The sequence below is a fragment of the Bacillus sp. FSL R10-2201 genome (assembly GCF_038008665.1).
Classification (GTDB): Bacteria; Bacillota; Bacilli; order Bacillales; family Bacillaceae_G; genus Bacillus_A; species Bacillus_A mycoides.
Map to the genome: position 1 here is coordinate 4,429,439 of NZ_JBBOZP010000001.1, position 57,671 is coordinate 4,487,109.

At 36.8% G+C, this 57,671-nt stretch carries 61 protein-coding genes, 3 pseudogenes and 1 other annotated feature (1 of these 65 cut by a window edge); of the genes and pseudogenes, 20 read left to right on the top strand and 44 right to left on the bottom strand.

Annotated features, from left to right (window positions below; genetic code table 11):
• Positions 1-148: 148 nt before the first annotated feature.
• Together ezrA and NSQ69_RS22900 are read right to left on the bottom strand one after the other, a co-directional pair.
• Positions 149-1,858: a septation ring formation regulator EzrA gene (gene ezrA / locus NSQ69_RS22895; RefSeq protein ID WP_002129414.1), complete on the bottom strand. Its 1,710-nt coding sequence runs from the start codon at positions 1,856-1,858 to the stop codon at positions 149-151.
• Between the two features lie 248 nt (positions 1,859-2,106).
• Positions 2,107-2,658 (bottom strand): annotated as a pseudogene (locus NSQ69_RS22900) (LysR family transcriptional regulator substrate-binding protein); the annotation flags it as partial.
• Here NSQ69_RS22900 and NSQ69_RS22905 point away from each other — a divergent pair.
• Positions 2,657-2,965, top strand: a pseudogene (locus NSQ69_RS22905) (EamA family transporter); the annotation flags it as partial. The pseudogenes NSQ69_RS22900 and NSQ69_RS22905 sit on opposite strands and share 2 nt — an antisense overlap.
• An 11-nt stretch (positions 2,966-2,976) precedes the next feature.
• On the opposite strand, the gene refZ reads toward NSQ69_RS22905, so the two are convergent.
• Positions 2,977-3,615 carry a forespore capture DNA-binding protein RefZ gene (refZ, locus tag NSQ69_RS22910; RefSeq protein ID WP_002088994.1) on the bottom strand — a complete coding sequence of 213 codons (639 nt, stop codon included), beginning with the start codon at positions 3,613-3,615 and terminating at the stop codon, positions 2,977-2,979.
• Between the two features lie 147 nt (positions 3,616-3,762).
• Here refZ and NSQ69_RS22915 point away from each other — a divergent pair, with 147 nt between their 5' ends.
• Positions 3,763-4,242 carry a GAF domain-containing protein gene (locus tag NSQ69_RS22915; RefSeq protein ID WP_002129416.1) on the top strand — a complete coding sequence of 160 codons (480 nt, stop codon included), beginning with the start codon at positions 3,763-3,765 and terminating at the stop codon, positions 4,240-4,242.
• A gap of 199 nt (positions 4,243-4,441) precedes the next feature.
• On the opposite strand, the gene megL is transcribed toward NSQ69_RS22915, so the two are convergent.
• Positions 4,442-5,620 carry a methionine gamma-lyase gene (gene megL / locus NSQ69_RS22920; RefSeq protein WP_002015566.1) on the bottom strand — a complete coding sequence of 393 codons (1,179 nt, stop codon included), beginning with the start codon at positions 5,618-5,620 and terminating at the stop codon, positions 4,442-4,444.
• Between the two features lie 398 nt (positions 5,621-6,018).
• Here megL and rpsD point away from each other — a divergent pair, with 398 nt between their 5' ends.
• A complete protein-coding gene (gene rpsD / locus NSQ69_RS22925; protein WP_002015568.1) occupies positions 6,019-6,621 on the top strand; it encodes a 30S ribosomal protein S4 in 603 nt (200 codons plus the stop codon).
• A gap of 379 nt (positions 6,622-7,000) precedes the next feature.
• Here the strand turns inward: rpsD and NSQ69_RS22930 are convergent, their stop codons facing one another.
• Positions 7,001-7,129, bottom strand: coding sequence for a transporter (locus tag NSQ69_RS22930; RefSeq protein ID WP_341099702.1), 129 nt, complete (start codon positions 7,127-7,129; stop codon positions 7,001-7,003).
• A gap of 185 nt (positions 7,130-7,314) precedes the next feature.
• Here NSQ69_RS22930 and NSQ69_RS22935 point away from each other — a divergent pair, with 185 nt between their 5' ends.
• Positions 7,315-7,617 (top strand): YjdJ family protein, encoded by a 303-nt coding sequence (locus NSQ69_RS22935; protein ID WP_002167568.1) that lies wholly within the window; start codon positions 7,315-7,317, stop codon positions 7,615-7,617.
• Positions 7,618-7,695: 78 nt separating this feature from the next.
• On the opposite strand, the gene tyrS is transcribed toward NSQ69_RS22935, so the two are convergent.
• From tyrS to acsA, 7 genes are all read right to left on the bottom strand, one after another.
• Positions 7,696-8,952 carry a tyrosine--tRNA ligase gene (tyrS, locus tag NSQ69_RS22940; RefSeq protein ID WP_002015575.1) on the bottom strand — a complete coding sequence of 419 codons (1,257 nt, stop codon included), beginning with the start codon at positions 8,950-8,952 and terminating at the stop codon, positions 7,696-7,698.
• Between the two features lie 69 nt (positions 8,953-9,021).
• Positions 9,022-9,250: a binding site (T-box leader), on the bottom strand.
• A gap of 77 nt (positions 9,251-9,327) precedes the next feature.
• Positions 9,328-9,573: a hypothetical protein gene (locus NSQ69_RS22945; RefSeq protein WP_002129419.1), complete on the bottom strand. Its 246-nt coding sequence runs from the start codon at positions 9,571-9,573 to the stop codon at positions 9,328-9,330.
• Positions 9,554-10,099 carry an RNA polymerase sigma factor gene (locus NSQ69_RS22950; protein ID WP_002129421.1) on the bottom strand — a complete coding sequence of 182 codons (546 nt, stop codon included), beginning with the start codon at positions 10,097-10,099 and terminating at the stop codon, positions 9,554-9,556. The genes NSQ69_RS22945 and NSQ69_RS22950 overlap by 20 nt, the downstream gene beginning before the upstream one ends.
• Positions 10,080-10,535: a hypothetical protein gene (locus NSQ69_RS22955; RefSeq protein ID WP_002129423.1), complete on the bottom strand. Its 456-nt coding sequence runs from the start codon at positions 10,533-10,535 to the stop codon at positions 10,080-10,082. Before NSQ69_RS22955 ends, NSQ69_RS22950 begins: the two co-directional genes overlap by 20 nt.
• A gap of 67 nt (positions 10,536-10,602) precedes the next feature.
• A complete protein-coding gene (locus tag NSQ69_RS22960) occupies positions 10,603-11,160 on the bottom strand; it encodes a maltose acetyltransferase domain-containing protein (protein ID WP_002129424.1) in 558 nt (185 codons plus the stop codon).
• A gap of 185 nt (positions 11,161-11,345) precedes the next feature.
• A complete protein-coding gene (locus NSQ69_RS22965) occupies positions 11,346-11,810 on the bottom strand; it encodes a GNAT family N-acetyltransferase (protein WP_002129425.1) in 465 nt (154 codons plus the stop codon).
• A gap of 144 nt (positions 11,811-11,954) precedes the next feature.
• The gene (gene acsA / locus NSQ69_RS22970) at positions 11,955-13,673 is read right to left on the bottom strand and encodes an acetate--CoA ligase (RefSeq protein ID WP_002067621.1); all 1,719 of its coding nucleotides are present in this window, start codon (positions 13,671-13,673) and stop codon (positions 11,955-11,957) included.
• Between the two features lie 176 nt (positions 13,674-13,849).
• Here acsA and acuA point away from each other — a divergent pair, with 176 nt between their 5' ends.
• From acuA to NSQ69_RS22990, 4 genes are all read left to right on the top strand, one after another.
• Positions 13,850-14,482: an acetoin utilization protein acetyltransferase AcuA gene (gene acuA / locus NSQ69_RS22975; protein WP_002112293.1), complete on the top strand. Its 633-nt coding sequence runs from the start codon at positions 13,850-13,852 to the stop codon at positions 14,480-14,482.
• A 17-nt stretch (positions 14,483-14,499) separates the two neighbouring features.
• Entirely contained in the window at positions 14,500-15,144 is a 645-nt protein-coding gene (locus tag NSQ69_RS22980) for an acetoin utilization AcuB family protein (RefSeq protein ID WP_002123078.1), read from the top strand.
• On the top strand, positions 15,141-16,307 hold the full coding sequence (acuC, locus tag NSQ69_RS22985; RefSeq protein WP_078175968.1) for an acetoin utilization protein AcuC: 1,167 nt from the start codon (positions 15,141-15,143) through the stop codon (positions 16,305-16,307). The genes NSQ69_RS22980 and acuC overlap by 4 nt, the downstream gene beginning before the upstream one ends.
• Positions 16,308-16,441: 134 nt before the next feature.
• On the top strand, positions 16,442-17,302 hold the full coding sequence (locus NSQ69_RS22990; RefSeq protein ID WP_078213659.1) for an alpha/beta fold hydrolase: 861 nt from the start codon (positions 16,442-16,444) through the stop codon (positions 17,300-17,302).
• A 66-nt stretch (positions 17,303-17,368) separates the two neighbouring features.
• Here the strand turns inward: NSQ69_RS22990 and NSQ69_RS22995 are convergent, their stop codons facing one another.
• The 3 genes from NSQ69_RS22995 to NSQ69_RS23005 all read right to left on the bottom strand — a co-directional run bounded on the left by NSQ69_RS22995 (position 17,369) and on the right by NSQ69_RS23005 (position 19,907).
• Positions 17,369-17,638: a hypothetical protein gene (locus NSQ69_RS22995; RefSeq protein ID WP_002129432.1), complete on the bottom strand. Its 270-nt coding sequence runs from the start codon at positions 17,636-17,638 to the stop codon at positions 17,369-17,371.
• Between the two features lie 123 nt (positions 17,639-17,761).
• Positions 17,762-18,451: a response regulator transcription factor gene (locus tag NSQ69_RS23000; protein WP_003191846.1), complete on the bottom strand. Its 690-nt coding sequence runs from the start codon at positions 18,449-18,451 to the stop codon at positions 17,762-17,764.
• A 1-nt stretch (position 18,452) separates the two neighbouring features.
• Entirely contained in the window at positions 18,453-19,907 is a 1,455-nt protein-coding gene (locus tag NSQ69_RS23005) for a sensor histidine kinase (RefSeq protein ID WP_078421852.1), read from the bottom strand.
• Positions 19,908-20,078: 171 nt separating this feature from the next.
• Between NSQ69_RS23005 and NSQ69_RS23010 the strand changes: the two genes are divergently transcribed.
• The 3 genes from NSQ69_RS23010 (at position 20,079) to mscL (ending at position 22,352) form a co-directional block, all read left to right on the top strand.
• Complete coding sequence (locus NSQ69_RS23010; RefSeq protein ID WP_002167563.1) at positions 20,079-20,759, top strand: ankyrin repeat domain-containing protein; 681 nt, start codon at positions 20,079-20,081, stop codon at positions 20,757-20,759.
• A gap of 136 nt (positions 20,760-20,895) precedes the next feature.
• Positions 20,896-21,822, top strand: coding sequence for a Gfo/Idh/MocA family protein (locus tag NSQ69_RS23015; protein WP_341099704.1), 927 nt, complete (start codon positions 20,896-20,898; stop codon positions 21,820-21,822).
• A 128-nt stretch (positions 21,823-21,950) separates the two neighbouring features.
• Positions 21,951-22,352 (top strand): large-conductance mechanosensitive channel protein MscL, encoded by a 402-nt coding sequence (gene mscL / locus NSQ69_RS23020; protein ID WP_002015591.1) that lies wholly within the window; start codon positions 21,951-21,953, stop codon positions 22,350-22,352.
• A gap of 50 nt (positions 22,353-22,402) precedes the next feature.
• Here the strand turns inward: mscL and NSQ69_RS23025 are convergent, their stop codons facing one another.
• Positions 22,403-22,675, bottom strand: coding sequence for a DUF3917 domain-containing protein (locus NSQ69_RS23025; protein ID WP_002129437.1), 273 nt, complete (start codon positions 22,673-22,675; stop codon positions 22,403-22,405).
• 152 nt (positions 22,676-22,827) lie between these two features.
• Here NSQ69_RS23025 and dhp61 point away from each other — a divergent pair, with 152 nt between their 5' ends.
• The 3 genes from dhp61 to NSQ69_RS23040 all read left to right on the top strand — a co-directional run bounded on the left by dhp61 (position 22,828) and on the right by NSQ69_RS23040 (position 23,818).
• Complete coding sequence (gene dhp61, locus NSQ69_RS23030) at positions 22,828-23,130, top strand: protein Dhp61 (protein ID WP_002129439.1); 303 nt, start codon at positions 22,828-22,830, stop codon at positions 23,128-23,130.
• Positions 23,131-23,204: 74 nt separating this feature from the next.
• Positions 23,205-23,441: a DUF3949 domain-containing protein gene (locus NSQ69_RS23035; protein WP_002129441.1), complete on the top strand. Its 237-nt coding sequence runs from the start codon at positions 23,205-23,207 to the stop codon at positions 23,439-23,441.
• 14 nt (positions 23,442-23,455) lie between these two features.
• Positions 23,456-23,818: a DUF4288 domain-containing protein gene (locus NSQ69_RS23040; RefSeq protein WP_002184820.1), complete on the top strand. Its 363-nt coding sequence runs from the start codon at positions 23,456-23,458 to the stop codon at positions 23,816-23,818.
• 34 nt (positions 23,819-23,852) lie between these two features.
• Here the strand turns inward: NSQ69_RS23040 and ccpA are convergent, their stop codons facing one another.
• From ccpA to NSQ69_RS23065, 5 genes and pseudogenes are all read right to left on the bottom strand, one after another.
• Positions 23,853-24,851, bottom strand: coding sequence for a catabolite control protein A (gene ccpA / locus NSQ69_RS23045; protein WP_002034370.1), 999 nt, complete (start codon positions 24,849-24,851; stop codon positions 23,853-23,855).
• 275 nt (positions 24,852-25,126) lie between these two features.
• Positions 25,127-25,606: pseudogene (locus tag NSQ69_RS23050) on the bottom strand (bifunctional 3-deoxy-7-phosphoheptulonate synthase/chorismate mutase); the annotation flags it as partial.
• Between the two features lie 170 nt (positions 25,607-25,776).
• On the bottom strand, positions 25,777-26,793 hold the full coding sequence (locus NSQ69_RS23055) for a CamS family sex pheromone protein (RefSeq protein WP_002129446.1): 1,017 nt from the start codon (positions 26,791-26,793) through the stop codon (positions 25,777-25,779).
• Between the two features lie 113 nt (positions 26,794-26,906).
• Positions 26,907-27,233 (bottom strand): bacillithiol system redox-active protein YtxJ, encoded by a 327-nt coding sequence (ytxJ, locus tag NSQ69_RS23060; RefSeq protein WP_002067603.1) that lies wholly within the window; start codon positions 27,231-27,233, stop codon positions 26,907-26,909.
• A 2-nt stretch (positions 27,234-27,235) separates the two neighbouring features.
• Entirely contained in the window at positions 27,236-27,745 is a 510-nt protein-coding gene (locus tag NSQ69_RS23065; RefSeq protein ID WP_050001013.1) for a DUF948 domain-containing protein, read from the bottom strand.
• A 187-nt stretch (positions 27,746-27,932) separates the two neighbouring features.
• Here NSQ69_RS23065 and NSQ69_RS23070 point away from each other — a divergent pair, with 187 nt between their 5' ends.
• Positions 27,933-29,048: an aminopeptidase gene (locus tag NSQ69_RS23070; RefSeq protein WP_341099706.1), complete on the top strand. Its 1,116-nt coding sequence runs from the start codon at positions 27,933-27,935 to the stop codon at positions 29,046-29,048.
• Positions 29,049-29,085: 37 nt separating this feature from the next.
• Here NSQ69_RS23070 and NSQ69_RS23075 read toward each other — a convergent pair whose 3' ends face one another.
• The 15 genes from NSQ69_RS23075 to NSQ69_RS23145 form a co-directional block, all read right to left on the bottom strand.
• On the bottom strand, positions 29,086-29,520 hold the full coding sequence (locus tag NSQ69_RS23075) for a hypothetical protein (RefSeq protein WP_002129451.1): 435 nt from the start codon (positions 29,518-29,520) through the stop codon (positions 29,086-29,088).
• A 16-nt stretch (positions 29,521-29,536) separates the two neighbouring features.
• Entirely contained in the window at positions 29,537-29,719 is a 183-nt protein-coding gene (locus NSQ69_RS23080) for a hypothetical protein (RefSeq protein ID WP_080021407.1), read from the bottom strand.
• Entirely contained in the window at positions 29,716-30,120 is a 405-nt protein-coding gene (locus NSQ69_RS23085; protein ID WP_002164959.1) for a PH domain-containing protein, read from the bottom strand. The genes NSQ69_RS23080 and NSQ69_RS23085 overlap by 4 nt, the downstream gene beginning before the upstream one ends.
• A gap of 76 nt (positions 30,121-30,196) precedes the next feature.
• Complete coding sequence (locus NSQ69_RS23090; RefSeq protein ID WP_002138670.1) at positions 30,197-30,688, bottom strand: GNAT family N-acetyltransferase; 492 nt, start codon at positions 30,686-30,688, stop codon at positions 30,197-30,199.
• Complete coding sequence (locus tag NSQ69_RS23095; protein WP_341099707.1) at positions 30,685-31,233, bottom strand: GNAT family N-acetyltransferase; 549 nt, start codon at positions 31,231-31,233, stop codon at positions 30,685-30,687. Before NSQ69_RS23095 ends, NSQ69_RS23090 begins: the two co-directional genes overlap by 4 nt.
• 172 nt (positions 31,234-31,405) lie before the next feature.
• Complete coding sequence (murC, locus tag NSQ69_RS23100) at positions 31,406-32,716, bottom strand: UDP-N-acetylmuramate--L-alanine ligase (protein WP_341099708.1); 1,311 nt, start codon at positions 32,714-32,716, stop codon at positions 31,406-31,408.
• Between the two features lie 251 nt (positions 32,717-32,967).
• Positions 32,968-34,086, bottom strand: coding sequence for a nicotinate phosphoribosyltransferase (locus tag NSQ69_RS23105; RefSeq protein ID WP_002015597.1), 1,119 nt, complete (start codon positions 34,084-34,086; stop codon positions 32,968-32,970).
• Positions 34,087-34,147: 61 nt separating this feature from the next.
• Positions 34,148-38,398 carry a DNA translocase FtsK gene (locus NSQ69_RS23110; protein WP_341099709.1) on the bottom strand — a complete coding sequence of 1,417 codons (4,251 nt, stop codon included), beginning with the start codon at positions 38,396-38,398 and terminating at the stop codon, positions 34,148-34,150.
• A 156-nt stretch (positions 38,399-38,554) separates the two neighbouring features.
• Complete coding sequence (locus NSQ69_RS23115; RefSeq protein WP_002015615.1) at positions 38,555-39,511, bottom strand: N-acetylmuramoyl-L-alanine amidase; 957 nt, start codon at positions 39,509-39,511, stop codon at positions 38,555-38,557.
• Positions 39,512-39,551: 40 nt separating this feature from the next.
• Positions 39,552-39,896: a hypothetical protein gene (locus tag NSQ69_RS23120; RefSeq protein WP_002015616.1), complete on the bottom strand. Its 345-nt coding sequence runs from the start codon at positions 39,894-39,896 to the stop codon at positions 39,552-39,554.
• Between the two features lie 144 nt (positions 39,897-40,040).
• Entirely contained in the window at positions 40,041-40,655 is a 615-nt protein-coding gene (ytpR, locus tag NSQ69_RS23125) for a YtpR family tRNA-binding protein (RefSeq protein WP_002089041.1), read from the bottom strand.
• On the bottom strand, positions 40,652-41,464 hold the full coding sequence (locus NSQ69_RS23130) for a DUF1444 domain-containing protein (RefSeq protein WP_341099710.1): 813 nt from the start codon (positions 41,462-41,464) through the stop codon (positions 40,652-40,654). Before NSQ69_RS23130 ends, ytpR begins: the two co-directional genes overlap by 4 nt.
• 79 nt (positions 41,465-41,543) lie before the next feature.
• Positions 41,544-41,858: a thioredoxin family protein gene (locus NSQ69_RS23135; RefSeq protein ID WP_002015619.1), complete on the bottom strand. Its 315-nt coding sequence runs from the start codon at positions 41,856-41,858 to the stop codon at positions 41,544-41,546.
• An 83-nt stretch (positions 41,859-41,941) separates the two neighbouring features.
• Entirely contained in the window at positions 41,942-42,451 is a 510-nt protein-coding gene (locus NSQ69_RS23140; protein ID WP_002089045.1) for a DUF84 family protein, read from the bottom strand.
• A gap of 289 nt (positions 42,452-42,740) precedes the next feature.
• Complete coding sequence (locus NSQ69_RS23145) at positions 42,741-43,814, bottom strand: M42 family metallopeptidase (RefSeq protein ID WP_002089046.1); 1,074 nt, start codon at positions 43,812-43,814, stop codon at positions 42,741-42,743.
• 148 nt (positions 43,815-43,962) lie between these two features.
• Here NSQ69_RS23145 and NSQ69_RS23150 point away from each other — a divergent pair, with 148 nt between their 5' ends.
• Positions 43,963-44,274: a PepSY domain-containing protein gene (locus NSQ69_RS23150; protein WP_002015622.1), complete on the top strand. Its 312-nt coding sequence runs from the start codon at positions 43,963-43,965 to the stop codon at positions 44,272-44,274.
• Positions 44,275-44,402: 128 nt separating this feature from the next.
• Here NSQ69_RS23150 and NSQ69_RS23155 read toward each other — a convergent pair whose 3' ends face one another.
• Positions 44,403-45,257 (bottom strand): YtnP family quorum-quenching lactonase, encoded by an 855-nt coding sequence (locus NSQ69_RS23155; protein WP_098632350.1) that lies wholly within the window; start codon positions 45,255-45,257, stop codon positions 44,403-44,405.
• 70 nt (positions 45,258-45,327) lie between these two features.
• A complete protein-coding gene (gene trmB, locus NSQ69_RS23160; protein WP_002015624.1) occupies positions 45,328-45,981 on the bottom strand; it encodes a tRNA (guanosine(46)-N7)-methyltransferase TrmB in 654 nt (217 codons plus the stop codon).
• A 232-nt stretch (positions 45,982-46,213) separates the two neighbouring features.
• Here trmB and NSQ69_RS23165 point away from each other — a divergent pair, with 232 nt between their 5' ends.
• Positions 46,214-46,492 carry a YtzH-like family protein gene (locus NSQ69_RS23165; RefSeq protein ID WP_002015625.1) on the top strand — a complete coding sequence of 93 codons (279 nt, stop codon included), beginning with the start codon at positions 46,214-46,216 and terminating at the stop codon, positions 46,490-46,492.
• Between the two features lie 3 nt (positions 46,493-46,495).
• On the opposite strand, the gene NSQ69_RS23170 is transcribed toward NSQ69_RS23165, so the two are convergent.
• The 4 genes from NSQ69_RS23170 to pepV all read right to left on the bottom strand — a co-directional run bounded on the left by NSQ69_RS23170 (position 46,496) and on the right by pepV (position 52,024).
• A complete protein-coding gene (locus NSQ69_RS23170; protein WP_002034382.1) occupies positions 46,496-47,293 on the bottom strand; it encodes a phosphotransferase family protein in 798 nt (265 codons plus the stop codon).
• A gap of 245 nt (positions 47,294-47,538) precedes the next feature.
• Positions 47,539-49,680 carry a type I pullulanase gene (pulA, locus tag NSQ69_RS23175; RefSeq protein WP_002129461.1) on the bottom strand — a complete coding sequence of 714 codons (2,142 nt, stop codon included), beginning with the start codon at positions 49,678-49,680 and terminating at the stop codon, positions 47,539-47,541.
• 288 nt (positions 49,681-49,968) lie between these two features.
• On the bottom strand, positions 49,969-50,514 hold the full coding sequence (gene thpR / locus NSQ69_RS23180; protein WP_002129462.1) for an RNA 2',3'-cyclic phosphodiesterase: 546 nt from the start codon (positions 50,512-50,514) through the stop codon (positions 49,969-49,971).
• Positions 50,515-50,617: 103 nt separating this feature from the next.
• Positions 50,618-52,024, bottom strand: coding sequence for a dipeptidase PepV (gene pepV, locus NSQ69_RS23185; RefSeq protein WP_002089051.1), 1,407 nt, complete (start codon positions 52,022-52,024; stop codon positions 50,618-50,620).
• A gap of 357 nt (positions 52,025-52,381) precedes the next feature.
• Here pepV and NSQ69_RS23190 point away from each other — a divergent pair, with 357 nt between their 5' ends.
• The gene (locus tag NSQ69_RS23190; protein WP_000805512.1) at positions 52,382-52,603 is read left to right on the top strand and encodes a DeoR family transcriptional regulator; all 222 of its coding nucleotides are present in this window, start codon (positions 52,382-52,384) and stop codon (positions 52,601-52,603) included.
• A gap of 82 nt (positions 52,604-52,685) precedes the next feature.
• Here NSQ69_RS23190 and NSQ69_RS23195 read toward each other — a convergent pair whose 3' ends face one another.
• Both NSQ69_RS23195 and NSQ69_RS23200 read right to left on the bottom strand, forming a co-directional pair.
• A complete protein-coding gene (locus NSQ69_RS23195; protein ID WP_002034388.1) occupies positions 52,686-53,414 on the bottom strand; it encodes a pseudouridine synthase in 729 nt (242 codons plus the stop codon).
• A 41-nt stretch (positions 53,415-53,455) separates the two neighbouring features.
• Positions 53,456-55,108, bottom strand: a complete 1,653-nt coding sequence (locus NSQ69_RS23200) for a putative polysaccharide biosynthesis protein (protein WP_002129465.1) — start codon at positions 55,106-55,108, stop codon at positions 53,456-53,458.
• Positions 55,109-55,391: 283 nt separating this feature from the next.
• On the opposite strand from NSQ69_RS23200, the gene NSQ69_RS23205 reads away from it, so the two are divergent.
• Together NSQ69_RS23205 and NSQ69_RS23210 are read left to right on the top strand one after the other, a co-directional pair.
• The gene (locus NSQ69_RS23205; RefSeq protein ID WP_002129466.1) at positions 55,392-56,663 is read left to right on the top strand and encodes a BaiN/RdsA family NAD(P)/FAD-dependent oxidoreductase; all 1,272 of its coding nucleotides are present in this window, start codon (positions 55,392-55,394) and stop codon (positions 56,661-56,663) included.
• 212 nt (positions 56,664-56,875) lie between these two features.
• On the top strand, positions 56,876-57,671 hold the 5' portion of the coding sequence (locus NSQ69_RS23210) for an MDR family MFS transporter (RefSeq protein WP_002112346.1). Its footprint extends 647 nt past the window's final position; the window shows 796 of its 1,443 coding nt (coding positions 1-796); it begins with the start codon at positions 56,876-56,878; its stop codon lies beyond the right edge, outside the window.

Here is a 57,671-nt window from a genome sequence, read left to right on the forward strand (position 1 = left end):
GATTGGTTCAACTAATAATCAGTGGGGGGGATGGCCCCCTCCCACTGATTAAAGTTTCACTTTATTTTGAAACGAACAACCTTACTGTATTCCGCTATTCATTATAGCAACATCGACTTCAAAATTACACAAAAAAACAAACCCTTTATTAAAGGGTTTGCTCATTGTCTACATATTCAGCTATTTTTTGAACAACACCAGGTTCAAGTTGCTCTAATATAGAAGCCGCTTGTTCTAAAGCTGCATCGTATTGATATTCACGGAATAATTTCTCCGCATAATTTAAGCTTTCTGCAAGATTCTCATCATGACTGCGGTATCGGTTACCGTATTGAATTAGTTTTTCAACTAAATAAGCTTGTCCAATTAATTCTTCTGTCATTTCAGATACACCATTCACAACTGTGTATGCTTCTTCTAAACTGCTATTTACAGTATTCATATTTAACGGCTTTACTTCTAATTGCTCATATACAGCCTGCATCGCCATTTGCCCTTTTTGTAAATCTTCCATAATACTCTCTGGAAGACCTGGTAAATTCGACTTTTGCATAAAACGTTTCGTCTCAAAAATTGTATTTCGCATTTCTTGTAACTTCTCACGTGCTTCAAATTCTTCTTTGCGCATCGTTTGCAGCATTTCTTTATATTCTGCATGAAGTACTTTTAAAGTTTCACATTGCTCATAAACCTCTTCTAGTTCCTCACGAATAATAGAGAATGCAATATCTTGTTCAGCAACGCGTATTTGTAACACTTCAAAACGTTTCATTAAAATATGCATTTGCTTTTCAATTACTTTTTGTGACTCAATATCTTTGTCTTGTAATTGATAACTTTGTTTCACAAGTTGTGTTTCTATTTTCGTTTCAATTGTTTCTGTACGAATTTCTTCTAAATCTTCATAAACAGACAGTGTTTTTTGCTCCACATAATGTTTCGCATGCACTTCTTGTTCAAGTTGATCATAAAAACTGTCTAAACGAGTTTTTAAGTTCTCTACTTTTTCTGCTGCTTCTGTTATATGAAGTTCCTGTATATCCATTAAACATGTGTGTAGTTGTGTCGTCATATCGCGGACTTCTTTAGGGATTTCCAAATACTCTAATACATAGCCTTGTCTTATCATATCATCATGACCTTGTAATAAATCTTCCAGCTGAACTGGTAATGTCGCTTGACACTCTACCAATAAATCCGGAATTTGATGAATAACGATTTCTAAACTTGCTAAACCTTCTTCTAAACTAATAACAATTTCTCTCGCTTTTAAATAATCACCATTATCTGTTGCCTCTTCAAAAGTTTTGAACTTCTCGGATTCAACATCTAACATCTCTTCAATTTTTTGCTCAGCTGCTCCATACATGTGTCGATGAGCAAGAACGCTCTTTTTCATACTACGATATGTATCACGTAACCCTTCAATTTCCGCGCTATTTTTCTCATGGCTTTCTAACAGTTGCTGTAATTCATTTAAAATGTCTGTAATACGATTATCAGCGTCATCTAAACCACTTATGGATTCTTTCATCGCATGCTTTGCTTTGCGGAAGGAGAATTGCGAGGCGAATTTTCGCGCTTGCCCTAAATCTTTTTCAGCTTTCGGAAGAGTTGTTGATACAATTTCATCCCACTCTTCACGCCATTTACCAAACAGCTCTTCCGTTTGACCTGTCATATTTAAATCTTTTACCCGCTTTAGTTCATCTGCCACAGGTTTATCTTTTATCTCTTGTTTCCACTGCTCCAGTGCTTCAATATCTTTATATGAACGATTTCTTATCACAAGCTCTATCATGAGCAGCACTAGAATAGAGCTTACTACAATGATAACGATCGTCAGGATAGAATCCATGCAAAAAAGCCTCCTAGTTATATCTCTTTTTTTGTCCGTTCCGTTTATGAAATGGAAGGCATTATGTATAAAAAGGGAATTCCCCTATATTTAACAACTAACAATGTTCTAATCATACCATGTAATGACGTGTTTTTGACCTAGTTTTTTTTAAAATTTCATGTTTCTTTACATGTGATTGTAATATTTCTTAATATTCCACTTATTCCATTATCCGTCCTCAAATGAATGCAATAAAGGTAAGACTTTTACGGGCAGTTAATGCAGGATAACGAGCTCTCTTTCATATGAGAGACGAAATAAATCTTTCGCATTAGTGGTGGTTCTACAGAAATCGCACGTACGTTACCTTGCATTACGGCTTACTGTAAAGCGGTTTCCGGAAGCAATGTTATACCAAGTCCAGCTCCTACCATCGCAATCATCGGTTCTGCATAAGATGTTTCAACCGCAATTATTGGTTTCGCGCCCATACATTGAAACACATTCATAATCATTTTCCTTACATCACATATTTCTGGGTATACAATTAGCTGTTCATTTTGCAACTCTTCCATTCGGATTACCTTTTTCACTCTATACGGATGATCATTTGAAACAGCACAAACGATTTTTTCTTCCCGCATTTCTTATATATATGTAGCGCCTTCTACTACTGAATCGATGAACATCGCTTCAACTTTTCACTCTTTAAATAACTCTATTAATACTTTCATATGCTCAATTTTCCATTCTATTTCATATGTATCCTCTAATAAGTCTTTACACTTTGATATGTAATGAGCCGCTAAACTCGGTACAAATATAATTTCTGTACCGTCACTACATACCGTTATGAGCGTTCGTTTTGAACTCCTTTATATGTCGATTGTTGCGGGGGGTATCACTGTATTTTGCTGGAACACGGGAAATCGATATATTTCATCTATTAACGGCATATTATTTATGAATTTAGTTCCTGTATTTGCACTTATCGGTTCTATGTTTCAAAGTTATACTGTCGATAACATAGAAATTGCCGTTGCCTCATTAACAATTATTGCGCTAGTATGCAACAATTTATGGCAAAGAAAACAACATATAAAAATCCCCACCTCAGTTCGTTAGGTGGGGATTTTTCACATATGAACAGCTCTTGGTAGTTCATAATACATACTCGCTTTATATAATGTTCGTTCCATCCATTGCTCAATTTCCTTCGTATACATTTCTAAGAAAAACGTCTCAGACGGAAATGAGTGTAGCACCTCTGATATATATTGTGGATATAAAAACGGCATATTCATCATGCCTTTTAATTGCGTCATAAACATTGTAAAAGATACCTTTTTAAATTCTTGCTTCATTTGTCCTTGTTTAATGATTTGCTCTATATAATATCTTTCTCTAGAAAAATAAACGGTCATCACTTCACGAATTAATGTCGTATCAAGCGAAAGCTCTCTATAAAAAAAACGTGTCAGTTCTCTATTATCAAATTGATATCGTAAAATCCCGCGCACCATTTGCACCATCACATCTTTAGCCGATAAATATTCTCTCTGTTCAAATGACGTTTCAATTACGTGAATATATCCTTCTAAAAAATCAGTAATAAGCTGTTCTAATAACCCTTGCTTTCCAGCAAAATAATATGAAATATTCGCTACATTCACATCCGCTCGCTTTGCAATTTCTCGCACCGACGTTCCATCATAACCTTTCGTGTTAAACAACGATATTGCCGCATCAATTACTTTTTGTTTCGTCTGTTTCATGCGCTCACTTCCTCTCAATGAACAGCTATAGTTTAAATTTCTTGACTTTTAAGACAAATTCCTTTAATTTTCTATCGACAAAGTCATGTGAAATACATCGTATTTTGCTATCGTTTTACATATCTCGCTAAAAAGGGAGTTGTTTCCATGTTTACAAAAGAAAGTTATGCAGGATCTCGTGAAGAGCAATATGAGACAGTAATTAAACAACTGGATGCATTATTAACTGGCGAACCGAACGTAGTCGCAAACTTATCAAATGCGTCCGCACTATTAAATCAATTTTTAGATCGCGTTAATTGGGTTGGCTTTTATGTAACAGAAGGAAATCAGCTTGTTCTTGGACCATTCCAAGGGATGCCAGCTTGCGTGCGTATTCCGTTCGGACGTGGTGTTTGCGGCGTTGCAGCTGAAACAAAAACAACGCAACTTGTAGCAGATGTTCACCAATTCCCAGGACATATCGCTTGCGATAGTGCCTCTAATTCTGAAATCGTTGTACCGATTATAAAAGAAGGAAATATCATTGGTGTGCTTGATATTGATAGTCCTGAAAAAAATCGTTTCGATGAAGTAGATCAGCACTATTTAGAAAAGTTTGTGGAAACACTCCTAAAACATATTTAATAAAGAAAAGAGTGAGCTATCGATTACGTACGTAACGTACGAAACCGATAGCTCACTCTTTTTTATCCCGCATTAACGAGCAGTAAATTCGGTGAATACAAGGAAGTTAGGTGGGAGATAACTGCCCGTAAAAGCCCGATTGGTGAGGGCTAATAATCAGCGGGGGATGGACAAAACCCCCACTGATTAAAGTTTCATTTTATTGATTACTAACAGTAGATATCTTCTTTAGTGCCTGTTCTAAATCAGAAACGATATCTTCCCATGATTCTAAGCCGACAGATAGGCGTATTAAATTATCAAAAATACCCATTTCTTTTCTTAGTTCAGCCGGAATAGCTGCATGTGTCATCGTCGCTGGATGCTGAATTAACGTTTCTGTATCACCTAAACTTACGGCAATTGTAATAAAATGGAGGTCATTGATAAACGACTGTGTTTCCTCTTTTCCACCTTTAATTGAAAAAGAAATAACGCCCCCACCTCGTTTCATTTGCCGAGATGCTAATTCTCCCTCCGGATACCAAACACCTTCTACTGCTTCATGATTTTTCAAAAACGATACAATTTTTTCCGCATTATCACAATGACGATCCATTCTTACTGCTAATGTTTTTAATCCGCGTAACAATAACCACGCGTCAAACGGCGCCATAATACCGCCGATATCTTTTCGCATCGGACGGATTTTGTCAGCTAACGTTTTCGTTCTACAAATTGTTACACCCGCTACAACATCCCCGTGACCACCAATATATTTTGTCGCACTATGGACGACGGCGTCACAACCAAGTTCAAGAGGTCTTTGTAAATAAGGTGAACAAAACGTATTATCAACAATAACAAGCAAATCATTGCGCTTCGCTACCCCGATCACCTTTTCTAAATCAATTAATTTCATCGTTGGATTAATCGGTGTTTCAACGAAAATGAGCTTTGTATTTGGACGAATTTTATTTTCAATATCAGTCTCTGTCTCCATATCACAAAACGAATGAGTAATCATAAATTTCTCTTCTAATACTTCTAAAAAACCGTACGTACATCCATATAATCCATTTGAACAAATAATATGATCTCCAGCCTTTAGAAAACCGATTAACGTTGCTGAAATGGCTGCCATACCTGAACCGAACGCCAGCGCTTCCTCTCCACCTTCTAAAACAGCCATACGTTCTTCAAATAATTTCACAGTTGGATTCCCAAGCCTTGAATAAATATAAGATGGATCTTCTCCCGCAAAACTCGCTTCCCCTTGCTGTGCTGTCTCAAACGTAAATGTAGAAGTTTGAAATAAAGGTGGTGTTAAACTCCCTTTATTTTCATTTGATTCATATCCATGATGAATTAATGCTGTCTCTATATGTTTCTTTTTCATAAAAACATCCCCCTTATGTCTTTATTGCCACATATCCACCAGGAAAAATCTGATGAACGTTTTTACTACATTTTATGTAAGCGTTTTATTTGTGTTTCTATCTTTTCTTTTATATTGTTTTAAATTCCTTCTTGTTAATTTCCAAAATTTATCTGCATAAAACAAAAAGGGAGTCTCTTGACGAAACTGTAAGTAAAAGATATAATAGCGTTTGTGTAAAATAAAAAGGCAGCCTTGTAATGTGAGTTTATCGTTTGTATTTTGTTCCTCTGCGGAGGTGTATCTCGTAACTCCCTGCTGCTGGAGCGAAGGTACATGAAAACAAAATACCCGTAAATATCGATTACGTCTGTTTTTATTTTACGAAAATAAAAACATTTTTAAAGGAGGAGTCAACTATGGCTCGTTATACAGGTCCAGCATGGAAACTGTCTCGTCGTCTTGGAATCTCTCTAAGCGGCACAGGAAAAGAATTAGAAAAACGCCCTTACGCACCAGGTCCTCACGGTCCTAACCAACGTAAGAAACTTTCAGAATACGGTTTACAATTACAAGAGAAACAAAAACTTCGTCACATGTACGGCATGACTGAGCGTCAATTCCGTCGCACATTTGACCAAGCAGGTAAAATGCCTGGTAAGCACGGCGAAAACTTCATGATCCTTCTTGAAGCTCGTCTTGACAACCTAGTTTACCGCATGGGCTTAGCTCGCACTCGTCGTGCAGCTCGCCAATTAGTAAACCACGGTCACATCACGGTTGATGGCGCTCGCGTAGATATCCCATCTTACCGCGTTAAACCTAACCAAACTATCAGCGTTCGCGAAAAATCTAACAGCCTTGTTGTTGTTAAAGAAGCGATCGAAGTTAACAACTTCGTACCAGAATACTTAACTTTCGATGCTGATAAGTTAGAAGCTACTTACACTCGTCACGCTGAGCGTTCTGAGTTAGCAGCTGAAATCAACGAAGCATTAATCGTAGAGTTCTACTCTCGTTAATCTCGGTACTCTGCAAAGAGTATTATTAAAAGCCTTAGGAACCTTGTTTATCAAGGGGCCTGGGCTTTTTTTATTTATATAAATATCGTATGTATAGTAAGATACTTCAAGGAAGTTTTTTCATGAGTTATGGATAATCGTCCTTACTTCTCTTTTATTCATTCCAACGATTGGATTCTCTTTAATACTAGCTCCGTTTATTGTGCAAAATTTTATAATCCATCTTCATTACATGCTGTTATACTTATTTCCTTAAACATATAATCATTTCATTTTCAGACTACTCCTTTTTTCATTACTTCCAAATTATATCTCAATAGAAAAAGCTACCAAAGAAACTAAAACGTTCTCTCTGGTAGCTTTTATTTATATATTAAAATTATTTATTTTCCTCTTTTTGAACATATACATAAGCATCTTTCTGCTCTTTATGTAAATCAACCTTCGAATGCTCTGCAAGCTGACCAGCGTTTAGCAAAGAAAAAATAATGAGCGCTTCTAGTGACATTTTGTTTTACCACTCCTTTCTATTTGTTATACGTTTATCATATCGCTTACATGTGATTTCCGTATGAACTCGAAAAGGAGATTACAACAAAAAGGTTACAGGATTGCTAACTATATTTTATCTACAGAATAGTTTATTAAGGCAAATTATCACGTTATAATAACCATAAAATGGGGGTGTTTTTTTTGACAATAAACCAAATGGTTCAGTTAGGCAGTGCATTTATGCTGTTTATTACTTCAGCACTTATGAGTTGGTATCAAGGGAGTAATTTAATAGATAATCCTGATGAATGGAAATATAGCGCTAAGTTTACGAATTATTTTAAAGGGTACGTTTCACATTATGACGATATTTATCAAATCGATTTCTTTATATATGCGGCAAAATTTTATCCCGGGGCATTTGTCGTTATGCTAATTAGCTTACTTTACATGCTCGTATTAATTCTTCATATTCTATTTAAAAGAAATCATGAGGCAATTTAAATGCATACATAAAAACCCCGAACGATAGACTTTTCAGCCTACCATTCGGGGTACTATTTGTTTTAAATTCGTTTCTGATTAGTAACGAATTAAGAAATATTTCTTCTTACCGCGGCGAATGATTGTAAATTTACCTTCGATGCGGTCGTTTTCTGTTACAACGTAGTCTAACGCTTGTGTACGCTCACCGTTTACGTAGATTGCACCGTTCGTTACATCTTCACGTGCTTGACGTTTAGATGGTGAAATTTTGCTTTCTACAAGTAAGTCGATTAATACTGTATCTTCTGCAGTACGTTCTACAGATGGTACGTCTTTGAATCCTTGCTCGATTTCGCTTGCAGTAAGTTCTGCTACAGAGCCACTGAATAATGCAGCTGAAATTTTAATTGCTTGCTCTAACGCTTCTTCGCCATGAACAAGTTTTGTCATTTCAGATCCTAATGATTTTTGTGCTGCACGTTTTTCTGGTGCTTCAGTTACTTGCTTTTCAAGCTCAAGAATTTCTTCATGAGATAAGAATGTGAAGTATTTTAAGTATTTAACAACGTCGCGGTCATCTGTGTTAATCCAGAATTGGTAGAACTCGTAAGGAGTTGTTTTCTCTGGGTCTAACCAAATTGCGCCGCCTTCTGTTTTACCAAACTTCGTACCGTCAGATTTTGTAACTAGTGGAATTGTTAAACCGAACGCTTTCGCATCTTCTTCTGATTTACGGATTAATTCAAGACCAGCTGTAATGTTACCCCATTGGTCACTACCACCGATTTGTAGACGGCAATTATGGTTTTGGTATAAGTTTAAGAAGTCGTATGATTGTAAAATCATATAACTAAACTCAGTGAATGAAATACCAGTATCTAAACGAGATGCTACTGTATCTTTTGCTAACATATAGTTTAAACCGAAGTTTTTACCGATATCGCGTAAGAATGAAATTACATCTAAGTTACCAAGCCAATCATAGTTGTTAGCCATTGTTGCTGGGTTGTCCACGTTTTCAAACTCTAAGAAGTTTGAAAGTTGGTTTTTAATGCTTTCTGTGTAGTAAGCAACTGTATCTTTCGTATTTAATGTACGCTCTGCTTTTTTACCACTTGGGTCACCGATCATGCCAGTACCACCGCCAACAAGTGCAATTGGTTGGTGACCAGCTAATTGGAAACGACGTAACATTAATACTGGTAACATATGACCGATGTGTAAGCTATCCGCTGTCGGGTCGAAACCACAGTATAATTTAACGCTTTCTTTTTCTAATAATTGCTCAAGTCCCTCAGCATCTGTTTGCTGATTAATTAAACCGCGAAATTCAAGATCTTGTAAAATACCCATATCCTACATACTCTCCTTTAAGTTCATTACTGGCGTGAAGGTTGAAAACATAAAAAAATCGCCCCTTAAATAAGGGACGATTTTGATTATCGCGTTACCACCCTAGTTGCAGGCAAAAAAAGCCTACCACCTTATTTACATAACGGCTTAGCACCGTCTTTTCCCTTTTGAATACACTTCAATCGAAAAAAGATGCTCTAGGGGCGTAATTCGCGATCATCTATGTGCTGATTTCCACCGACCATCAGCTCTCTAAAACAGGGAAATGATCACTACTTCTCCCTTTCCACGCTCAATTATTCATATACTTTTCTTTATACCATCATTTATATAGGCGTGTCAAATAGAGGTATGAGTTCTTTCCCTACCAATCCTTTATAAAGTCGCAAGGAATATCGTAATAAGAGAAATAACTGGAACACCAACTAATAACGACACATGAAACACAACCGATAAATCATTCCCAATCGTCGCTTCCACAGGATCTTTCGCTGGAGAAGCAAGAAATCCAAGAAATCGCTCGAAGCGGCTTACCGTTTTTGGAAAATCCGGTATTTCTACATGATCGCTATCTAAATGCTGCTTTAATTTATATTCATTCTTAAAGGGATTTTCGTTCAATTTCATCCACCTCCAGCAATTGTTTTAATTTCTTTATCCCGTTATGAAGTCTCGACTTCACTGTTCCAACAGGAATATCCAGTACCTCTGCAATTTCTTTTTGCTGCATATCATGATAATAAGAAAGAATCAGGACCGCTCGCTGTTCTTCAGGAACTTTCAAAATTGCTTCTCTTACCGTAAGCCGGTCTTCGTGGGAAAACTCTACCTCTTGCATTGGTACTAAAAACGGTAAGAGCGAACGCCACTTTTTTCTTCTATTTAATTTATTAATCATAAGACGGTAACCGATTTGAAATAAATACGTTTTAATTTTTCCTTTTCGGGTTTCATACATATGTTTCTTACGCTCTAGAGTCAAAAACGTATCTTGAACGAGATCTATACTCAGTTGCTCATCACGATTAAATCGATACAAAAATGTATATAGCGCTGGTTTGATTAAAACATATAGTTTTTCTCCAGCTTGCTTATCTCCATTTTGGTACGCAAGCATGAGCTCCTCCTCAATCCCAATCTGCGCCATTTTTTTTGATCTCCTTTATTCCTTTTAACGTTAATGAAATACGGGAAATTAAATATGCACTTGCGACAATGACCCATGCTTGTGACTGATTCGTAAAAAATTGAATATATGGGTTTTGAATCGTATGGCCGGTTGAAACTAAAATATTTAACGCTAGCACACATATACATGCATACACTGCAAGACAGACCGAAATTGTATCAAATACATTCCAACGAAAATATATTTTTGTTTTTGTAAAATCAATTTTATTTCCATTTTTTCGTACAATATACTTCTTATCAAACGGAATAAGGATTGAAAAAATAACAATCATAATAATCCCAAATGTAATCATTGAAATTTTAAATCCAATTGGTATAGGTAATAACATACCACAAGAAAACACAACTATAATTCCAATTAAAGCAAAAGTAAGCATCAATTTATTGGACATATAAAAATCCTCCCTCATCTATTCTTTCATAAATGTATACAGACGAGGAAGGCGCTTCGTTCAAATATTATTTTATTTTTTTTATGATTCTCGCAGGATTCCCGCCAACTACTACATTATCTGGCACATCTTTCGTTACAACAGCGCCAGATGCGATGACAGCATTATCTCCAATTGTTACGCCCGGATTAATAATCGCTCTTCCGCCAATCCATACGTTATCGCCAATTGTAACTGGTTTTCCGTACTCTGATCCGCTTATGCGCTCTACTGGATCAAGCGGATGCGTTGCTGTATAAATGTGAACACCTGGAGCTAACATACAGTTCACTCCGATTGTAACTGGGCATACGTCTAAAATCGTACAGTCAAAGTTTGCGTAAAAGTTTTCACCAACGTGAATGTTATAACCGTAATCACATCTAAAAGAAGATTCAAGATGAATGTTATCTCCAGTCGTTCCGAATAATTCTTTTACGATTGCACTACGTTCTTCTAGCTTTACTTCTGGTGTTTCATTTAATTTTCTCGTTAATATACGAGCTTGCTCCCTGTCCTTTACTAAAACTGGATCAGCCGGTATGTACATTTCCCCTTGTATCATCTTTTCTTTTTCTGTTTTCATTTTACTGCCCCCTTTAACTTATATATATAAGTTATTCATTCTTATAATAGCATACAAAAAGAAAGAGTGTGGTTCAAACACACTCTTTCTTCCATAAAAAATCCGGTTCTTTTCGGCGTCAAATTACGTAACGAAAGTCAACTGTTTTATAGGAAGTCCCCTTTTAATACTTATAAATAGCTTTCTTAAATAGATTTAATCATATTTATATTTGTAATTTCATAGCCTAACTTTTCATATAATCCACGAGCAACTTTGTTATGACCAAAAACATGAAGTCCAATTTTTTTCATTCCTAATTCTTTAGCAATCACTTCAAGTTCTTTCATTGCCTTTTTACCATACCCTAACCCTTGATATTGCTCAAAAATAATAAAGTCATAAATAAAACCTGCCTCATTACTTGTAGGCGCTTTTTGCGCAATCCAAATCATTCCAACTAGATTTTGATCATGAAAGATAGAGTATAAGTAATTGTACTCGGTTTTTTCACCTTTTGGTAACAGCCGGTCAAATTCTATTTTGGACAAGTTAACAGCTTCATCTTCACTCCAATTTCCAGCAGCAACCTTCTCTTTCGCATAATCTTCAATCGCATACTCACAATAACGCTGAAACTCCTCTTCGGCCATAGGCTTTAGTGTAATCACGTATTTCTCCTCCCGCTATGTTAATTATTCTTTATTTTAAATCTTTAATCCCATTGAAAAAGGTAAGCAAACATAACTAATATGTTTGCTTACCTTCTATTTTCAAAATTTCAAATCACGATAATACTTACATTTAAATATTCTCTAATCTTCCATCGTCGATAAGTCACCTGTTGGTAAGTTTAATTCCCACGCTTTTAATACGCGGCGCATAATTTTACCACTTCTCGTTTTCGGTAATTTATCTCTAAATTCAATTTGTCTTGGAGCTGCATGAGCTGCTAGACCTTTTTTCACAAATTGACGAATCTCTTCTTTTAATTCATCAGATGGTTCGTATCCCACGCGAAGCGCGATAAATGCTTTAATGATTTCCCCGCGTACTGGATCAGGAATACCAATTACACCGGCTTCTGCAACAGCAGCGTGCTCGATTAATTTACTTTCTACTTCAAACGGACCAACACGCTCACCTGACGTCATAATTACATCGTCAATACGTCCTTGGAACCAGAAGTATCCATCTTCGTCCATATAAGCTGAGTCACCTGATACGTACCAATCTCCCGGCATGAAGTAAGAATCATATTTTTGTGGGTTATTCCAGATTCCACGCATCATAGCTGGCCAACCTTTACCAATCGCTAAGTTCCCCATTGTGTATGGAGGCACTTCATTTCCTTCATTATCAACAATCGCTGCTTTCACACCCGGAATTGGTTTCCCCATTGAACCTGGACGGATTTCCATACAAGGATAGTTACAAATAACTTGTCCACCTGTTTCTGTCATCCACCACGTATCATGAATACGAAGTCCAAATGCGCTCATACCCCAGCGAATTACTTCTGGATTTAATGGCTCACCAACACTTAATACGTGACGCACTTGTGATAAATCATATTTTTTAATTGCGTCTTGTCCAGCTCCCATTAACATACGGAACGCTGTCGGTGCACTATACCAAACTGTTACACCGTAATCTTGCAGTGCTTCATACCATGCCTCCGGACTAAATCTCCCGCCTAAAATAACATTTGATGCTCCCACTAACCACGGTGCAAAAATACCGTAAGCTGTTCCAGTTACCCAGCCTGGGTCAGCTGTACACCAATATACATCGTCTTCTTTTAAATCTAATACCCATTTCGCTGTTTGATAGTGCTGAACCATTGCGTTTTGCGCATGGAGGACGCCTTTTGGCTTACCAGTAGAACCAGATGTGTAATGTAGAATTAAACCGTCTTCACGGCCTAACCATTCGATATGTAATTCTTTTGAAGCTTGTTCAAATAAAGGATTGAACGCTACAGTTTTACCGCCTTCTTCTGCATTGTCTCCAACAAGGAAGACTGTTTTTAAAGCAGGTAAATCATTTAATGGTATGCGCTCTAACAATTCAGGAGTTGTAATTAACACCTTCGCTTCGCTATCTTCTAAACGATCGCGAACTGCGCCTTCCATAAATGCTTCAAATAATGGTCCAACAATTGCCCCTAATTTCACTGCACCTAAAAGCGCGAAATATAATTCTGGGGAACGCGGCATAAAAATAAAAACGCGATCGCCTTTCTCAACATCGCCATAGTTTTTCAGGACATTTCCTGCTTTATTAGAAAAATCCTTCATTTCCTTAAACGTATATTTCTCTTTTCGCGATCCATCTTGATAATAAAGTGCTACTTTATTCTTTCGATCTGATTTCGCATGCTTATCAATTGCCTCATACGCCATATTTACTCGTCCTGTTTCATTCCAAGTAAAATTTTTATTAACCTCTTCCCAGTTAAAATTCGCGTATGCCTCTTCATAATTCGGCAAATTATTTTCTCCTTTAATGACAGGAAGCGTTTCCACTTTCATACTTTACATCCCCCTCCTATGTATTCTATTATCTATTATAATGACATTATTTAAAATTTTCAGTATTTTTGTTGATTTTTAGACAAATTTTTAATGACAAAATTCGATTCACATCGCATATATTATAAAGTACGATATTAATAGATTCACAAACCCTCAAGGTGGTGAGCAATAAATTGATTCATAAAAAAATATATAATGCCAGAAACTTAAAAACAGCGAAAGGCACTTTAATTATTGAAGGTCCTGTCTCTACACATAATCTTGAAATGTATGAATTTCATCCAGACTTAATTGCGTTTCGTCCTGCCGAGCAGCAATATAAAGCAATTGTCGAAATTTCTAAATTACCAGAAGCTCGTCTCATTATTGCTAGACATGACCAAACGATCGTTGGATATGTTACATACTTATATCCTGATCCGCTCGAGCGATGGTCAGAAGGAAAGATTGAAAACTTAATTGAACTCGGGGCGATTGAAGTTGTCCCAGCCTTTCGTGGTTGCTCTGTCGGAAAAAATTTATTAGAAGTTTCAATGATGGACGATCATATGGAAGATTACATTATACTAACGACTGAATATTATTGGCACTGGGATTTAAAACAAACAGGCTTAAATGTTTGGGAATACCGAAAAGTAATGGAAAAAATGATGAATGCTGGTGGTTTACAATGGATGGCTACAGACGATCCTGAAATTTGTTCACACCCGGCTAACTGTTTAATGGTTCGCATCGGTAAACGCGTCGATACGGATTCCATTCAAGCATTTGATCGTCTACGTTTTCACAATCGTTTTATGTATTAATAAAGGGGGCAACTGGAATGATTGTAGAAGAAATTATGAATCAAAATGTAGTAACACTACATCCAAACGATACAATTGAAACAGCAATCCGAACGATACGTACGAAAGGTATTCGGCACATTCCAATTGTCGATCAAAATAATCACGTAGTAGGCATTATTTCTGATCGAGATGTAAGAGATGCAAGTCCGTCTATTTTAGATGAACAAGTTTCACTCGATATGCTGAAGCAACCGCTTGAACTCATAATGAAACACCCTGTTATGACTTGTCACCCTCTCGATTTCGTTGAGGAAATTGCGACTTTATTTTTTGAAAATAAAATAGGCTGTCTTCCTGTTACGAAAGCTGGAAAACTCGTAGGTATCATTTCTGAATCTACAGTGCTGCACACGTTAGTAAAATTAACAGGAGCTCATCAACCAAGTTCACAAATTGAAATTCAAGTGAAAAATGAACCTGGTATTCTTGGAAAAGTCGTTGCTATTTTTAGTGATTTACAAATAAATATTGTGAGCGTTCTCGTCTATCCAGCAAAAGATGAGAATGATAAAGTACTCGTTTTCCGCATTCAAACGATGAATCCTCTAAAAGTGATCGATGCACTCGAAGCAGAGGGCTACCGCGTATTATGGCCAAACATAATGGGGATGCAAGCATGAGCAGCGCCTTCATTTATTCGGATGACTTTCGGGGCTATTCTTTTAGCCCTGATCATCCTTTTAACCAACTACGCGTCACACTTACGTATGACTTATTACAAAAGAGTGGTTTTATCTCCCCTTCTCAAGTCATCTCGCCAAGAATGGCTACAGATGAGGAAATTGCATTCATTCATACAGAGGAGTACATAAATGCGGTAAAACTTGCTGGAGAAGGAAAGTTAGAAAAATCAATTGCGATGACATATGGACTTGGAACAGAAGATACACCAATGTTTCCAAATATGCATGAAGCAAGTGCATTACTCGTTGGCGGAACATTAACAGCTGTCGATGCTGTTATTTCTGGGAAAGTAAAGCACGCCCTCAATTTAGGTGGCGGCTTACATCATGGCTTTCGTGGTAAAGCATCTGGCTTTTGTATTTATAACGATAGCTCTATCGCAATGAAATATATTCAGAAGAAATACGGTTTACGCGTTTTATATATTGATACAGATGCTCATCACGGCGACGGGGTACAATGGTCTTTTTACGACGATCCTAACGTATGCACCATTTCATTACACGAAACTGGGCGTTATTTATTTCCTGGAACTGGCGCAGTAAATGAACGTGGACAAGGAAATGGATATAATTATTCTTTTAACGTTCCACTCGACGCTTTTACAGAAGACGAATCGTTTTTAGATTCATATCGAACAGTTGTAAAAGAAGTGGCAGCATACTTTAAACCGGATATTATTTTAACGCAAAATGGTGCTGATGCACATTATTACGATCCACTTACACACCTTTGCGCAACGATGAACATTTACCGTGAAATACCGAAGCTCGCTCGTGAAATCGCTAATGAATATTGCGACGGGCGCTGGATTGCTGTCGGCGGTGGTGGCTATGATCACTGGCGCGTCGTACCAAGAGCTTGGGCACTCATTTGGCTCGAAATGAACAACATCCAAAACATCTCAGGTTATCTCCCTCCAGAATGGATTGACGCTTGGAAAGGACAAGCAGAAACCGACCTTCCCCTTACATGGGAAGATCCAGACAACATGTATCAACCTATCCCTAGAAAACCAGAAATCGAAGAAAAAAATGCATTAACTGTAGCGAAATCTCTTGAAATTATTCGGAATAATATGACAAAATCTTTATATTAAACAGAGAGGAGGCTCGCTTTTGAACAGCCTCCTTTTATTTATAGCTAGCTATTATTGTCGTTTTCTGTCGGTAAGTCGATATATTTTGAGATTCGCTGATATATTTTATTTAAGAATTAGCCGGTCCAACTTTTATGAGAAAAGGTCGTGATATTATGTGGACACAACAAATAATCAACACGAAACGTGGCACATTTGAAATCTTTACAAAAGGAAATGGCGAACCGCTTTGCATTACACATCACTATTCACAATTTAATGAAACTGGCGATTACTTTGCGGATGTTTTCACTGCTACGCATCGTGTATTGCTCATTAATTTACGAAACGCTGGTAACTCAGCAAAAGCCAATTCAGAAAAAGAATTAAGTATGATTGAAACCGTTCACGACTTAGAAGCAATACGAGAAGCTTTACAACTCCCAACATGGCATTTCGCTGGCCACTCAACAGGCGGTATGCTTGGACTTTTATATACGATTACATATCCAAATTCCTTACAATCATTAGTCATCGTTGGAGCCGCAGCAAGTAACTATACCGAAACACTATTTTGCATTTATCACCCAGCACATCCTCAGTTTCATTATATGCAACAACTCATCGAAACTTTAAAAAGCCCTCACCTTACAAGTGAAGAACGGAAAGAACTATCTACTAAGAGAACAAAATTATCATTGTATAAACCCGAAAACTACAAATTTTATTTTTGTAAACCAATCAAAAAAACTATGTCCGCTAGCCGGATGAATACTTTCGCCAATGAATATCCGTCATTTGATTTAAGAGAGAATTTACCTTCCATCCAAACAAAGACCCTTATTATATGCGGAAGACATGATGTACAGTGCCCGATCCAATATTCTATCGAGATGCATGAGGGTATACGTAATTCTATCTTTGTGATATTTGAGGAGAGTAACCATTATCCTTTTTTAGAAGAAGCTGCTCAGTTTACTTCTACTACTCAAACATTTTATAAATCGTTACACTAGTACCGTTATTACTAAGGAAAGCTCACAGCCTCTATAAGAATATGAACTTTTTTCAAAAGAAATATTTCACACTAGAAACAACAAGAAGAACAAAAAAATCATTAAGCCTACATCAATGAATATCGACTTTTTATCTCCTGCTTTTATACTCATCATAAAATTAGAAATTATTTTAATTCCAAAAAAGACCATCATAAATAACCCACCGAAATGATCATTCGTAGAATCTTCATCATAAAACATTTGTATTGCACCGATAATTAATAAGATAAGTATGATATTGGTTCCAATCTTTAAAGCCTTGTTTGATTTATTATCTTTTAATGTATCTCCCAAAATGTAGCACGCCCTCTCATGCTCTCCTATGTTTTATCTCTCTTTATATCTTAACATAAATTACCTATTATTCCCTTTTTGTTCGAATAACATAAAAAACCTACCAATTACTTGGCAGGTACATTACACGTTAAAGCGATAACCAGCTCCCCACACTGTTTCAATATATTGCGGGTGAGCAGGATCTCTTTCAATTTTTTCACGTAGCTTTCTAATGTGAACAACGACAGTGGCTAAATCGCCAGCTGATTCTAGTCCCCAAATACGTTCAAATAACTGTTCTTTATTTAATACTTGGTTTGGATGCGTTACAAAGAATGTTAATAAATCAAATTCTTTCATTGTAAACGCAATTTCTTCATTGTTTATAAAAACTTTTCTCGCTCGCTGATCGATAGAAATTCCATGAATATATAACGTATCGCGTTGCTTACTCACATTTCCTGATAATCTTTCATAACGAGAAATATGTGCTTTTACTCTTGCGACTAATTCACTTGGACTAAACGGCTTCGTTATATAATCATCCGCGCCTAAACCGAGTCCGCGAATTTTATCTATATCCTCCTTCTTTGCTGAAACAAGTAAAATCGGAATGTCTTTTATAGCACGTATTTGTTTACAAATTTCAAAACCATTCATTTTCGGAAGCATAATATCTAAAATAATTAAATCATAATCTTCCTGTAAAGCCCTTTGTAAGCCTGTTTCTCCAGAATGCTCTACATCAACTTGAAAATCACTAATTTCTAAATAATCTCGCTGTAATTCTGCAATACTTATTTCATCTTCTACTAGTAAAATTCTCTTCATTCTACTCACCACATTCCTGTACTTTTTTCAATGAGAAGAAAATACTTGTACCTTCCCCAAGCTTACTTTCCGCCCAAATTTCCCCGCCATGTTCTTCAACAATTTGCTTCGCTATCGCTAAGCCAAGTCCACTTCCACCTGTGCTAGAATTTCGCGATTGCTCTGCACGATAAAACCGCTCAAATATATACGGCAGCGTATCAGCTTCTATACCTGACCCATTGTCCATCACTTTCACAATAACTTTATTGTTATCACTCAATACTGTTACAGTAATTTTCTTCTCTTCTTTATCCATGTATTTCACACTATTATGAATCAAATTTGATATAACTCTATTTATCTTTTCGCAATCAGCCGTTACATATAGTGGTGATGATTGTAATTGTAAGTAAACTTCTATACCTTCCTCACTTAAATCCATCTGCATCTCTTCTAATAATTCCTGCATAAACACGTTTAACTCTATCGTTTCAAACTGAAAGGGAACTCGATTCAAATCAAGCTTTGAAAACAAAAAGAGCTCATCAATGAGTGTATCCATATGTTTTGCCTTCGTATGAATGGTCGTTAAATACTTATCCATTTTTTCTGGCGTATTTGCGACTCCATCTTTTATGCCTTCTACATATCCAATAATAGATGTAATCGGTGTTTTTAAATCATGAGATATGTTTGAAATGAGTTCTTTTCGATTTTCTTCATACTGTGTTTGCATCTCTATCGACTCTTTTAATCTCTTCCTCATTTCCTCAAACCCTTGATTTAATCGCCCAATCTCATCATAGGATGTAACTGGAATTTGAAAATCTAAATCCCCTTCTTTAATTCTCCCAGTCGCATCTTTCAATACAAAAATTGGTTTTATCACACTTCTTGAGACGAAATAACTTAATAACCCTATGAGTAAAATGGCTAACAGTAAAAGCGATCCGAACAAAATTGGAAATAATTTTTGTGTAAGATCGACAAATGAACTCTGCCTTTTTAGTACAAATATACTCCCTTCTTCATCTCCGGGAAAATAAAAATCAAATTTTACATATCGATAAAATGTATCGCCTAGTTCCGTTGTACCACGACTATTAATATTTGCTGATTCAAATTTCGGAATGGCTTCTTTTAAAGATACACCTTCAAATATTTTTGTAGCATAAGAAATGGTTTCTCCCTTTCTTACAACTATTTTCACACCTTCTTTTTCAAGTGATGAAACGAACGATTCATCTAATAGTTGTGATTGATTTTTCTTTGCCGCTAATTTCAATTCAATATACGTATTCTCTTCTTCTGGCGTAAGCGGCTTTTGAATATAGGAACTTTTATAGAAATTTTTCACTGATTCCAAGTCTCCTGTTATGGAAAAAACAATTAAAAATCCCGCGACTAATATGAGCGTGATGGAAACGAGAATAACAGCGATATAAGAAAATAAAAATCTTGTTTTAATAGACATATCTTACATCCTCACTTTAACAAACCTTGTTATTCATAAGCATAAAAATATATGTTCAAATACTCAAGCGATTTTATAGTAATTTTAGCACCAGTTTATAAAAATTTAATGTTCCTATTTTACAGTTTAAATTAGGATACCGAATTGCTTGCAAAAGGAGGTTGAAATTCCATGTTCAAAAAAACATTAAGCATGATATGTTGCGTAATTTTTTTACAAGGATGCTCACAAGAACAAGAAGTTAAAAAGGAGATGACAAACATGGAGACAGCACTACTAACAGCTACTGAGAAACAAGAAACGAATACTGTTATATCATTACTCAAAAAAGGGGCTGACATAAATATAACGGACAATAAAGGACGTACTTCTCTTATGATTGCTACATACAAAAATGATGTAAAAACTGCAAAAGTGCTTATTGAAGCAGGGGCTGACGTAAATATCCAAGACGATATGAAAAACAATCCCTTTCTATACGCCGGTGCAGAAGGTTACTTTGATATTTTAAAACTAACGATTGATGCCGGTGCAGATCCATCGCTTACAAATCGTTACGGCGGAACAGCTCTTATCCCCGCCTCAGAACATGGCTATATTGATGTTATTAAAGAACTCCTTACGCGAACAACTATTGATGTTAACCATGTAAATAATCTCGGGTGGACCGCTTTAATGGAAGCCATCGTACTAAGTAATGGAAACGAAACACAGCAACAAGTCATTCAGCTTCTTATTGAGCACGGTGCAGATGTAAATATTCCCGACAACGATGGTGTTACCCCGCTAGAGCATGCCCGTGTTCATAACTTTGAAGAGATAGAGAAGATTTTGTTAGCGACAAATAAATAAAAGCTCATTTCCTATAAAAAACGTATCATTTTTAAATCTATTTTTTGCCATTCTCCCCAGTCTATGCTACAGTTATTTCGTCACATAGCTATACAGCTAGACAACTTATATATTTATAATAGGGTGGGAAAAAAACATGAGCAAACCTCGTATTGGAATGATTGGATTAGGTAGTATTGCACAAAAGGCTTACCTTCCAACACTGACAAAGGAAACTGATTGGACTTTTGTGGGAGCGTTTACACCTAATGTTAATAAAAGAAAACAAATTTGCGAGCAATATCGTATTCAAGATTTCGCTAACCTTCAGGCACTCGCTTCAGAATGTGATGCGGCTTTCGTTCATAGTTCAACTGCTACACATTATGAAATCGTTTCTGAACTTCTGAAAAAAGGAATCGATGTTTATGTTGATAAGCCGCTAGCTGCTACTACTGAGCAAGCAGAGAAGCTAGTTGAAATGAGTGAAAAGTATAATCGAAAGTTAATGGTGGGATTTAATCGCCGTTTCGTTCCTATGTACGTTACTGCCAAAGAGCAAGCTAATGATACTTCATGGATTCGAATTGAAAAGCACCGCACAAATAAGGTGGGGCCATATACGTATGACTTTACTATGTTAGATGATTACTTACATATTGTAGATACTGCTCGCTGGTTAGCTAACGATGACCTTAACATCGTTCATAATATGATGCAAATCAATGAAAAGAACGAACTTCTTTACGGACATCATACATATACAACTGCAAATGGACTTTTACTTTCTACGGCGATGCACCGCCATGCAGGTACAAATTTAGAACAAATTGAACTTGTAACGGCAGGTAAAATCATTCGCGTAAAAAATATGAACACATTTGAAATTGAGCAAGAAAACTCCGTTTCACAAAGTAGTTCACCATCATGGGAGACAACGTTAAAGCAGCGCGGATTTGAAGATGCTGTTCATCATTTTATCCAATGTGTACAAGGTGATACACAGCCTATTGTAGATGGATTAGAAGGATTAAAATCTCAACAAATGCTCCAATCTCTACTGCAAGCTGTAAGCAAAAATTAAAACGGATACATTTTTCAGAATTTACTTTCATTCCCATTTCCTCTTTATTTCTATCACAAATTTCTATAGAATATGTTGATAGGAATTATAAATTTCATATTGAATCGTGGAAAGGATGGGATTAACACATGTGGAACGAGTTTAAAAAATTCGCATTCAAAGGGAATGTAATCGATTTAGCTGTCGGGGTTGTAATCGGTGCTGCATTCGGTAAAATCGTTAGTTCTTTAGTTAAAGATATCATCACACCATTACTTGGTATGGTACTGGGCGGCGTTAACTTTACAGATTTAAAACTTACATTCGGTAAATCATCTATTATGTATGGTAACTTCATCCAAACTATTTTTGATTTCTTAATTATTGCAGCTGCTATCTTTATGTTTGTTAAAGTTTTCAACAAACTAACATCTAAAAGAGAAGAAGAAGAAAAGAAAGAAGAACTTCCAGAACCAACAAAAGAAGAAGAAATTCTTGGCGAAATTCGCGACTTACTAAAACAACAAAACTCTTCTAAAGATAGAGCATAACTGAACGGATAAAAAGGCATGCCCCCTCGGGACATGCCTTTTTTTATATGCTATAACGTTTCCGAATTCATATGAATAAATGCAATAATACCTGCAACCATAAGTACCATAATGCTACCTGCAAATAGTGTAATACCCATGAACATTAAACTTGTGCTCATGTCCACTGATACACTTTCAATAAAAATAGAAATTACATACGTGATAAGGGCGATTCCTGCAAGAATACTTCCTGGAACAAATCGCTTTAAGCCATTTTGTTTTAACGTCATATATGCAAAAATAGCAGTCATGCAAAGCGTAATTATCCAAAGAACGATCATCTCTTCTCCCCCCTCACAAGCCTTTTCTTTCTATTATACATGACATTGCCCTATAATAGTTAAATTTGCACTTGTGTGACATATAACAAGGAATCTCCCCCACTGTAGCGAAAGCATTACAACATACACTTACACAATAAGGAGGCTTTCATTTGGAATACACTACCACATGCAATTTGGAGCTATCCGAAAGATTCGATTATGTTACGATTGACTTAGAAAAACAGTTTTTTTGCATCGACGTTGTAAATTTGCAAAGCAATACAGCTGTACTAAAAATATCAATTAACTTGGAAATAGATGAAACAATGGTAGAGGGAAATATAATTCAGTACGATACTTTGTACATAGACACATTATTACAAGGATTAAAATGTATTGCTCAAACATGTATTGATCGCAATTTAAGAAACCAAGAGGAACTGTTCGCATTTTTAGAAGAAAATGCGCCCTAATAATAAATGGTTATTTTTTCTTTTTATTGATATAATTGTTATATAGAAATATTCTTTGTAAGGGAGTGTTCATAATGATTTGGATTTCACTAATCGTATTAGCCTATTTCATCATTCTCGTCCCAATACAGTACAACTATATTAAGATGCTCAAGGAAAAACAGAAAAAAATGAACGTGTCTCAAAATGAACTTTACGACAAAATGTCTTATGAAGAATCCCAAGTACATTATCATTATCAAAGTAACGTATTTACAATACCCGCTTCACTTATCGCGAGTATTGTTTATAAAGTAAAACATTCAGCATAAGGAGATTCTCCCATATGTATGCTGTAAAATTATTATTTGAATCTGTCCATTCAGGTAAACCTAATCCTAGTAAAATTGATGAACATTATGAAGAGAATCACGATACACTTTTTGAAGAAAGTATCATTCTCGTTAAGGCGAACAGTTTAGAGGAAGCTCATGAGCTAGGTGAAAAGATAGCTCTACAGTCTGAAGATACGTACGATAATATGTACGGTGAGCAAGTAACATGGACGTTTAGAAAAGTGTTGCATGTTTTCGAATTAGATGACACACCATTTGAGACAGGAAAAGAATTATATGCACGCTTTTTACATGTTAAGAAAACTGAAAGTGTAGATACAGTAGTTAAACACCATTATCCTGAATATGAATAAAAGCTCACAGCTATCGCTGTGAGCTCTCTTATTCTTACTTCGTTGAATCTCTAAATTGGATACGGTGAGGTAAGATAACTGAGTGATCTTCTACTTTTTCTTTGTTCATATATTTCGTTAGTAGACGCATTGCTACTGCACCGATATCATACATTGGTTGTACAACTGTCGAAAGTTGCGGACGAACCATTAATGCAAGACGTGTGTTGTCAAAACCAAGCACTTCGATATCCGTTGGTACGTTTAATCCCGCGTCTTGTGCTGCGTGGATTACACCTAGTGCCATTTCATCAGAAGATACGAAGATTGCTGTTGGTTTTTCATCCATGCCCCAAAGTCTTTCAAACGCTTCTATACCTGAATCATATGTGTAATCTCCATCAATTATAAGATTTTCATCATATGAAATACCTGCTTCTTCTAAAGCTTTTTTATAACCTTGTAACTTCTTCGCGCTTCCTGCTTTATTAATGAAAGGACCAGAGACGAAACCGATACGTTTATGTCCTTGCTCAATAAAATGCTTCATTGCATCGTAAGCTGCTTGTGTATAATCAATATTTACTGATGACGTTTCATTTTGTTCATCAAATGACGCTGCTAATACAATTGGTACTGGAGATTTTTTGAACTCTTCAACGTGAATATCTGTAATATCTTCACCCATGAAAACAATCCCGTCCACTTGTTTCCCAAGCATCGTATTTAATAAGTGGAACTCTTTCTCTTTGTTCTGGTCAGAGTTACTTAAAATGATGTTATATTTGTACATTGTTGCGATATCTTCAATTCCACGAGCAAGTTCTGCATAAAACGTATTTGAGATATCAGGAATAATAACACCCACTGTAGTTGTCTTCTTACTTGCTAGTCCACGTGCTACCGCATTCGGGCGGTATCCTAAACGATCAATTGCTTCTAATACTTTCTTTCTTGTTGTAGGCTTTACATTTGGGTTACCATTCACAACGCGTGATACGGTAGCCATTGAAACATTTGCTTCACGCGCTACATCATAGATTGTTACGTTCATCTCTTCGCACACTCCTTCTATTTATGTTATCTATTTTTATGTATCGGTTCACTTGAATGAAAAAAAGACATCAACTCTATTTGCAGATGCCAACAATCGTCCCGAGTTCTTCCTTTTACTAATGATACGCTAAAAACACAGGGTCATACAATATTTTCCCGCAAAAGTTTCGAAAAAATTCGCTTCTTTTCTCGTATTTTCGTATTTTTTATGCAAAAAAGGTCAATTTTTGTAAAAAAGCTATGTAACAAGCCTACATAGACTAAGAAATCTTTTTATAATTTACTTCCGAATGCTTTTAATTCTTTCATAAACTCATTGAATTCTGGAATGTCCATTTGCTACGCTTCATCTGATAATGCAACTACTGGGTCTGGATGTACTTCAGCCATAATAGCAAAAGCACCAATTGCCATAGCCGCTTTTGCAAACGGTAATAGAAGGCCACGTCGCCCTGTAGAATGCGTTACATCGACAACAACAGGTAAATGTGTTTCTTTCTTTTAAATTGGCACAGCGGAAATATCAAGCGTATTACGCGTTGCTGTTTCATATGTGCGAATACCACGCTCACATAAAATGATAGTACCATTCCCCTCTGCCATACTATATTCTGCTGCATTAATAAATTCTTCAATTGTTGCTGATAAACCACGCTTTAATAATATTGGTTTATTTACAGCACCAGCTGCCTTTAACAGTTCAAAGTTTTGTATATTGCGAGCGCCAATTTGAATAACATCAACATAATCTGACACTTTAAAGAAGGCACTGAAAGAGTCTATTTCATAAGAAAAAAGAGGTCATTCTCTACTATGTACAGGTAATGACCTCCTTTCTTCTTTCAACATCTTTAGGAAATTCGAAATGTTTTTCTCGAAGTATTCACTTTTTCAGTAGCCTCAGCTTAAAAACTGTCTTTTCATTATAAGAAAGAAACAAACGGTTTATCGCTGTTCTTCTCTTTTATAATAACAGCCTCGATTTTATTCTCGGACTTTATTTGTAATTGAACTTTAGCATCTTTAGGAAATTGTTCTAACATACTTTGAGCAGCCGTTTGAGAGAGTGCCATTAATTCTGACTTACCGTTATATTTAACGACAATATCCATCTTTAATTTATCCATCTTATTTTGCTTATAAGAAATCTTAGCATTAACAGGGATATAATCTCCTGGAGAAAATGCCTTCATTGCTTTAGAAAAATCCTTTAGCTTATCATTATCTTCTCCATGTGCCCCCTCAAATTCTTGAGAAGGATACGAATACGACTTTTCATCAATAGTATCCCAATTTCCAAGATTAGTCTCGTTCTTTTGAACAGTAGCGCTTGAAATATAAGTACCATTCTTTAAAGAACTTGTACTTTCTTGCTTAAATATAGCAAACGTAATTGGAGATTTGTTATATTTATCATTTTTATTAATAGCTTCTATAAGCCCCTTAGCGACTTCAGTACCTTTAGAAATAGCTTCCTCATTAGATACACTTGAAGACATAGATAAACCAATAACAACGCCAGATAAGCTTAGTTCATTTGAATTTTGTTTGCCGAAGTAGTCCTGTTCTATAATATTAGTCAAAACTGGTACTTCTTGTTTCGTAACTAATTCATCAATTGTTTTCTCTGGAATATATTGATTTAATTGTAATACGTAATTTTCTGTATCGAATTGTTTTGAAGCAATATCCATTAAACCATTTTCATATTCTGCTAAATCTAGTTTAGAATTAGTTTTAACATTAACTGTATTAATTACCTTTTGTTCTTTTAAAGGAATAACAGTTCTATAGTAATCCTTAGAAACAGCAGTTCTTGGAATCATACTTTTTTCTTTCGTATCTTTCTGTACAACTTCATCCTTCTTCTCAATAGTATTATTGCTGCAAGCCCCCAGTAATAAACTTAAGCTTGCGATGCATAATGCCATTTTCTTCATTGCTTAAAACCCACTTTCAAAAGTCAATTTACTTAGTTTTAAAGTATCTCTAGTGTACCACTAAATATATTGCAACAAAATAAAAAAGAAGCAAGCCCTTCGCTTGCCTCTCCCTATTTTACATTCTCTTCTAAAGCTTCTTTTTTAATATTCCAGTGCGATGTATGCCATACTACCATTCCATCTTTTATGTATAACACTTGCGGAGATTCATGCTTAATGCTGTACTGCTCTGCAACATGGTTCGAAACATCTCTCGCCTCTTGTACGTATAAGTAATATGCTGGCACTTCTCTTTCTTCACCGCAATACGCTTGAAACTCAGTATATGCACCGTGACTAATTGGGCATGTCGTACTATGCTTAAAAAGAACGTAAGGCTCGTTCTTTTCTACTAACGCTTCAAGTTCTTCAATCGTTTCAATCTTCATCATACTCATCGTTACTCACCTCTCATGCGAAGTCTAGAGCGCTTCTCTCTCTTTTCAGCCTTCTGCTCAGCTCTCTCAAGTTTACGCTCTTCTTTTTCAACCTTTTTCTCTTGTCTCGTAGTACGGTAATGGTTGTATACTTCAATTGCTGCACTGCTCCACTGTACAACTTGTGCCACTTTATCTGCATTATTTTCAATTTCGTCCGTAACAGACTCTGAAACGTTGCGAAGCTTCGTATTTAAAGAGTGGATCGTCGTTCCGATTCCATCCACACCTTCTACTACTTTATTTAGCGACTGTGACTTCTGTTGAATATCATCAGCTAACGCATTTGTCTTATGTAATAATTGCTCCGTCTCTACGCTTATTCCTTGCATTTGCTTTTCTAAACCTTCTAACGTGCTCGCAACGTTTTCTAACGTCTTCTGAACCGATAACAACGTTCTGCATACATACACTACTAATACTGCGAAAGCAACCGCGATAATAGCCGCACTTACATATAGAAGAACTTGCATTTCATCACTTCCTTTATCTTTTTCATACTTTCTCCCATTATACAATCATTTTCCGTTTCATTCTAATCCCTATCTTTCCATTAGAATTTTCATACTTATTCGTTAACTTTAACATAAATGATTCAACAAATTCCACTAAGTAGGTTACAATAGGAGAGGTTACATAATTAGTAGGGAGGCTTTACATATGAAAGATCCACGCATTGAAAAGTTAGCATACAATTTAATTAACTACTCTATTCGTTTACAAAAAGGCGAAAAAGTATTAATTGAAAACTTTGGCTTACAAAAAGAACTTGTAACTGCACTTGTAAAAGAAGCATATGCAGCTGGTGGTTTCCCATTCGTTTCTTTAAAAGATCATCAAGTAGATCGCTCTTTATTAATGGGTGCTACTGAAGAACATTTCGAACAAATCGCTGCATATGAAGCGAGCGTAATGAAAGATATGGACGCTTATATCGGCCTTCGCTCTGGTGATAACATTAACGAACAAGCTGACGTTCCAAGTAAACGTATGAAAGTTCACGGCCAAACAATTGGCAAAAAAGTTCATAGAGACATCCGTGTTCCGAAAACACGCTGGGTTGTTCTTCGCTACCCAAATGCTTCTATGGCGCAGCTTGCTAAAATGAGCACAGAAGCTTTCGAAGACTTCTACTTCGAAGTTTGTAACTTAGACTACGGTAAAATGGATAAGGCGATGGATAGCCTTGTTACATTAATGAATAAAACAGATAAGGTTCGCTTAACTGGCCCTGGAACTGACTTAACATTCTCTATTAAAGACATTCCAGCTATTAAATGCTCGGGTCATTTAAACATTCCAGATGGTGAAGTATACTCTGCACCAGTTCGCGATTCTGTTAACGGTACAGTTTCATACAATACACCATCTCCTTACAACGGTTATACATTTGAAAATGTACAACTTAAATTTGAGAACGGTCAAATCGTTGAAGCAACTGCAAATGATACAGAGCGCATTAACAAAATCTTCGATACAGACGAAGGCGCGCGTTTCGTTGGTGAGTTCGCAATCGGCGTAAACCCATACATCTTACATCCAATGGGAGACATCCTATTCGATGAAAAAATCGATGGCAGCTTCCACTTCACACCTGGACAAGCTTATGATGATGCATGGAACGGCAACAACTCTAACATTCACTGGGATTTAGTATGCATTCAGCGCCCTGAATACGGCGGCGGTGAAATTTACTTCGACGACGTATTAATCCGTAAAGACGGACGCTTCGTTGTAACTGAACTAGAAGCTTTAAACCCAGAGAACTTAAAATAATGAAAAACGCTCGGAATTTTCTCCGAGCGTCTTTTTATTAATATTGTAATAAATCTTTCGCCACATCTTCTGGCACTTTAAAACTCATTTTCTTATTTTTCATTTCAACTTCGACATAAGGGACATCTTTATATACTGTCATAGTACCAATTTCATGTAACTCTTTTTTATCTTTACCCGAATCCAATAATTTCGGTGTATCCTCTTGATACATTTTAAACGTTTTCCCTTGCGGAGTATCTAAAGGAGCCGATTCCATTTCCCACTCATCCATTTTGATTGATTCAAACAACTTTGTGATTTCTTTCTTATCGGTAATTGTTTTTTTATCACTCGAATCAATAAGCGATTCAATTTCAATTTTTTGTGCCTTTTCTAAACTAACATCAGACTTCTCTTTCTTCGCACTACATCCTATTAAAAGAATGGATGCAGTTAGCAGAAACAAAAACAACATATAGATCTTTTTCATTTCTAATCCCCCTACTTTATATGGAGCTATTTTTCTCGCTTTTTGTATGCTGAAAATGAAAATAAAATAAAAGCGTCACTGCGATAGTACCTATTAATATTGGGACATATAAGGGCAGATCCCATTTCATATATACTCTAGTGCAACCAACAAGCACAAACAAAATTTCCAAACAAAACAAAAGTTTTACATATTTCATTTCTTACCTACCATTTCTATTTTCACATATGGATTTTCTTTCGCGATAAGCGCCAAAAATTCATCCGGATCTTGCGGCATCGCAATCATATGTACTTTATATGCATTCGTTGTAATCTCAAATGATTTTCCAACTTGACGAATAACTCTTATATCTTTTAATACAACGTCGTCATTTAAAATTCCGTATTTTAAAATACCATTTTCTACTTTATGTTTTTTAATGAACATTTCCCAAACGAGAGGGACATTTACAATAAAACATAATCCCATCCCAATTAGAGCTGAAGCCCAATCCCCTTTTCTTGTAAAGAACATAACTATTGGATATATCACCATAAAAGCTAACGTTATACTAACGAAAATTATTCCTAACTTACTTCTCTGAATTGGAAAGTTCATACCCACACCCCTAATCCAAATTATACCATCATTTCCATTTTAGTTCATAAAAAAAGATCATTTATGAATGACCTTTTTAAACAGTATACCTATAAAATTTCTTATCTACCTCTAGCACTGGAAAACTTTTTGGCAACTCTTCTATACTCACGCTTTGAAAACCATTCTTTTCGTAGAAACGGTGTGCTGCTAGAAATTTAACTGTTGTTCCTAAATAAATGTCTTCCAAGTTCTTTTCTTTCGCCCAAGAAATTGCCGTTTGAAGTAGCGTATGTGATGCGCCCCATTCTTTTCCGCGGAACTCTTTCTTCACGAACATTTTTCTTAGCGCTACTTGATGCTTTCCAATATCTAATAAAGCTACCGTTCCAACTACTTTCCCATCATAAGTTGCTACCCAAAAATTTCCGTTGTCCCTTTGATAGAACGTTTCTATTTCAAGTAAGTCCGGCTGCTCTTCTTTCGTAATAGGGACATTGTACTCTTTTCGCTGAATATGAACGATAAGATCTACTACTTCCTCTTGAAACATACTTTCATACGGAATAATACAAATCTTCTCGTTCATCGAATCTTCTTCCATTCTGAAGCTAGTAAACTATACACAGCGATATCTTGGAAATGATCATATATCCATTCTTCATCTCTTAAAATACCATCTAATTTAAAACCTAAACGTTCTGGAATCGCACGACTTTTCGCATTTTCAACACCGCAACGAATTTCAATTTTATTCAGCTTTAAATTATCAAATGCGTAATGAAGCACAGTCTTCACACTTCGCGTCATAATACCTTTCGCGCCAGCATCTTCTGCAAGATAATAACCAAGACTCGTAGCTTTCTTACCCCAGCTCACCGGATGAATCCCCACCATCCCAACGAGCTTTCCTTTATAACGTATGCCAGCTTCAAACCCATCGCCCTCTGCAAATTTCTTTAACCACATCGGAAAAATCTCATTATACGCATCAGCTGATTTCGTCCCATCTACCCATGGAAGCCATCTTCTTAAATGATTACGATTTTGATCTATTAATTCATATAGTCCCTCTTTATGATGTTTTTCTAATAGTTGTAGTTCGATTTCTTCATCTACTCGAAGTGTGAACATATTTTTTAGCTCCTTTTAGTTTTCTTATTATTCTAACATTTAAAACTAAAGAAATGCACCATAATATATCAACGTTTTTTGAAATATATCGGCTTACCAACTAGATTCGACAACGCTGTACACCCACAACAGCACAAAAAAGACGCACAGCCATAGCTATGCGTCTTTTTTCTTACTTCTCTGCAACTTGAACTTCTTTTACGTAAGCTGCTTCGAATTTTTGGATGTCACCTGCGCCCATGAAAATAAGAACGCCGTTTTTATGTTTCTTTAACACATCCGTTGTTGTATCTGTAATTAGTTCTGCGCCATCGATACGTTTTTGCAGATCTTCAATTGTTAATTCACCTTTGTTTTCACGTGCTGATCCGAAAATATCACATAAGTATACTTGGTCAGCTTTACTTAAGCTTTCCGCGAACTCATCTAAAAATTTCTCTGTACGTGAGAATGTATGTGGTTGGAATACAGCGACAACTTCACGCTCTGGATGTTTTTGACGAGCTGCTTCAATCGTTGCATTAATTTCTGTCGGATGGTGTGCATAGTCATCAATGATAACTTGTTCTCCCATTGGCTTTTCATTAAAGCGACGTTTTACGCCTTCAAAAGTTGTTAGCTGATGCTTAACTGCTTCTACATCAACGTTTTCATAATGGCAAAGCGCGATTACTGCTAATGCATTTAATACGCTGTGATCGCCGTATCCTGTAATTTTGAACGTGTCATAATACGTATTACGAACGAATACATCGAATATAGTACCATCAGTTCTCTTTTGAATGTTACGTGCTTGGAAATCATTATCTTCTCCAAATCCATAGAAAATAACAGGTACTTTCGCTTGAACTTTTTGAAGTTCTTCATCATCACCACATGCAATAATACCTTTTTTCACTTGCAATGCCATCTCTTGGAATGCATTAAATACATCATTGATGTCTGCAAAGTAATCTGGGTGATCGAAATCGATATTTGTCATGATTGCATAGTCTGGATAGTAAGACAAGAAATGACGACGATACTCACAAGCTTCAAATACAAAATACTTACTATTTTCTACCCCATGCCCCGTTCCATCTCCAATAAGGTATGATGTTGGGTGTGCACCTTGCATTACATGGGCTAACAAACCAGTTGTTGATGTTTTTCCATGTGCACCAGTTACAGCAACACTTGTGTACTGATTCATAAGATCACCTAAGAAGTGATGGTAACGATGTGCTGGGATATTTAATTCTTTTGCTGCTACGATTTCTTCATGCGTATCAGGAAATGCATTTCCTGCGATAATCACTTGTCCTTCTTTAATATTATTCTTATCAAAAGGAAGGATGGAAATACCACGCTTTTCCAATGCTGTTTGTGTAAAGAAACGCTTTTCATAATCAGACCCTTGAACAGTATGCTTCATGTCATGAAGAATTTGTGCTAATGAACTCATTCCTGTTCCTTTAATTCCTACAAAATGGTAAACTGTCATCTTAAAGAACCTCCAACATTTCGAACTAATACAACGGCCTATCTATAAGACAGTATATGAATCTTTTCTTATTTTGGTAATCATCATACATTTCTGATGCAGTGAATTTCTTTTTATATTCACTTATCAGTGATAAACTCGTACGTACTTCTTTTATGTCCATAACACATTTATTATAGCAAAAAACAAGCCGCTATACTATGATAACAGAAAAACTGATAGGGTCAATCACCTATCAGTTTTTCTCGCTTTTACATATCTTCTTTTGTTTCTAATTGAACACGCTCTAGACGTGAATTTGGACGGTATTTACGACCAGCTTTTGCTTCTGGTTTTCCATTTAATTCTACGTTATCACCAGTAAAACCAATATTCATTTTTAATAAGCTACTTCCTACTCCGTATATATCGACAGGAACATTTTGAGCTTCAAATTCACGAATACGCTTCTCATCAAACCCACCAGTTACAACGATATCTACATGTTGGAACCCTTCCTCATCAAGAGCCTTACGAAGTGCAAATACAAGTGATGGATTTACACCACGTGGATCGAATGTTCCAAGTACTTCTGGGTGACGAATGAAGTATTGATCAATCATTGTGCGAGACGTATCGACACGTACACCTTTTAATGTTGATCCAAATTCACGCGCTACGCGAAGTGCATCTGTGATGACATCATTGTTATAATCAATTAGTACGACTAATTCATCTTCTGGGAATTTTTTATGATATGCCTTTGCAGCTTCAACAACATCACCATTAAACATTTGAATTAAAGCGTGAGGCATCGTCCCCATACCACTTCTGCCCCACCATTCATTCATTGCATGCGTCGCTTGCGCGCTCATACCTCCGATGTATGCCGCATAGCCGTCACCAGCTTGTTGCGTATAATGATCGTCACGATCTCCCATGAAAATAACCGGTTTTTCTTTATCTACACTACGTGCAGCTTGGACAACGTTATATACGTTTGTCGCAACTGATGTACGACGAGCTAAAATCCCATCAATTACACCTTCTAAAAAGCCGAAGTATTCATAAGGACCATGAATTGTTAAAACTGTTTCAAATGGACTAATATTATCGCCATCCTTTAAAGAATGAATTTCTAATTCCTCAGGATTTTTGGCAAATGTTTGTAGCAATGCGATTACCTCATCTGCTCCGCAAAGAACTGCATGTTCTTTTTGAAAAAACTGCATTGTTACAACGCTTTTCGGGCGAAATTCTTCAATGATTTCTCTAGTTTTTAAAAAGTAAACGGCAGAGAACCAGCCTTCTCCAACACGTTCATCAAATTTAAATGTTTTATTTGTTAGTCGATTTATTTCACCTTTTAATTTTAATTCAATTTCTTTCATGTCGCTTTACTCCCTACTTTACTATCCAACATTTTCTATTAGTATACAGCAAAACCGTTTCCTATACATTTGTTTCCTGCATAGCAGCGAATTCATCCTCAGAAATAAGGACATCTCTCGGTTTCGTTCCTCTTCCTTCAGAAATAATCCCTTGCGACTCCATCTCTTCAATTAGACGTGCCGCGCGATTATAACCTATGCGGAATTTTCTCTGTACAGAAGATGTGGACGCTCCCCCTTGCTCTACAACAAATTGACATGCATCAAAAAATAGTTCATCTTCAGACTCACTCTGCTCTGATTTTGCTAATAAATCCTCTTGCTTAAATAAGTAGTTTGGCTTCATTTGCTTTTTCACATGATCAACTGTTCTTTCAATCTCATCATCTGATACGTATACACCTTGTACACGAACAGGCTTAGAGGTGCCGTTTCCTAAAAATAGCATATCACCACGACCAAGTAACTTCTCCGCGCCCCCAATATCGATAATCGTACGCGAATCAACTTGAGATGATACTGTAAACGCAATACGCGTTGGAATGTTTGATTTAATTAAACCTGTAATAACGTCTACAGATGGACGCTGCGTCGCAACTAATAAGTGAATACCACAAGCACGCGCTTTTTGTGCAATACGACAAATCGCTTCCTCCACATCACCAGGAGCAACCATCATTAAGTCCGCTAACTCGTCAATGACAATTACAATATAAGGTAATGTCTCACCTGGGATTTCTCTACCACTTACAATCGTATTGTAACGAGTTAAATCACGAGCACCAGCATGAGCAAACAATTCATAACGACGTTCCATCTCTTCAACCGCCCACTTTAACGCAGCTGTAGCTGCTTTTACGTCAGTAATAACAGGTGCTACAAGATGTGGAACAGAATTGTATGGTGCAAGCTCAACCATCTTCGGATCAATTAGTATCAACTTCACTTCATGCGGCTTCGCTTTATATAAAATGCTCGTTAAAATCGCGTTAATGCACACACTTTTCCCTGAACCAGTTGCACCCGCAATAAGTCCATGTGGCATTTTTCGAATATCCGTTACAATTGGATCACCGGAAATATCAAGCCCCAGCGCAACTGTAAGCGGTGATTCACTCTTTGTAAATACAGGACTTCTTAAAATTTCACGCAGGAATACTGGCTTACTTTCCTTGTTTGGAACTTCAATTCCAATTGCACTCTTCCCTGGAATTGGCGCTTCAATTCGAATATCTTTCGCAGCTAAACTTAACTTAATATCATCACTTAAATTTGTAATTTTATTTACTTTCACACCTGGGTCTGGTTGTACTTCAAAACGAGTTACCGCCGGCCCTTGTGACACATTAATAACATGTGCTCCAACATGGAAATTATTAAATGTCGTATTTAATAATTCTTCCTGTTCTTCTAGCCACTCCGTATTATCTAATGCTGCCTGCTGTGGAATTGACAACAACGTTAATGGCGGAAGTTCATACTTCGGTGGCGCTTGTAGTACGTTGCGCATATCATTCTCTTTTTGATTTACAACATATGCTTTCTCTTGTACTTCCGTACTTGAAATTGACTCTTGTACTTGTCCAGCCACCACTACTTGTTGCATCGGTTTTTCTTCCACTTGCGGTTCCACTACCACTTGCTGCATCGGTTTTTCTTCCACTTGAGCTTCTACTACCACTCGCTGCATTGGTTTTTCTTCCACTTGGGCTTCTACTACCACTTGCTGCACTGGACTTTCTTCCACTTGCGGGTCTACTACCACTTGCTGCACTGGTTTTTCTTCCACTTGCGGGTCTACTACCACTTGCTGCACTGGTTTTTCTTCCACTTGCAGGTCTACTACCACTTGCTGCATTGGCTTTTCTTCTGCTTGTGGTTCTACTACCACTTGCTGCACTGGCTTTTCTTCCACTCGCTCACTGACAGTTGATTGCATTACGTTCGTTCTTGCCGCATGTCTTTCCATTAATTTCTTTCTATCCTGCTTTAACATGACAACATTAAATGGGACATGACGTTTTTTCTCACGTTTCGGTTCTTCTATTTGTAAAGCAGGCTGTTCTTCAGCAACTTGCTTCTTTTCTTCCGCTTCTTCAATTAAAACGTTCGCAAAGTTTTGAACATCTTTCTTTGTTTGCTCATCCGTTTCTGAAACTGGTACGAATACTTCACTTTCTTCCTTGAACGTAATTGTTTCTTGTTGAGAAATCACTGGTTGCTCTGCAACTGGTGTATTTTCCACTAAATCTGTATTCATCGTTTCTTCAATTACTGTTTCTTGAGAAATTGGTTCTTCTTCCTTAGTACCCTCTAACTCCGCAACTTCTTCTGTCGCTTCCTCAGATTTCTCTAATTCCACAACTTCTTCTGCTTCTTTAGATTCCTCTAATTCCACAACTTCTTCTGTCGCTTCCTTAGTTTCTTCTAATTCCACTACTTCTTCTGTCGCTTCCTTAGCTTCTTCTAATTCCACTACTTCTTCTGTCGCTTCCTCAGATTTCTCTAATTCTGCAACTTCTTCTGTCGCTTCCTTAGTTTCTTCTAATTCCACTACTTCTTCTGTCGCTTCCTCAGATTTCTCTAATTCTACAACTTCTTCTGCTGCTTCCTCAGCTTCCTCTAATTCCACAACTTCTTCTGTCGCTTCCTCAGCTTCCTCTAATTCTGCAACTTCTTCTATTGCTTCCTCAGCTTCCTCTAATTCTGCAACTTCTTCTATTGCTTCCTCAGTTTCTTCTAATTCCACAACTTCTTCTGTCGCTTCCTCAGTTTTCTCTAATTCCACAACTTCTTCTGCTGCTTCCTCAGATTTCTCTAATTCTACAACTTCTTCTGTCGCTTCCTCAGCTTCCTCTAATTCTGCAACTTCTTCTATTGCTTCCTCAGTTTCTTCTAATTTCACAACTTCTTCTGTCGCTTCCTCAGGTTTCTCTAATTCCACAACTTCTTCTGCTGCTTCCTCAGATTTCTCTAATTCTACAACTTCTTCTGTCGCTTCCTCAGATTTCTCTAATTCCACAACTTCTTCTGTCGCTTCCTTAGCTTCTTCTAATCCCACAACTTCTTCTGTCGCTTCCTTAGATTTCTCTAATTCCACAACTTCTTCTGTCGCTTCCTTAGCTTCTTCTAATTCCACAACTTCTTCTGTCGCTTCCTCAGATTTCTCTAATTCCACAACTTCTTCTGCTGCTTCCTCAGGTTTCTCTAATTCCACAACTTCTTCTGCTTCCTTAGCTTCTTCTTCAAAAGCATCTGATATTTCTATAGTAATTGTTTCTTCAAGCTTTTCATCTGCTTTTACAATCACTACATCTTCTAAGGTTTCTTCTTCGACTTGATTTGCTGCAACTTCAGCAACAGTTTCTTCTATTTCTGTATTACATTCATTTTCTTCTGTTAATATCGAATACACATGCTCTACTTTAGAATCTATTGACTCTTCTTGTAAAGTTTCTTCGTTATCTTCTGTAGATGATAACGCCACTACATCTTGCTCCTGCTTCAAGGCTTGTACAATTGTAGCCTCTTTTTCCACATGCTGTCCTACTGTTTTATGAAGCAAATCATCACTTAGGCTTTCTTCTAATGAAGGGGCTTGACGTTCAACTTCGTAACCGTTTTTCTCTAACCATGTATCCACAACCGATTTTTCTTCTACTTTATTACTTCGTTCGTTCACTCCGTTCTTAACAGATGAACTTCCTTGTAGAACTCCCGAAAAGTCAGATAATGTATATCCCTTTTTCTCTAACCATGCGTCAACAACAGCTTTTCCTTCAACAGATATTTCAAGATCTTCTCTTACCTTTTCTTCCTCCTGCACAACCTTCGTTTCTACTGAAGGACGGTTATATCCATAAATCGGAGAAATCATTTCTGTTGGACGAAATGGTCTACGGTTACTTTCTTGCGACGGTACGAATGCTTTTTTTACGACAGGCTCTGGTTCCGGTTCATATTGCAATTCCGGTTCCTCATATGTAGGTGCTTCTGTTTCCACATACGGTCGTCTGCTTCTTTCCACTTTTATTCCTCTTTGAGTAGGCTGTTCTTCATATGCTCCTCTTTGAATAGGTTGTTCTTCAAAGTTAGGCAGTTCTCTTACATCCTCCTCATCGAAGCCATTATCTGGTATTAATGGAAAACGACATTTCCCTGCATTCCGACTTGCCATTTGTGCTTCTCTTGCTTCAGTGTAGTGGTTTACACGAGGAATTTTCGGCTGACTTTCAATTTGTGCCGGTACTTCTTTATTCATCACTGTTTTTTCTTCCTCTTTGTTAAACAGCTTTTTCATCCAATCTAACATGTTTACCACTCTTTCTACTAAATAGTAACATCCTTTATTGTATCAGCATTCGGCAAAAAGTGCAGGTAAAATTAAGCATATTAGTTTTATCCATAATATTCTAATTCACGATTGTTTTTCATATAGAAAAACGAGGTCTTACATGTAAGACCTCGTTTAATCTTTACCCTTCCGATATTCATCCACACTATCCGTTACACTTTGCAATAAGGAATTTACATACTGTGGGTCAGATAATTTTTTGTCTTCTTCAGGGTTTGACATAAATCCAAGTTCTAATAGTACTCCTGGAACTTTTGACCAATTAAATCCAGAAAGATCATCCCGAAATTTAATTCCATTTACTTTCACTTGATGATTCTCTCTCATTTTATTTACTATCGTTTGAGAGATTTGAAGACTTTCAGCATAAATCTCTTTCGTATACGGACTTCCTTCTGCCGGTGTCAATACAGCAAATCCACTTTGATTTGGATTTTCAGAACCATCTGCGTGAAGGCGCAAAAATAAATTCGCTTTATGATCATTCGCGAATGTTGCTCGTTCCTTATTACTTATATCAACCTCATGTGACGTTCTCGTCATCAATACTTGTATACCTTTTGCTTCCAGTTTTTCTTTCAATATAAAAGCCATCTCTAATACAAGAACTGATTCCCTCTTTTTCGTTACAACCCCCGCTGTTCCGTCTGTTACTTTATATTTTTGCGTAGTTGCTCCTGGACCAATTGCCTCTAAATTTAAATTCGCTTTTTGTTGATGCCCTGGATCAATAACGACGAGAAACTTTTCTTGTTTTTCATTACTCTCTACTTTTTGTTCATTATTTTGTACTGGTTGCTCAGTTGGCTGCAGCGGCGTAGTTTCCTCTTTCTTTTCCTCGGCCGGCACTTCCTCCTGCTTATGTTCCACTTGCTCATTCGTTTGAATTGCTTGCGGTTGTTCTTTCTTTTCTTGTTCTTCTTGCTGCTTTTCTACCGGTGCGTCTTCCTTATTATCTTTGTTTTTTTCTTGTATAGAAGATGTTGTTTCTTTTTTCGGCTCTTCTTGCGAACAACCTCCCATATATATTCCAATGACTGCAATAGCGCTCATTATTTTTATATACTTCATTTTTCTCTCCTATCACTTTGCACCGGTCTCAAAGTTTTTCTTATAATTGTTTTATAATTTCATCCATATTTCCAATATGAACGGGTTGCCACGTTTCTGTACCACGCTCTGCGGTATAGACTAGATAAGCATCATCAGCTACATTTACGAAAACAGGATCCCCCATATCCGTTTCATATCCGATAACAATCCATTCCTCTTTCCATTTTCCACTTTCTTCACTTATTAATGAATTTTTATGTTTATCATATCGATAACCGATTTGTCCTTTTTCTAATTCATTTTCGCTAAACACATATATTTCATAGGAACCTAGTTCGATATCTTGCTGTTTTGAAGTTTCAATTCGTTTCAGAAGTTCTGCAATTTTTGGTTGTTGTTTCATACGTCTACCCCCTTCTTTTTTCTAAATTTTACCTAATCCATTTTTGAAATACAATATAGATTTTGAGAGGAAACGTTACAATCCTAGAAATTTCGTACAAAAAAAATAGCCTCACATATGCGAGACTACTTTTTCTAACATCAATTAAAATTTAAATTCTTGTCCAACTTCAAAGCTATCTTCTAATACAAGAATACCTTTTTCTTCTGGAGCATCTGGAAGCTCTAATTCACGTGCAGAGCAAATCATTCCAGAAGAAGGAACACCGCGAAGTTCAGCTGGTTTAATTAACATACCACTCGGCATTACAGCACCGATTTTTGCAACAACAACTTTTTGTCCTGCATCAACGTTTGGTGCACCACATACGATTTGTAATGTTTCTGTACCGATTTCTACTGTACAAATGTTTAATTTATCAGCATTTGGATGCTTCTCTTTTTCAGCTACATAGCCTACAACAAATTTCGGCGTGAAATCAGCTTCTACTTTTTCTTCAAAGCCATTCTTCGCTAAAATTCCGTTAATTTTTTCAACAAACTCTTTCGTTAATGTAACGTTTCCGTTGTCTGTTACTTCTACATAAGAAGACGCATTAAAGATGTTGAATCCTGCTGTTACGTTGCTTTCACGATCGTATACGCGAGCAACATCTCCTTTGCGGTCAAATGTACGGTTTTCTAAAGTAATATCTTGTAAGGTAACAATTAAAGTGTCACCAATTCCTTCAAGGTTGTAAAAAACGTTCACTTCGTTCATCCTTTCTCTTTTCCATCTGTCTTCTTCCGATTCTTCGCTAAAATAAAGATTGGTTCAAAGTCCCCATCTTCATATACGAATGAAAGTGATGTAATCGGAACATGCCCTTCGGCAAAAAATTTCATTGTCATTTGTGCAATAATATCATAACCGATTTCGTTGACGATATCAGCAATAATTAATACATCTTGGTGAGGAACTGCAACAACCATATCACCAGAGATCTTTTCACGCATCGAGTGTAGTAACGATTCGTTTAAAATACGACTCGCATCGTATCCATCATTTGTGTTTAAAAAGTAGAATGTATTACCTGCTACTGTCTCCTGCTTAAATTCATAGCCTAATGAGCGAGCATTAAATAATGCCATTTCACGTACTTGTTCCTCTGTAAGCTCTAATTTTTGCAATAAGCGCTCATCAATTAATCGATATGTTTTATTAGAATCTAGCGCATAGTAAATACGTGTTTCCGCCGTATGGTCCGTCATAATAAACGGATTTCCTTCTTCTGATTGTTTCGGGAAAGAAGTAGAGCGAATAACAGGTAAAATTTTCGCCGTGCTATTTTCTTCTTTATGCATTGCAATTAGCGCTTCTTGTACGTAATAAGCGACCTCTTCAATTGCTTTTTCTTTGTTCACTTCCCATTTTGCAACTACTCCTGGAAGTGATACGTTAATACCTTTTTTCGAGTCTGTTTGTTCAATACGAAGAACTTCTTTCTCGCTATCATAATGAAAGTCCCATTCTGTTCGAGATAATTTCTTCATTAACTCGTCTTTCATCTTTTTACTTGTCATTTTCATCTCTTTTTCCTCCCTTCCAAAAAAATAACCTCCCCCGCGAAGGTAGAGGTTGTTTTTACAATTCAATTGGCTAATTGTCTTATTTTAAACCTTCAATAAACTCTTCGATTTGCTCTTGTGTTTTACGATCTTTATTTACATAGCGTCCAGTTTCTTCACCTTTATTGTACGCTACAAAGCTTGGAATGCCAAATACGTCTACTTTCACGCATAAATCAATAAATTCATCACGATCTACATAGTAAAATGAGAAGTCACTATACTTCTCTTCCACTTCTGGCATAAATGGATCAACGAAACGGCAATCTGGGCACCATTCTGCTGAGAACATGAAGACTACATTCTCTTCATTTTTTAATTCTTGGAATTGTTCCATGCTTTCTAATGATTTCATCTATATTTCCTCCTCTAACGAGTGCACTTTTTCACACTATAATCTTTTCTTTATACTACCATACATCGCGCATGGTGCAAGGTTTATGCTTGCTTTTCATCATACTTATATTGCCCAACAAGTAACTTAACAACGTGTACAAATAATTCCGTTCGGTCGACATAATCATCTGTAAAAATACCGATAGCACCTTCGTGACTACGAATATCTTTTCGCTCTACAAACTCTTCCATCACTTCACTTAGCTCTTTTCCTTCTTCAAGCGGTGCTAAAAAATCGTCTGGTAACTTAATACGCGCCCCGCCCGCAACAAATGTTTTACCTTCAATCGTCGCTAAAGCACCCCAGTTACACATAAATAACCCATGCTCCGTTTTCATAACGCCGCCTTCTAGCCCAATGCCGATATGAGCTGCACCTTCCTGCAATGCTCTCTTCGCTCTATTTACTGCTCCTTGCATCGTCTCTTCATCTGAAAAAGGCTGATTTGCTACTCCTGATGGAACAGAAAGAGATGTAATTTCAGCATCTTCCCAAACCTTCTCCACAGCCCCAACCTTCGTCTTATTCTTCGATCCAACTACTACCTTCATTTCATTCACCTCTATATAAATTCATCATTCTATCCTAATACTAGCCTCGAACACCAAATCAGTCTTCATGACTGAGATTTATACCGTAGTGCGCCTGACCGCACACACGCATCTCTGTGTCATCTCTCCCACCTAAAAAAAGAAAAGGTTTTCCAAAAACAGCCTTCCTCTCTCTTCCTATCCAAGGTCTTAATACACCATTCGAGCACCAACTAGGCACTGACCGCTCCCATTCATCGCTGGGTCATCTATTCAACCTAAAAAAAGAAGGGTTTTTCACCCTTCCTCTTTACGCGTTATTCTTAATTGTCTCTAACGTCGTTTTGTCCGTTGCTCTCACAAGCTTCGTAATTAATTCCTTCGCTGCCGCATAATCATCAACATGTAAAATAGAAGCATGTGTATGAATGTAGCGTGCACAAACACCAATTACTGCTGATGGGATACCAGAGTTACTTGTATGCACACGGCCCGCATCTGTACCACCTTGTGAAATAAAGTATTGGTACGGAATGTTATGTGTTTCTGCTGTATCTAAAATGAATTCACGCATTCCTCTATGTGTTACCATTGTACGGTCATAAATACGAAGAAGAGCGCCTTTTCCTAATTGACCGAACTGCGTCTTATCACCAGATGCATCATTTGCTGGACTTGCATCAAGCGCATAGAAAATATCTGGTTGAATCATATTTGCAGCAGTTTGTGCTCCGCGAAGACCTACTTCTTCTTGTACAGTCGCACCAGAGTATAATGTGTTTGGTAATGTTTCATCTTTTAATTCCTTTAGCAATTCGATAGCAAGGCCACATCCATAGCGGTTGTCCCAAGCTTTCGCCATAATTTTCTTTTCATTTGCCATTGGCGTGAATGGGCAGATTGGAACGATTTGTTGCCCTGGCTTTATGCCAATTTCAATCGCATCTTCATAACTATCTGCACCTATATCAATTAACATATTTTTTATATCCATCGGTTTTGCACGTTGCGCATCACTTAATAAATGAGGAGGAATGGAACCAACAACCCCAATAACAGGACCATTCTTCGTCATAACTTGTACACGCTGAGCTAATAGTACTTGGCTCCACCAGCCACCTAACGTTTGAAAACGAAGCATCCCATTTTTCGTAATTTGCGTAACCATGAAACCTACTTCATCCATATGACCTGCTACAAGAACGCGCGGGCCAGTTTCGTCCCCTTTTTTCAGACCAAATACGCTACCTAAACCGTCTTGCACAATCTCATCAGCATATTTGCTTAATTCTTGCTTCATAAAACTGCGCACATCATGTTCAAAACCTGATGCACCTTGTAATTCTGTTAACGTACGAAATAATTGTAATGTCTCTTTATTCACGAAGTCCCCTTCTTTCAAACCTTAGTAGAATACCTCTTTTATTGTAACGAAATTTTCGAAATGTTTCTAGTTTCTTCTTTTTTAGTTGCATTTGCATTATAATTATTATTGGTACACTATTTTTATTTTACAGAATTGAGGTGAATATATGAGCTGGAAAGGTTTAGTCACAGGTCTTGGCGTTGGATTCGCAGCTGGTTATTTCGTTGCAAACAAAGTACAAGAACAATCCCATATTTCTTCAGAAAAAGCATTGAAAATGGTGAAACAAGCATTAAGTCATAAAGGTGAAATTACTGGCTCTTGGGTACATATGGTTCCAGAGGCATTTGAAAAATATGATGTCGCGTACGAAGTTTATCGCGGCGGTCTTACAACGATGTTAGATGAAATACAAGAACGATTTGAATTTTTAGTTGATGCTAAAACAGGTACTGTTTTAGAGGTTATAGCAGCATAAAAAGAGGTTTCCCATTAGGTGAACCTCTTTTTTTTTAGAATTACCAACAAAAGCTGATAATAACAGCAATACATAATAAGTGGAGATTGTTCCAATAAATATTTTTGGACACCTTCCTCTTATTAATATTAAGCTTCTATATTTGTTTGTCTCTCTATTTTCTCCACTATATGCCCTTCCTCATTCCACTTTACTGCACGGTAATATGCATCATGATAAAAAGTAAACCACGCCTCTTTTTCAGCACCATACTTCATCCACTTTTGTTTATGTTCAATCGATGTCATTGGATAGTCATCGTATGCCATTACCCATAATACATTTTGATGTGCATGCGTCGGTAAAATGTCCGCTAAATGAAGCATCGTTTCACCCTGACTTTCAAGGATGACAACGGCATGTCCATCGCTATGACCACCCGTATGCACCATCTTTATTTCATCCGTAATTTCTATTTCTTTCCTGAACGTAACAATCTTATCAACGATTGGCTCCCAATTTTCCTTCCAATATGTATTACGCGATCTAACATTCGGATTTTTCATTTCATTCCATTCAGTCTCACTTACATAAATCGTTGCGTTCGGAAACGCCGGAACAAGGTGATTTCCCTCCCATTTTGTTAAACCAGATGCATGGTCAAAATGAAGATGCGTCATTAAGACGTAATGAATATCTTCAGTATACAGTCCCAATTTTTCCAAAGATTCCTTAACTGATGATTCTTCTGTTACACCTTGATTTCGCTTCATTTTCTCATTCAATTTACCATTCCCTATCCCTGAATCAATAAGTATGTTTCCTTCTTTCGTTTGTAAGAGTAACGGATCTGTTCGTAAATAAATATGATTTGTATCATTATGTTTATATTTTCGTGACCAAAGTATTTTTGGCACAACTCCAAACATCGCGCCTCCATCTAAATGTGTATTCCCACCTTTTAGCCACGTCACTTTTATATTTCCAATTTGTAACTGTTCCATATCCCATCCCCCTTTTTCATTTAATTTTAACATAATATTCCGATTATTTTTCATATAAAAAACCTATGCATTACTGCATAGGCTCCGTACGATATTTTGCTTCAACTCGATAAATACGATGACCTTTACTAGAAAATTTCTCTTCGTATTCTGTCATAATGTTTCCTTCATAATCACTATTATGAAGATCTAGGCTAAGGTAAGTTAATAACATACCATACTCAGCCATACTCATAATAGAATATTCAAATAAACCTTGGTTATCAGTTTTGAAATGAATTTCTCCGCCATCTACTAACACTTCTTCATAATTGCGTAAAAATGTTTTATACGTTAAACGACGCTTCGTATGACGATTCTTCGGCCATGGATCTGAGAAGTTTAAATAAACGCGGTCAATTTCACCTTTCGCAAAGAAAACTGTTAAATCTTCAGCATCTTTATTAATTAACTTTAAGTTCGGTACTTCTTCTTCAATTAATTTATCAAGTGCATCTACAACAACACTTGTGAATTTTTCAATTCCAATATAGTTAATATGCGGATTTGCTTTTGCCATATCATACATGAAGCGGCCACGTCCTGTACCTACTTCAATATGAATTGGCTGTTCATTTCCAAATATTTCTTTCCAGTTACCAGCGCTCTCCTCTGGGTTTCCAATTACGATATGTGAATACTCATTAATTCGATCCATTGCATAAGGCTTATGTCTTAAACGCATAGATGTCTCCCTCTCTTTACAAAACTATTTTAAAGGAAAAATTCCTTCTTTCTGTTTTAATCAATCTATCAAACAAAAAACCAAGTACGTACGAGCACTCGGTCCGTTTCTTTCAAGTATAAGATGTACCATTTTGATAAAAACTACATAAAGCATTAAACATTCCATGACGAAACAGCTTTTTCTCTTACATTTCTAGGGAGAGAAAAACACTCGAAAGGATGATCCGTTCATGCCAATTAATCAACAGCATCAATTAGAAGTGTTAAAAGATATTTTAATCAACCATCAAAGTGATTGCTGCGGGACAGTTTCTGAATGCGAGCAATTAGAGCGACTCATTCAATCGTTACTCGCAAACGATAGTATAAGTAGTGACACTAAAGTAATGCTAAACGATGTATATTCTTATAGTCAATCGGGTAAATCTTCCTCTAATTTGGACAACCATATTTCCAATAATCAAGAACAACTTACTCAGTGGATTGCTGGAATGGACAATTTTTCTTAAGTATTATTCTGAAGCAAGTAGTTGCTGTAAATATTGATGCCAATATTTAGCTTCTGCTTGCTGCTTTTTTGTTGTGTGCCATTGCATAGATAAAATCGTTTGTGCTATCACATACCATCTCATACGCCTAAGCAATGATTCATCTAGTTCAATCTCATAATATCCGAGCCACTCACTCCATTCATGGCGCGGAACATACCAATATAATAACATACCAAGATCTAAAGCTGGGTCAGCAATAACAGCCCCATCCCAATCAATTAAAAACAATTCATCTTCGTCCGACAATATCCAATTGTTATGGTTTACATCACAATGGCATACAACGAATTCATTGTACTCAATATCTTTTAATGACTCCGTTAAATATTGCAGGCCTTGCTGAATTGTTTCATCAACTCTTATATCTCCTCTTAAAACGAGCTGTAATTGTTGTAATAACTCTTGCGCATGAAGCGGCTGCTTTCCTAGCCTTTGAATCATCTGCACAAGCGCTTTAGAGGAGTGTATTTTCTTCAAAAGTTTTGCAACACGTTCTAGTTTCATATCCTCTGGCTCTAACTTCTGTCCCGGAAGCCATTTTTGAGCAGAAATTACATCACCGTTCGTTACCCTTCTTGTCCAAAGTAATTTTGGAACAATTCCTTCTGCTGACAATACCGCTAAAAAGGGCGATGTATTCCGCTTTAAAAATAACTTTTGTTGTCCGTTTTGCGCAATATATGCATCGCCCGTTACTCCACCAGCCGGTATAAGACTCCACTCTTTTCCTAATAATTGTTCCAACCATTCCATATTCATTACCCGTTAACAAATCCTTATCTTTTATAGTTATGAAAAGAAAAACCGCAACATTTCTACGCATGTTGTGGATTCATATATTTTACTGTATTTGAATGAAAAAACTTGGCATAAGCCGAAAACAGGATAAATCACCTGTTCTTCTAGTTTATTTTACAAAATCAATCATAGAATGACAACTTATGAAAATCGTCACCTTTGTCAATTCTACATTTATTACATTCTCATCGTCAAGTAGCGATTTGTCACATTATCGTCAATATATACGTGCTAATTGGAGCCAATTGAAGTTCCTTTCCTCTAAATGAAGAAATTGGCTCTATTTTCGCTTGCTTTTCGTTTACTAACACATGCCACGTTTCTTCTTTTGGAAGCTGCACCGTTTTAGCTTCTAAACCGCTATTAAATAAAACTACAATCTCTTTCCACGGTCCAAATAATTCTACATGCTCTAGGTGGTATGCCAGTACTTCTGTAGATGTTTGCAAAAAAGTCATATGCTTTTTTATAAGGTCCGCATTTTGTAATCGGAATGCCCCGTGCCCTTTGCGAATCGCAATTAACCCTTTTATATAGTTAACGGTCTCCATCTCTTTCTCTTTTTGATCCCAATCTAATTGATTAATTTCATCATTTGCATTATAGCTATTTTCGTTCCCTTGCTTCGTACGATAAAACTCTTGCCCCGCATGTAAGAAAGGAATCCCTTGTGAAAGAATAACCATTGCGGTTGCTAAACGATGACGCCTTTTCAAAATTTCTTCTGATTCTGGATTACTTTGCACTAGTTTATCCCACATCGTCATATTGTCATGACATTCTACATAGTTGATGCTTTGTACTGGCTCTAGGAACAATCCTGTTTCTTTCATACTTAAAAGGCTACCAGCTACTATATACTGCAAATGATTACAGTCTACATGCCCACCAAATGCAAAGCCACGTTTATTTATATTAAAAGTACTTCCTTTTATTCCATCACGAAATTGATCATTAAACTGTGCGATACATAGCATTTTATTCGCATTATTTAACGTCGCTTTCTCTTCAAGAGGAAGCGGTGTTTGCAAATCCCATCCTTCACCTAATAACAGCGCATCCTGCTTTATTTTTCGTACTTCTTTTTCTAATTCATTCATCGTTTCAACATCTAAAATTCCCATTAAATCAAATCGGAATCCATCAACATTGTATTCAGTAAGCCAATATAAAACAGATTCTATAATAAATTTCCTCATCATTTTCCGTTCAGATGCTATATCATTTCCAACTCCCGTCCCATTAGAAGGCATACCGTCTTCCCCATGACGAAAATAATATCCCGGGACAAGCTTCTCAAATGATGATAATTCTCTTTCATAAACATGATTATATACAACATCTATAATCACTCGAATGCCGTGATCATGAAATGTTTCAATTAGTTGTTTACACTCTACTATCCTGTTATATGGATCAGAAAGGTTTGTAACATAAAATCCTGTTGGTATATTGTAATATAACGGATTGTAGCCCCAATTATATGCGGAAGCAGGATTCACTTCATCTATACCACCAAAACAATGTAAAGGTAATAGTTCAACATGTGTAACGCCTAAATCTTTTATATAAGACAATCCTGTTAATGTCCCATTTCGCCCTACTGTCTCCTCTTCCATTAGCCCTTTATATGTCCCTTTCTTATTCACCCCACTGTTTGGGTGAATAGTAGCGTCACGAATATGCAGTTCATACAATATGGCATCTGTCATTGACTGTAATGGTGATAATTCTACTCGTTTTGTCACATTCGTTTTTTCCAAATCGATAACGACGCCGTATTTTCCATTTATCGTCGCAGACTTTGCATAAGGGTCAACCGCTTCGTTCCATATTAAATTAATACAAACAAGGAATGTATATCGTGCTCCATCATGATCACCTTGTAATGTATGAATCCACACTCCGTTTTCTTCTCTGTACATTTCATAATCAATATATTCTTTATCACTTTTATAAATCCGTACTTTCGCAAGCCTTGCAGTCGGAGCCCATACTTTAAATATTGTTTCTTCTTTTTTATACACAGCACCTAAGTCGGTACCTTCGTAATAATATTTTTCATCGAAAACTACTGTTCGAATCACAGCGCCTATTTGTAAATCTGTTTCTTCATTCCGTTCATCCCGTACTGTATAATACTTCCCCACATCTATCGGCTCTTCTATAAAGCATTCATACTTCGTTGCATCTGGAAGAGCAATAGTATGAACAATCGGTAACTCTTTCACATTGCTTCCTTCTTGTAAACGAAATGTCCGGCTTGTTCCATACGCATGCGGGAGCAAAATTGTAATTTTATTCATTTCATCTAAATAGGCATCAAATGGACGTTTTACTTTCAACATAAAAAATCACCATCATTCTCAAAATTAAAATAAAGTGAAACTTTAATCAATGGGAACGCTTTACTCCCACTGATTATTAGCCTTCACCAATTGGGCCTTTACGGGCAGTAGATCTCCCACCTAACTTCTTTGCTTCATCCTAATTTGGAGATGGGAGTCTTACTGCCCGCAAATAGGGGGGTGAAACGAGCTGCAAGTGATAAGGGTTTTCTTATCAGCGAAGCTCTATACAGTAACACATTATTCCCTATAGTATATTCACCTGTATAAAAAACGTTTTCATACATTCTATTTTTGTAGTTTTATTTCAGTAATCGATTTATACTTCGGCGTTTCCTTAACGTGAGATTCATACAAAGTAATCGTATCTGCTTGAAATGATGTTACAGGTAACTCTTTTACATTTGTCAGATCAAACACTTTTTCTCCTACCCATTTACGCGCAACAGTAATATGTGGATGATAAGGACGTGTATCTAGAGAGAAGCCATTTTCTTCACAAATTGTATGCACTTGCTTTTGTAAACTAAACAAATCTTGATTATCACTTATCCCCGCCCAAAATATACGCGGCTGGTCCACCTGTCCGAATGTAGAAAGTCCTTGTAACGTGAACGATAATTCCGTTTTTTCTGTAAGTGTTTGTAATCCATTCTTTATTCCTTCTAACTGTTCCTCTGTCGCACTTCCTAAAAATGAAAGGGTAATATGATAGTCTTCTTCATGTACCCACGAGCGAAATGTTAATTCATCCTTCATTTCCTCTTTATAATTAGAAAGAATTTCTTTTATATGACGTGGTAAAGTTACTGCGACAAAATAATGCGGCACCATCTACATCGTCTCCTTTATGTTATTGTTGCTTTTCTTCCTTATCTCATTCAGCTAAAAAGAATCCGCCCTCTAAAGTAGAGAGCGGTCATTATTTAAATATCTTTTATTTCGCTAATTCATGAATTGCCTGAGCATAAATCGCTGTCGCTTTTAATAAATCTTCAATTTCAATGTACTCATCTTTTTGATGCGCAAGTTCTTCTTTTCCTGGGAATAACGGGCCAAATGCAACACCAGCTTTCAATGAACGAGCATAAGTACCACCGCCAATTGCTAACAATTCAGCTTTTTCACCAGTTTGTTCTTCATATACACGTTGCAAAGTACGAATTAACGTATGATCTTTGTCAACGTGATGCGGGCGAGAGTTAGAATAATCCGCTACTTCAAATCCATGAGTACCAACATATTCTTTTAACTTTGCAATTGTTTCTTCAAAGTTAGTTGTAACTGGATAGCGTACATTTAATCCTAAATTACCACCGTTTTCTTGCGAGTAAGACAGGCGACCAACATTCACTGTTAACGGCCCGCTAATATCGTCTTTATAAGAAATACCAGCTTTTTCTCCAATAATATCACCTGTAAATGTTTCTGTTACAAACGAGGCAAATGAAGCCCCTTTTCCATCAAGAGAAACTTTCGTTAAGAAGTTTACCAATAATAAACCTGCATTTTCTCCCTTTTCCGGAGTAGATCCGTGAGCTGAAATCCCTTTGATTTGCAACGTCACCGTCTTTCCTTCTACAATTGCTTTACCTATTTTTTTAGCAGTTTGTAAATACTCTTCATATGCTACTGTAAGTGTATTTACATCTTCTCCTGTAATAACTGCTTCTGCAAAATCAGGAACCATATTTAAACGACGACCTGACTCAAATGAAATAAGCTTAAATGTGCCTTCTTTCTCTTCGCCACCACTTTGCACAACTTGTATGTCAGAAATTCCTTTTTCCGCATTAATAATCGGAAAATCTGCATCCGGCGCAAAACCGATTGTTGGCATTTCTTCATTTTTAAAATAATGATCTACACACTTCCAATTACTTTCCTCATCTGTTCCTAAAATCATACGAACACGTTTTGAAAGAGGTAAGCCTAATTCTTTAACGATTTTCATCGCATAATAAGCTGCCATCGTCGGCCCTTTATCATCAATTGCACCGCGTGCAAAAATCTTCCCGTCGCGAATATCCGCACTATACGCAGGCGTTGTCCAGCCATCTCCTTCTGGTACAACATCAACGTGACAAAGAATACCTACTAATTCTTCTCCTTGTCCCATTTCAAGATGACCTGCATATCCTTCTAAATTTTTAGAACAGAAACCTTCTGCTTCTCCTTTATGTAACATGAAAGATAAGGCTTTTTCTACACCTTCACCAAATGGTGCGCCCTCTTTCGCAGATTCTTCTTCCCATACACTTTTAATTTGTAAAAATTTTTGTGTATCACGAATTAAATCATCTTTTCGTTTTGTAACTTCTTCTGTCCAATTAATCGTCGACATTACGCATCCATCCTTCACTATATTGTCTCTTTCATCATAGCAAACGAAAATCTCTTATGCCATACATGAAAACCTAATAACGGACAATTGTAATATTTCAGATATTTCTTATTAGTTTTTCTTTTATTTTTTAAAAAAAATTTGCAGGAATTTGGCGTTTTACGTAGAAATTTATGAGTTAGTTGACTGACCAGACATACAATGTCAACTACCAATATTTTTCTATATGAATATTTGTTAAACTTTTGTAAAATTTAAGTAAGTTAAAGCATGAATTTTATCATGTAGAGTACAATGGTAGTAACGACCTTCTTTCCTGAATGGGGTCAAAAAAACTAGTAGAGGAGCGGTTTTCTCTTGAAACCTACAACTACTCGTATGCTAACACGCATTAAATCGATTTATATGTACATCAATGAAAACGGTACGGTAACAACGAAAGACCTTGTAGATGAGTTCGGGATCACACCGCGAACAATACAACGTGATCTAAATGTGTTGCAGTTTAATGAACTCGTGTATAGCCCTTGCCGCGGCAAGTGGACAACGACAGGAAAGAAAGTGAGAATGACCTCATAATAAAAAATAATTGTATGTAAATAAATACATACCCCTTTCTAACTCATTAGAAAGGGGTCTTTTCTATGCTCTGAAATTGGCATTACTTTTCGTTATCTACTTGATACGTCTTTAACATTTCTACTTCTTCATCTGTTAATTCACGATATTGCCCAAGTTCTAACTCTTCATCTAACATTAAAGGTCCCATCTCTGTTCTCTTTAAATAAACTACTTTTTTCCCTACCGCTTCAAACATACGCTTCACTTGATGGAATTTTCCTTCTGTAATAACGAGTTCAATCTCAGAAATATCATCACTTTTTAAAATTGTAAGTTCGCCTGGCTTCGTTTCATAGCCATCTTCTAAAATAACACCTTTAGCGAATTCTATTACATCCTCTTCCGTTACAACACCTGAAATGTGTGCATAATATTTTTTCGGCACATGCTTTTTCGGAGATAATAGTTGATGCGTTAACTTCCCATCATTTGTGATTAATAAGAAACCTTCTGTATCAATATCGAGCCTTCCAACAGGGAATGGATCGAAAATCGCATCTTCTAATTCTAATAAATCTATTACTGTTTCGTGGTTATCATCTTCTGTCGCTGAAATAACACCTTGTGGTTTATGCATCATTAAATAAACAAACTCTTTATATTCCACAACTTCACCGTGAATCATAACCTCTTGCTCTTCTACATTCACATGAAACTTCGCATCTTTCACTGGCGTTCCATCAATCTTCACAACGCCGTCTTTCAGTAATTTCTTTACTTCTTTTCTACTTCCGTGTCCCATATTCGCTAATAATTTATCTAATCTCATGTTCTTCACCTTCTTTATTTATCATAGAAAAGGGGACGTATTTACGCCCCTTTTGATTTCAACTTTATTTTGAATCTACTACCAAGTTTACGCTGGATTTTCTCTAAAGCTTCTCCGCCAAATACTCTTTCTAGTACTCCTGTGCGAATCGCTAACAATCCGTAAACAAGACCACCAATACCTGCACAAATCGCAACTGTAATAAGAGCACCAATACGGCCATCAGGCGAAATCATGAAGGATAGAAGCCATTGTGATAGTTTTACAGCAATAACCATTACAAGTGTTAAGACTGCAATTTGGAATGTTCTCTTATATACAACACCAAATGAATAGTGTGCGTGTTTTTTAATTTGTCTATTCGTATACCATACGGAAGCTAAGAAGCCGACTGCAGTAGCCAAAATCGCCCCAACTGTACCGAAATAACGAATAAAGATTACGTTACATGCAAATTTCAAAATAACACCCATCACAAGCGCAACAATCGCATGTTTCTGCTGGTTAATCCCTTGCAGAATTGCTGCTGTTACTGTGAATAAAGCGAATAACAATGCAACTGGCGCATACCACATTAATACTTGTCCACCTAGTGGGTCTGAATCGTAGAAAGCAGTGTAAATCGGATATGCAAGTGTAGAAATACCGACAACTGCTGGCAATGTTAAAAACATATTCGCCTGGAATGTTTGTGTAATTTGTAATTTCAAATAACGGTATTGCTTTTCAGTAAACGACTTTGTAATCGCTGGCACGAGCGTTAAACTAAACGCTGTTGCAAGTGATACTGGAATCATAATTAATTTATGCGTCCACATCGTGAAAATACCGAGTGCTCGCTCTGCGATATCTCCTTGGCCAATCGCCTGCATAATAGAGTTAAATGTCAATGTATCAATTTGTTGATATAAAGGAATTGTTAATCCAATTACAACGTAAGGGATTGCATATGCAAACAACTCTTTAAACAATTGAGCGGTACTTACCGTCGATTCTGGTACAGTTTGCTCAATTAAATATTGATCCAAATATTTTTTACGTTTTAACCAGTACCAAATTAATACGCCAAGTGCTCCAACTGCTGAAACGAACGCAGCGAATGTCGCAACCCCAACTGCCGTTGCTACTGTACCGCCAAGTACTTTAATAACGATGAAACTACCCGCTAATAAAAAGACGATACGAATAATTTGCTCAATAATTTGTGAAACCGTAGTCGGTCCCATCGATTGGTGGCCTTGGAAATAACCACGAATCAAACTTGCTGCCGGCACAACAATAAGCGCAAAACTTACGAGGCGAATAATCGTCGTAACTTCTTCTATCTTATTTTGTAAACTTTGTTTACCAAGCATTGCTTCTGCAAATAATGGTGCGGTCATGTACAGTACTAAGAAGGAAAGAACTCCTGTTACTATCATCATAACCATTCCCGAGCGGAACATTCTCCGGCTCGTTTTATAATCTCCAAGTGCATTATATTTGGAAACAAACTTAGAAACAGCAAGCGGCACTCCTGCCGTTGCGATACTTAAAAATATCGTATATGGAATGTATCCATATGTATAGAGCGTTCCGCCTTCTGTGCCTACTAATGCATGAAACGGAAAAACGTAAATCATGCCTAAGAACTTTACTAAAAATGTCCCTAACGTCACAATAAGCGTTCCGCGCAGAAATTTTGAATCGGACATACGAAAATCCTCCTACATCTACATAAAGTGAAACTATAATTAGTGGGAGACTCTCCTCCTACTAACCATTCAAGCATTTACAGGCTGCTTTAACTCCCTCTTTACTTCTCCAAAATCTTAAGGTAGTAGTCTTATTGCCCATAAATAGCAGGATAATGCTGAACTCTAACTTTTGTATTGTACCACAATTCTCCTCTTAAGCAGTACTTCACTCTATTTTTCTTTTAAGGGAAAACATGCTATTCTTTTAGGCAGGAAATGTAGAAAATGAGGTCGATATATTATGCATTATGATGTTATTGTCATCGGCGGCGGTCCTTCAGGGCTAATGGCTGCAATCGGTGCTGCTGAAGAAGGCGCAAGCGTCTTACTTCTTGATAAAGGAAATAAACTAGGACGTAAACTTGCGATTTCTGGTGGTGGTCGTTGTAACGTAACGAACCGTCTACCACTTGATGAAATCGTTAAACATATACCTGGAAATGGTCGCTTCTTATACAGTGCTTTTTCTATTTTCAGTAATGAAGATATTATTACATTCTTCGAAAATCTCGGTGTACAACTGAAAGAAGAGGATCATGGCCGCATGTTCCCAGTATCAAATAAAGCGCAATCTGTTGTAGATGCACTGTTAACACGATTAAAAGACTTAGGTGTGAAAATACGTACGAATACGCCTGTCGAAACGATTGAGTATGAAAACGGTCAAACGAAGGCTGTTATTCTGCAAACAGGTGAAGTGTTAGAAACGAATCACGTCGTTATCGCTGTTGGCGGAAAATCTGTTCCTCAAACTGGTTCTACTGGAGACGGATACGCTTGGGCTGAAAAAGCTGGGCATACAATTACAGAACTTTTCCCAACAGAAGTACCAATTCTTTCAAACGAACCGTTTATTCGTGACCGCACATTACAAGGTCTTGCTTTACGAGATGTAAACTTAAGTGTATTAAACCCGAAAGGAAAAGTTATCATTTCTCATAAAATGGACATGCTTTTCACTCACTTCGGCCTATCTGGTCCTGCTGCTCTTCGCTGTAGCCAATTCGTTGTGAAAGCGATGAAAAAGTTTAAAACGAACACAGTGCACATGAGTATCGATGCATTGCCAGAAGAAAATAGTGAGCAACTGTTCCAGCGCATGCTGAAACAAATGAAAGAAGATCCGAAAAAAGGAATTAAAAACGTTTTAAAAGGCTATGTTCCTGAACGTTACTTCCTATTCTTATTAGAAAAAAATGAAATTGACGGTAGCGAACAAGCTGGACAAGTTTCTCATGAGAAGATTCGCGCACTTGTGAAAGATTTTAAAGAATTTACCGTCCATGTAAATGGTACGCAGTCAATTGAAAAAGCATTCGTTACTGGCGGAGGGGTATCCGTTAAAGAAATTAACCCGAAAGAAATGGCTTCGAAATTCACGAATGGTTTATACTTCTGTGGAGAAGTTCTTGATATTCACGGTTATACTGGCGGCTATAACATTACATCTGCCCTTGTTACTGGCCGAATTGCCGGAACAACAGCAGGACAAAATTCAAAAATGCAATATTAAAGAAGAAACAGGGACTCCTGTTTCTTTTTTTAGTATGTTGAAATAGCAAAGTAATACACGAAATTATATCGGCGATACTTTAAATATGTCGACCGTTTCTTCAAAAATATCCCTTCCTCCTAACTTCCCATTGCTTTTTTGTTGCTTTATATACCTTAGTACCTTTATATTTTATATTGTTGAATATTCGAAAAAGGGTAAGGGGAAAACAAATGAGAAAAAAAGTCATGATGTCTTTAATGCTAATGACGTTTCTTTCTGCGGTAGAAGGAACGATTGTTAGTACAGCGATCCCTCGTATAACGAGTGATTTGTCAGGTGTCGAACTTGTTAGTTGGGTATATGCAATCTATATGCTTGCAACAGCTGTTTCGACTCCAATATACGGAAAGCTAGCTGATTTATTCGGCCGTAAAAAAGTTCTGCTCATCGGAGCAACAATCTTCTTAATCGGTTCTGCACTTTGCGGAGTCGTTACATCAATGGAACAATTAATCTTCTTCCGTGCTCTTCAAGGTATAGGGGCTGGTGCTGTTATGCCGATCACAATGACGATTATTGGAGATCTATATAGCGAAGCGAAAGACCGCGCGAAAGCACAAGGCTGGATGAGTGCCGTTTGGGGTGTATCTGGTGTTATTGGGCCGTTAGTAGGTGGATTTTTAGTCGATTCTCTTTCTTGGCGCTATATTTTCTTCTTAAACGTTCCTTTTGGAATTATCGCTTGCTTAATGTTTGCCACTTCTTATAAGGAATCTGTTAAGTCCGCCGCTAAGCAACATATCGACTATCTTGGTGCGACAGTTTTCTCATTAAGTACAATTGCTTTACTATACGCATTATTAACAGGTAGCAGTAAGCAAAACTGGGGAGACATTTCAATTATCGGCCTATTAATCTTTGCCGCTGTTTCATTCATTATTTTCTTATACATCGAGAAAAAGTCTCCGGAGCCATTAATTCCGCTAGCACTTTTCTCTAACCGTACATTATCTACAATAAACATAC

Coding starts and splice junctions, on each gene's coding strand:
- ezrA (WP_002129414.1), bottom strand. CDS start 1,858: ATGGATTCTATCCTGACGATCGTTATCATTGTAGTAAGCTCTATTCTA.
- refZ (WP_002088994.1), bottom strand. CDS start 3,615: ATGAAACAGACGAAACAAAAAGTAATTGATGCGGCAATATCGTTGTTT.
- NSQ69_RS22915 (WP_002129416.1), top strand. CDS start 3,763: ATGTTTACAAAAGAAAGTTATGCAGGATCTCGTGAAGAGCAATATGAG.
- megL (WP_002015566.1), bottom strand. CDS start 5,620: ATGAAAAAGAAACATATAGAGACAGCATTAATTCATCATGGATATGAA.
- rpsD (WP_002015568.1), top strand. CDS start 6,019: ATGGCTCGTTATACAGGTCCAGCATGGAAACTGTCTCGTCGTCTTGGA.
- NSQ69_RS22930 (WP_341099702.1), bottom strand. CDS start 7,129: ATGTCACTAGAAGCGCTCATTATTTTTTCTTTGCTAAACGCTGGTCAG.
- tyrS (WP_002015575.1), bottom strand. CDS start 8,952: ATGGGTATTTTACAAGATCTTGAATTTCGCGGTTTAATTAATCAGCAA.
- NSQ69_RS22950 (WP_002129421.1), bottom strand. CDS start 10,099: ATGGCGCAGATTGGGATTGAGGAGGAGCTCATGCTTGCGTACCAAAAT.
- NSQ69_RS22955 (WP_002129423.1), bottom strand. CDS start 10,535: ATGTCCAATAAATTGATGCTTACTTTTGCTTTAATTGGAATTATAGTT.
- NSQ69_RS22960 (WP_002129424.1), bottom strand. CDS start 11,160: ATGAAAACAGAAAAAGAAAAGATGATACAAGGGGAAATGTACATACCG.
- acsA (WP_002067621.1), bottom strand. CDS start 13,673: ATGAAAGTGGAAACGCTTCCTGTCATTAAAGGAGAAAATAATTTGCCG.
- NSQ69_RS22980 (WP_002123078.1), top strand. CDS start 14,500: ATGATTGTAGAAGAAATTATGAATCAAAATGTAGTAACACTACATCCA.
- acuC (WP_078175968.1), top strand. CDS start 15,141: ATGAGCAGCGCCTTCATTTATTCGGATGACTTTCGGGGCTATTCTTTT.
- NSQ69_RS22990 (WP_078213659.1), top strand. CDS start 16,442: ATGAGAAAAGGTCGTGATATTATGTGGACACAACAAATAATCAACACG.
- NSQ69_RS23000 (WP_003191846.1), bottom strand. CDS start 18,451: ATGAAGAGAATTTTACTAGTAGAAGATGAAATAAGTATTGCAGAATTA.
- NSQ69_RS23005 (WP_078421852.1), bottom strand. CDS start 19,907: ATGTCTATTAAAACAAGATTTTTATTTTCTTATATCGCTGTTATTCTC.
- NSQ69_RS23010 (WP_002167563.1), top strand. CDS start 20,079: ATGTTCAAAAAAACATTAAGCATGATATGTTGCGTAATTTTTTTACAA.
- NSQ69_RS23015 (WP_341099704.1), top strand. CDS start 20,896: ATGAGCAAACCTCGTATTGGAATGATTGGATTAGGTAGTATTGCACAA.
- mscL (WP_002015591.1), top strand. CDS start 21,951: ATGTGGAACGAGTTTAAAAAATTCGCATTCAAAGGGAATGTAATCGAT.
- NSQ69_RS23025 (WP_002129437.1), bottom strand. CDS start 22,675: ATGATCGTTCTTTGGATAATTACGCTTTGCATGACTGCTATTTTTGCA.
- NSQ69_RS23035 (WP_002129441.1), top strand. CDS start 23,205: ATGATTTGGATTTCACTAATCGTATTAGCCTATTTCATCATTCTCGTC.
- NSQ69_RS23040 (WP_002184820.1), top strand. CDS start 23,456: ATGTATGCTGTAAAATTATTATTTGAATCTGTCCATTCAGGTAAACCT.
- ccpA (WP_002034370.1), bottom strand. CDS start 24,851: ATGAACGTAACAATCTATGATGTAGCGCGTGAAGCAAATGTTTCAATG.
- NSQ69_RS23055 (WP_002129446.1), bottom strand. CDS start 26,793: ATGAAGAAAATGGCATTATGCATCGCAAGCTTAAGTTTATTACTGGGG.
- ytxJ (WP_002067603.1), bottom strand. CDS start 27,233: ATGAGTATGATGAAGATTGAAACGATTGAAGAACTTGAAGCGTTAGTA.
- NSQ69_RS23065 (WP_050001013.1), bottom strand. CDS start 27,745: ATGCAAGTTCTTCTATATGTAAGTGCGGCTATTATCGCGGTTGCTTTC.
- NSQ69_RS23070 (WP_341099706.1), top strand. CDS start 27,933: ATGAAAGATCCACGCATTGAAAAGTTAGCATACAATTTAATTAACTAC.
- NSQ69_RS23075 (WP_002129451.1), bottom strand. CDS start 29,520: ATGAAAAAGATCTATATGTTGTTTTTGTTTCTGCTAACTGCATCCATT.
- NSQ69_RS23080 (WP_080021407.1), bottom strand. CDS start 29,719: ATGAAATATGTAAAACTTTTGTTTTGTTTGGAAATTTTGTTTGTGCTT.
- NSQ69_RS23085 (WP_002164959.1), bottom strand. CDS start 30,120: ATGAACTTTCCAATTCAGAGAAGTAAGTTAGGAATAATTTTCGTTAGT.
- NSQ69_RS23090 (WP_002138670.1), bottom strand. CDS start 30,688: ATGAACGAGAAGATTTGTATTATTCCGTATGAAAGTATGTTTCAAGAG.
- NSQ69_RS23095 (WP_341099707.1), bottom strand. CDS start 31,233: ATGTTCACACTTCGAGTAGATGAAGAAATCGAACTACAACTATTAGAA.
- murC (WP_341099708.1), bottom strand. CDS start 32,716: ATGACAGTTTACCATTTTGTAGGAATTAAAGGAACAGGAATGAGTTCA.
- NSQ69_RS23105 (WP_002015597.1), bottom strand. CDS start 34,086: ATGAAAGAAATTGAATTAAAATTAAAAGGTGAAATAAATCGACTAACA.
- NSQ69_RS23110 (WP_341099709.1), bottom strand. CDS start 38,398: ATGTTAGATTGGATGAAAAAGCTGTTTAACAAAGAGGAAGAAAAAACA.
- NSQ69_RS23115 (WP_002015615.1), bottom strand. CDS start 39,511: ATGAAGTATATAAAAATAATGAGCGCTATTGCAGTCATTGGAATATAT.
- NSQ69_RS23120 (WP_002015616.1), bottom strand. CDS start 39,896: ATGAAACAACAACCAAAAATTGCAGAACTTCTGAAACGAATTGAAACT.
- ytpR (WP_002089041.1), bottom strand. CDS start 40,655: ATGAACGAAGTGAACGTTTTTTACAACCTTGAAGGAATTGGTGACACT.
- NSQ69_RS23130 (WP_341099710.1), bottom strand. CDS start 41,464: ATGAAAATGACAAGTAAAAAGATGAAAGACGAGTTAATGAAGAAATTA.
- NSQ69_RS23135 (WP_002015619.1), bottom strand. CDS start 41,858: ATGAAATCATTAGAAAGCATGGAACAATTCCAAGAATTAAAAAATGAA.
- NSQ69_RS23140 (WP_002089045.1), bottom strand. CDS start 42,451: ATGAAGGTAGTAGTTGGATCGAAGAATAAGACGAAGGTTGGGGCTGTG.
- NSQ69_RS23150 (WP_002015622.1), top strand. CDS start 43,963: ATGAGCTGGAAAGGTTTAGTCACAGGTCTTGGCGTTGGATTCGCAGCT.
- NSQ69_RS23155 (WP_098632350.1), bottom strand. CDS start 45,257: ATGGAACAGTTACAAATTGGAAATATAAAAGTGACGTGGCTAAAAGGT.
- trmB (WP_002015624.1), bottom strand. CDS start 45,981: ATGCGTTTAAGACATAAGCCTTATGCAATGGATCGAATTAATGAGTAT.
- NSQ69_RS23165 (WP_002015625.1), top strand. CDS start 46,214: ATGCCAATTAATCAACAGCATCAATTAGAAGTGTTAAAAGATATTTTA.
- NSQ69_RS23170 (WP_002034382.1), bottom strand. CDS start 47,293: ATGAATATGGAATGGTTGGAACAATTATTAGGAAAAGAGTGGAGTCTT.
- pulA (WP_002129461.1), bottom strand. CDS start 49,680: ATGTTGAAAGTAAAACGTCCATTTGATGCCTATTTAGATGAAATGAAT.
- thpR (WP_002129462.1), bottom strand. CDS start 50,514: ATGGTGCCGCATTATTTTGTCGCAGTAACTTTACCACGTCATATAAAA.
- pepV (WP_002089051.1), bottom strand. CDS start 52,024: ATGTCGACGATTAATTGGACAGAAGAAGTTACAAAACGAAAAGATGAT.
- NSQ69_RS23195 (WP_002034388.1), bottom strand. CDS start 53,414: ATGAGATTAGATAAATTATTAGCGAATATGGGACACGGAAGTAGAAAA.
- NSQ69_RS23200 (WP_002129465.1), bottom strand. CDS start 55,108: ATGTCCGATTCAAAATTTCTGCGCGGAACGCTTATTGTGACGTTAGGG.
- NSQ69_RS23205 (WP_002129466.1), top strand. CDS start 55,392: ATGCATTATGATGTTATTGTCATCGGCGGCGGTCCTTCAGGGCTAATG.